A 55450-nucleotide genomic window follows, 5' to 3' on the forward strand; every position below is an offset into this window, starting at 1 on the left:
ATCGTCGCCGTTTCTCAATCACGGCCGCACAAATGCAATTGTGACCATTAGGACACGGCGCCATGTTCAGCGAGAAAATTCAGCAGCACGCGGACACGTGCAGGCAAAGGACCGCCCTGGCCGGTGTAGACCGCGTGGAAGGCTTCGCTGTCGTCTGCATAACACTTTTCAAGAACCGGCTTCAGACGTCCCGCGGCGATGTCAGCACGTACGGTAAAGGCGGCCAGACGCGCCAACCCAAGGCCGTTGATCGCCAGCCGGCGGATGGCCTCGCCGTCGCTCGCCTGAACGCGCCCGGGCGGGCAGACTGCTATCGGTTCGTCGTCGCGCAGAAAGCGCCAGGTATCGACTTCCCGCGGATAGTTGAACCCGATTTTCCTGTGCCCCTCCAGATCCGCGATGGAGGCAGGTTCCCCGACACGCTGAAGATAGTCAGGTGAGGCGACGATCAGCATCGGTGTTTCGCCGAGCTTGCGTGCTACCAGGCTGGAGTCCTTGAGCGGCCCTGCCCGCACCACAACATCCGTCCGCTCCGCGAGAAGGTCGATCAAGGCGTCGGTCAGAACGATTTCGAGAGAGATGTCGGGGTACTGCTCGAGGAACACAGGCAGGACGGGCTCAAGAATGTGGGTCGCATAGGAGGCGCTGGTGTTCAGCCGAATGCGGCCGACCGGCTGCTCGCCCAACCCTGCCTGCCGTTCCGCTTCATCGATGCTTGAGAGAATTTCTCGCGCACGCTCGTAAAAGACACATCCTTCGGCCGTCAGATCCAGACGCCGGGTGGACCGGTTGAAAAGCCGTGCGCCAAGCCGTGTCTCGAGCCGGGAAATCAGCTTGCTGACTGCAGACTGGGTCATCCCCAGGTGCCTGGCCGCGTGGGAAAACCCGCCCAGTTCAACAACCTGAACAAAGACCTCCATCTCACCGCTGCGGTTTATGCTGGCGCGCGACATATGACTTCAATTCACTTATTATATTCATTTCGGGCGTATAGTTCATGATATGAGCACTGCCTAGGTTCCGTCCATCGAAATTTCATGGACCGGATCCAAAATGCCCCTTGCTCTTTATGCACTGGCGGCCGGAGCCTTTGGCATCGGCGTCACAGAATTCGTCATCATGGGCCTTCTGCTAGAGGTCAGCCGCGATCTTGGTGTCTCGGTCGCTGCAGCAGGAATGCTCATCTCCGGCTACGCCCTCGGGGTCGTGGTCGGCGCGCCCATCCTGACCGTCTTCACCGCGACCTGGAACCGGAAGCGCGTGCTGATCGGCCTGATGGTGACCTTCATCATCGGGAACGCTGCCTGCGCGCTTGCGCCTAGCTACGACCTGCTGATGGCAGCCCGTATCCTCACGGCCCTCGCCCACGGAACCTATTTCGGTGTCGGCTCGGTCCTTGCCGCCTCCATGGTCGGCAAGGACAAGCAGGCGTCCGCAATTGCCATCATGTTTACAGGGCTGACGCTTGCCAACATCCTCGGCGTGCCTGCCGGAACCTGGCTTGGCCAGCAATTCAGCTGGCGCATGACCTTCTGGGCCGTGACGCTGATCGGCCTGGCCGCACTGGCCGTGCTCATTCTGCTCGTTCCGACCGATCGTTCGCGCGCCGCACAATCCGGCTGGCGGGCCGATCTGAAGGCCGTGTCGCGCGCCTCCGTCCTTCTCGGTTTCCTGACCACGGTCCTGGGGTTTGCAGGCGTTTTCACCCTGTTCACCTACATCGCCCCGTTGCTGACGCAGGTCAGTGGATTTGCCGACACGGCGGTATCCCCGATCCTGTTGATCTTCGGTGGGGGGCTGGTCGCCGGAAATCTCCTGGGCGGAAAACTTGCCGACATCAGACTGAAGACCGCGCTCATCGGCAGCATGGCAGCCCTTGCACTCGTGCTAGCGGTCATGTCCGCCGCCTTTGGAAACCAGACCGCGGCCGTGGTGCTGACGGGACTGCTCGGCGTGGCGGGTTTTGCAACGGTTCCTCCGCTTCAGTCCTGGGTTCTGTCGAAGGCCGTTGGCGCCGGAGAAAGCCTTGCGTCCAGCCTGAACATTGCCGCCTTCAATCTCGGCAACGCACTTGGGGCCTGGGCCGGCGGCCTGGCCATCTCCCGTGGGCCGGGACTTGAAAACCTGCCTTTGGTCGCCGCGGGTTTCCCCCTCCTCGCAATCGTGGTCGCGCTTACCTCCTTCGCGATCGAGCGGCGCATACCCTCCCCGATCTCCACTCACCAGACTGCCAGCTAGAAAGGATATCACCGACATGGACTATCGCAATCTTGGAAACTCCGGGCTCAAGGTTCCCGCCCTCAGCTTCGGCGCCGGCACATTCGGCGGCTCCGGCCCACTCTTCAGTCATTGGGGCACAACGGACGTCGCAGAAGCGCGCCGCCTCGTCGACATCTGCCTCGAGGCCGGCGTCAACCTGTTCGACACCGCGGACAACTACTCCGAAGGTGCTTCGGAAGAAGTGCTCGGTGAAGCAATCAAGGGCCGCCGCGACGCGGTGCTGCTCTCCACGAAAATGAGCCTCCCCCTGGGGGACGGCCCCAATGAGGCAGGGTCTTCACGCTTCAGGCTGATCAGGGGTGTCGAGGCCGCACTCAAGCGCCTTGGAACGGACCATATCGATCTTCTGCAACTGCATGCATTCGACGCGTTCACCCCGGTGGAAGAGGTGCTGTCGACGCTCGACCAGCTCGTCCGCGACGGGAAAATCCGCTATATCGGCGTTTCCAACTTCTCCGGATGGCAGATCATGAAATCACTGGCCGTTGCGGAAAAACACGGCTGGCCGCGCTATGTCGCAAACCAGGTCTATTATTCTCTCGTCGGACGGGACTACGAGTGGGACCTGATGCCTCTCGGCGCAGACCAGGGCCTGGGCGCCATGGTATGGAGCCCGCTTGGCTGGGGTCGGCTGACCGGCAAGATCCGCAGGAACAATCCGATCCCCGAGGGCAGCCGACTGCATGAGACCGCAAGTTTCGGACCTCCCGTGGAAGACGATCTGCTCTATTCGGTCGTCGACGTTCTGGATGCGATTGCAGAAGAAACCGGCAAGACAGTCCCGCAAGTGGCGATCAACTGGCTGCTTCAACGCCCCACTGTCGCGTCGGTCATCATCGGGGCGCGCAACGAAGCGCAACTTCGCGACAATCTGGGAGCAACGGGTTGGGCGCTGACGGACGAGCAGATTGCCCGTCTTGATGCCTCGAGCGCGCGGACTGCTCCCTATCCGCATTTTCCCTATCAGAGGCAGGAGGCTTTCGCACAGCTCAACCCAACCCTGGTCTGACGGGCAATCCTGAACGGCGCGGCAAGTGACAACATGAACCTGTCGCGCCAATGGACCTTGGTGCTCAATACCAGAACCCTTCCCGCCGCCAGATGGTGAAATGGCCACGCACAGGTGGGGCCGGGGTGCCGCCGTCGATCGTGAATTCGCAACCGCCCTTTAGACCCTTGCCACCGGTACGGCGCAGGATCACGTATTCGTTGCATTGCGGACCACCGCTGGAGCTCTGGCACATGTCGATACGCGCGCGTTTCTCGTCCAGAACTTCCCAGACCCAGTCGATCATCGCCACATGTCCGTTCCAGACCATGAAATCGAGTGGCTTGACCTCGTTGATGTCGTCGATGTTGGTCTTGGCGACATGATCCGGATACCGCCGGGGTGAAACACCGTAATACTTGTCCCACTCACCAGTGAATATCAGGAAATTGGCGATAAAACCTATGCAATCCATACCGAAAAAGCGGTCTTGCACCATCTGTTGCAGTGCCGCCTGATCGGACATCTTGTCGAAGTAGAGTTTCTTGATCTTGCCGGTCTGCTCGACATCCTTGGAGCCGTCCTTGTTCGCGCGGCCGCAGACCTCAACCTTGTACTTGTCCAAAAGATCCTTGTTCTTCAGCATGAAGTTCCAGATCTTGACGAATGTCTTGTCGTTTCCCTGGCCTTTCAGCGCCAGGTCGATCTCGCGGCCGCCGACATGCTGGTTCAGCGTGATGCCGTGGGGATCCTTGATCCAACGGAAATTCTTGAAAAAACTGGTTGCGCTGTCGTTGCCGCCGTTACCACGGTCCTTGCAAAGATACTGCGTAAGCTTGACCCGGCCGGCGCTGGTCTGCAGGCCAGGATTTGTCAGAACGTCGACGTATTCGTAAGGCAGAAAAAAAGACTCGGCCACATTCACTCTCCCTTGGTTAGGCCCCCTCAATGGCCCCTGAAGCTGTATGCGTAATCGGCGTCTTTCGTAGGCTTGCCGGTGCAGCCAAATAGCCACGTCCCCCGCGAATGCGTCTGTCTTCCACGTCACATTATTTGTCATTGTTGCAATGCGCAGCATCACACCTTTTGAGGGATCTCGGCCAGCAAGATGCGATCAAGGCGATGCGCCCTTGCGAGGCAACTGAAGCCTCGACATCCCCGCGACCGGACACATGAGCTGTTCGACAGGGACAACACCTGAAAAGGCGTCTTTCCGTCACGCGATTTCGCCGATGGACAAGCCGCGTCATCACCCCTATGATCAAGTCATCTGATGATTTGGTGACTTCAAATGCAATCTCTGGCAAAAACGAGCCTGGTTGACAGCGCAGCCGAGGCGATCCGGGCGGAAATCGTGGGCAATCGCTGGTCCGTGGGGGAAAAGCTGCCCAACGAGGCTCAGCTCTCGGCGCAGCTTTCCATCAGCCGTGGCACCGTGCGCGAAGCCGTGCGCGTGCTTGTTTCGCAAGGCTACCTGGAAACACGGCAGGGCTCGGGCACCTATGTGCTGTCGGTCGTCGATGCCATCGGGCCATTGACCATGGCGCGTCGCGCGACCCTGCGTGACCAGTTCGAGGCCAGGCTGGCGCTGGATGCGGAGGCCGCCAGGCTGGCCGCTCATCGCCAGACACCAGAGGTGATTTCGGAGCTGCGCCGCTTGCTCACGGAGCGCGGAAACTATGATGGTCACGACAAGGCCGGTTTCGTGGAGCGCGACCTTGCCTTTCACCGGGCTGTTGTCGCGGCCTCGCAAAACTTCGTTCTGGTCAACATGTACGAATTCTTCTCCAGTCTGATCGGCGAGACCATCGAGGCTACGCTTGGAAAAGACCTGCAGGAACCCGATATGGCGGCCCACGCGGCCATTGTCGATGCCATCGAGACAGGCGACCCGGAACTGGCCGAGGCCGCCGTCCGCCGGTTCATGGCCCCTGTCCTGAGAGACCTGGAGCGACTGCTCGGCTCATGACACAGGCATCTGAAATCGATCCCGGCTCGATCGAACTGATCGATGCCGAAGACATTGACGTTTCCGCTGAGCAATCCCAGCCGGCGACGCAGAGCGGACTGGTGCGGTTTCTGCTGGGCGCAAGTCTGGTACTGATCGCCTTCAACCTGCGTCCGGTCTTTTCCAGCGCGTCGGCGCTGCTTCTGGAAATCCGCGAAAATTTTGGCCTGTCGCCAACGGGCGCAAGCCTTCTGACGACACTGCCCGTTGTGTGTCTCGGCCTGTTCTCACCGCTGGCTCCACGCCTTGCCCGCCGCATCGGCACGGAACGCACATTGCTTGCTGTCGTGGTTTTGCTGGCCATTGGAACGGCAGCACGAGGAACGTCCTCCGTGCCGTTGCTGTTTCTTGGAACGGCGTTGGCGGGTGCCTGTATCGCGGTTGGCAACGTACTTCTGCCCGGGCTCGTCAAGCGCGATTTCCCCGACAAGGCCGCACTGGTGACCGGGTGGTACACCATGGCACTTTGCGCGGGCGCTGCCGCCGGCGCAGGATTGACCATTCCGTTTGAAGCGGCCCTCGGTGGTTCGATCGAGGGCGCGCTTGCGATCTGGGCCGTGCCGGCACTCGTGGTGGCCGTCCTGTGGTTTCCGCAGGTCATGGCGACGCGCAAGCGCCCCAAGGGTCCGACTTATGTGGTGAAGGGCATGTGGGGTGACAGGCTGGCCTGGCACGTGACCCTGTTCATGGGTCTGCAATCCGCACTTGCCTATTGCGTCTTCGGCTGGCTGGTACCGATCCTCCGCGCCCGCGGGCTGGACGGCGTCACTGCCGGCGCAATCGTGTCGGTGTCGGTGATGGTGCAGGCTGCCGCCTGCCTGATAGCACCGCATCTTGCCGTTCGCGGCAAGGACCAGCGGCTGATCAACGTCGCACTTTGCGCCATAGCGGTTATAGCCCTGCTCGGCCTGCAATTCGCGCCACTGTCCACCGTCTGGATCTGGGCGGTGCTGCAGGGCATCGGCCAGGGCGGACTGATTGCGGTGGCGCTTACGGTCATCGTGTTGCGGACACAGGATTCCCATTCCGCTGCGCAGCTTTCGGGCATGGCCCAATGCGTCGGCTATACGCTTGCCGCCATCGGCCCACTGATCGTCGGCCTCATCCGAAGCTGGACGGGAAGCTTTGCCTGGAGTGCGGTGCTGTTCGTGGCGCTTGGCCTTGGCGCCGCCATCAACGGCTGGTTCGCCGGAAAGGCAAGTCACGTCAATGTGGAGACGGTCAAGCTGTCCGGCTGACCGCGCCAACGGGGCCTGATGTTTCCAGCCGGTATTTCAGGAAACGCGTGCCGTCATAATCGGTCTCGCCGATGAAACGTGCCCCCATCCGACGCAGTGCACCGAGGTTCCGTCGGGACGGCGGCAGCAGGAAGGTGACGAATGGAATGCGCGGGTCTTCACTGGCAAAGGCCAGCGCCTTTCTGGTGATCGGCATGCCGAGGCCAAAGGCTGCCGGGTGCAGCACCAGCCCGAAATCCCACTCCTCGCCTTCTTTCTGAAAACCACCCCAGCCGACATAGCGGCCGTCTGCCAGAAAGGCCCAGTGACCAAGTCCGTCGCGTTGCCAGCAGGCTTCCTTGGCCGCTACGAACTTCGCAGCCATCTCGAGATCCCATGAGAAGGTCAGAAGCGGCATGTGGGTGCCGACACGCGGGTCGGACATATGCGCGACCAGCTCTTCCAGCGGAATGTCCGGCAGGCGCACAAACTCGATTATCGACTGACTTGATCTGGGCATGGGCTGGCATCTCCTGAAACTGGCCAGCGCCTCTTGCACCCAAAATGGCCGGCCCGATCAAGACAACTCCTTTGCCTGATGATCAACACTGCGTGTTCAGGCGGTGGTGCCGTTTTCCAGGCTGACGGAGACATTCAGCTTGTTACCGTCGAGATCACGCACATAAGCGCCGAAATAATCCGGGTGATAGGAACGAGGGCCGGGTGCCCCTTCATCACGTCCACCGCACCGCAGTGCAGCAGCATGAAACGCCCTGACGGCCTCCGCATCCGGCGCATAGAACATGACCTGCGTACCATTGCCCGATGTGGCTGCCCGCCCGTCAAACGGCAACAAGACAAACAGCGATATACGGCCATCGGCACCTGCATAGCCAAGCTCGCGGGGATCGGAAAAAACCCGCTTCATGCCAATAGTCGCAAGCACTTCGTCGTAAAACCGGCCGGCAGCCGAAAGATCGTTGGCGCCGATACAAACCCCTGACAACATTTTTGAAAATTAACCCGCGCTGAAGGTGTGGCCCGTCTCGACCAGGCCGTCTGGCCCGCTCATATCACAGTTCCTCCCGCTTGCCAGAGCCGCAACGCAACAGTGCGCAAACTTACCTCACCAACCGCAGCAGAGCCGCAGCGAGACGGCTCCTCGCTGGAACAGCGCGATAAGCCTGGCCATACACGTCAATGGTATGGAACCACCGTTACCGGCGGTAGGTCGCGGCGATGCGGGATATCTCTTCGTAGATGCCCGCCAGGATATTGAGGCTTTGCCCTGCCTCTTTCAGGCGCTTGTCGAATTCGGGCAGACTTGAGATCTGCTCAATCAGCAGCCGTTTGCGCACAGCGCCGTAATCATCGGTGATCTTCTTGCCTTCCGGTGTCGCCTGATAGGTCACACCCGTGCGGCCCGAGCCCTGCTTTTCAATCAGCCCCGCCGCCACGAGTTTTCGCATCGAATACTGGATGTTCGGAATGTCGTCGCGGTTGGTAAGCCGGGCCAGTTCCTTGATGCTTTTTGCCCGGTCGTTCATGCGCACGATATGCAGCAGTGCGTTTTCCGGGCCGGTCGCCCCAACGTCGCTGACAGACGCCAGGCATTCTGTCTGCCATCGCCCGAACGCCTCGAAACAGCGCATCAACGCGAATTCCAGCTCGGTGCAGACGACCTCCGCATCGTTCTCCGAAAGGTGCCAGTGATAGTTGAGCTTCTGATCGTCCGACTTGCCGGTCATCGGTCCCTCTTCGTTTTTTCAGATCGAATATAGCTGCGATTCAGTTTGACGTAAGGGCGTTTTTGCACATAGTTTCAAATAAAAAATACAATTGAAAATCTATCCTAAATGGAGGGGATCCATGCCTACCAACATGATGCAAGACAAGAACGGCTTCAAACTCGGGACCTTTTCGTCCAATTGCTCGTCCGGGATGACGGTCACCAAATCGCCGTCCAGATGGGTCAATAGCTGGGAAAACAACCTGAAACTCGGCCAGATGCTGGATGATGCCGGCATCGACTTCATGCTGCCGATCGCCCGCTGGATCGGTTACGGCGGCGAGACGGACTTTCACGGCAGCGTGCTGGAAACGGTCACCTGGGCAACCGCGCTGCTGGCCTCAACGAAAAACATCACTGTGTTCGCCACGGTGCATACAGCTGCAAACAATCCGGTGGTCGTCGCCAAGCAGATTGCCACGATGGATCAGGTGGGCAATGGCCGCGCGGGACTGAACATTGTCGCGGGCTGGAACAAGCCGGAATACGAAGCCCTGGGCCTGACCCTGCCCGACGATCACGAAACCCGCTACGGCTACGCCCAGGAATGGTTCGATGTGGTCGAGAAGCTCTGGACCTCGAAGGAGTATTTCGACTGGGAGGGCAAATACTTCAACCTGAAGCACGTTGCTGGCGACCCCAAGCCCGTCAACGGCCGGCCACCGATCCTGAACGCGGCAGGATCAGCAACCGGACGGACCTTTGCCACCGACAATGCCGACTACCTGTTCACGCCTGCCATCGATCTCAACCGGTCCGTCGATGAAATCAAGGAACTGAAAGCGCAGGCGGCGGAGAAGGGGCGCGATGTGGGTGTTCTGACCTTCAGCCACGTCATCTGCCGGGAAACTGAGGAAGAGGCGACCGCCCTCCGAGACCGGCTGATGGGCGATCTGGCAGACTGGGAAGCGGTGGACAATCTGGTCAATCTGCAGTTCGCGCATGCGCAGTCGTTTCCGCACGACCTGCTGGCCCAGATCAAGAACCTGTTCGCCATGGGCCACGGCGGGTTCCCGCTGGTTGGAACTCCGCGGCAGGTGGCCGACGGCATCCTAAAACTGCACGAAACAGGCTTTGCCGGAACGACGCTCTCCTTTGTCGACTATGTCGAGGAGTTCCCGTATTTCCGTGACAATGTTCTGCCGCTGCTTGCGGAAGCCGGTATCCGGTGATGGACCCCGTGCCGTCCAGAGAATTCACCAACGCCATGCGGGCGTTGGTGGGCAATTGTTCCATCATCACGGTCGGTGAGGGAGAGGACATTTCAGGCCTCCTCGTCACATCGGCAATGTCTCTCAGCGCCGATCCGCCGCTGGTGCTTGCCTGCGTCAACAAGGCTTCCTCCAGTTGGCCCTTGCTGAAGAAGTATCCGAAATTCGGCTGGTCTTCGCTTGGGCCCGAGCACCGCAAGGTTGCCGAAAACTTTTCGGGGTTCGGCGGCGTCAAGGGAGCGGAACGTTATGCCGGAGCCACATGGCGCACGGCGGAAACCGGGGCTCTTCTGCTGGAAGATGCTCCGGCCGCTTTCGATTGCGAGGTCGAGGAGATGATCGACCGGGCGACCCATTCGATTGTCATCGGCAAGGTGCGTGCAATCCGGCAAAGCCAGTCATCGGGCGCGCTGGTTTACTGGAACGGAGCGTTCCAACCGTTGTAAACGGCCTTTTGCCGAGAGACGCAGCTTCTTGAGGAGCTGCGTCTCTCCATCCCGCGACTTAAATTTTCCGCAAAAAATCTGCCTGGAACATGAACCGTCCAGATAGCCCGCTTTTTCGCGATTTACAGAGTTTCTGTCCGTCCAGAAATCCGTTCCGCCGTCCCCCTCTCCAGGCCGGACAAGGAACCATCCTGTGCGCGCTCCGTTTATTCCATGGACCCATAACTAACACAGGAGGACCAGATGGACCTTTCCATGAACGATCTCAGCCCGAAGCTTCGCAAGGAAGCCGAACAGGAGGCAGAAAAGATCAAGCGGGTCGCTGACAAGTCCAACGCCGGCGGACAGCTTGGTGGAACGTTTTTCGGACAGGAACAGGATGACGGCATGGCACCGCCGAGATCAGTTGCAGCCGGCCGGTCCTGATACCGGGTTTCACTTCAGGGCGGGCTGACACAGCCTGCCTGTGAACCGACAGGCGGCCGTGAGGCGCACGAAAACAAGAACGACCCATAATAACAGTCGCGCCCGGCCGCCGGGTCGGTTTCACATCCAACCATACCCCGTCAACCAGCGCGTTTTCGGCAATCAGCTTTCCAGAATGACATGCGGCACAAACCGCGACAGGTCTTGCGTCACCGGTGCCTTGTCCTCGCGCAGGCAGATGCCCGATGCCTGGCCGCCAATAATCCATGAACCGATCATGACGTAGTCGTCGCCAAATTTCGGCGGTTCCGCATAGGCCTGCAGGATGTGGCCTTCCGCGCCATACCCGCCGGGTGTGCTGAGTTCTTCGGATCCGAGACCGCGCACCGTGATGTTGGCACCCTCCCGACTGAAGAAAGGTTTGCGCACATGCGGGCCCTTCAGGAATGCCTCATCCGCCTCCCCCTCGAAGTAGGACGGCAGCAGGTTCGGGTGGTCCGGAAACATCTGCCAGAGCAGCGGCAGGATTGCCTTGTTCGACAGCACGGCCTTCCAGGGTGGCTCAAGCAACTGTATCGGCGCATCGGGCAGATAGGGGCCGTAATCCTCGCGCAGCATGTCTTCGTAGGGATAAAGCTTGAACAGGGCGTCGATCACGAAACTGTCGGCGTCGGCAAACCGGCCCTCGCCGTCGAGCCCGATCTCTTCCACAGCAACAAAATGCGGTATCAGCCCCGCCTGCCGCGCGCAGTCTTCCAGATAGCGCACGGTTGCACGATCTTCGTCGTGATCCTTCGATGACGCGAAGTGGATGTGATAGCCGGGCGCGAACATGGCGGCGAACCGCTCGATCAGGCGATCCTGAACGGAGTTGAACTGATCGCTGTCGGTCGGCAGAACGCCAGCCGCCATCTGCTGCTCCAGCCAGATCCACTGAAAGAAGCCGGTTTCGTAAAGCGCCGTTGGCGTGTCGGCATTGAATTCGAGAAGCTTTGCTGGCCCGCTGCCGTCGTAGAAGAAATCGAAGCGGCCATAAAGCGAGGGCTGTTGCTGCTCCCAGGAATTGCGGATCCAGGAGCGGTACTTTTCCGGGATCGCCATCTTGTCCATGAGACTGTCGTCACGGACAGCCCGATCGACCAGATCGAGGCACATGCCGTAGAGCTCCTGCGAGGGATCCTCCAAGTCGTCCTCGATCTCGCGCAGAGTGAACTGATAGGCGTGGGTCTCGTCCCAGTACGGTGCGCCGTACATGGTATGAAAGCCGAAGCCGAGGCGCTCGGCTTCGTCCTTCCACCCCGGTCTTTCAGGAACTGCGATCCGCTTCATGGTGCAAGCGGGGCGTCAGAGCTTCGCCAGAAGAGCCTGCACGTCGTTGCGGGCCGGATTTTCCAGGGCCTTGATCTTGGCTTCCAGATCGGCGCCGCTTTCCAGGCGAGCGTCTTCCTCAGCCGCTTCCAGCATGGCCTGCTGTTCCGCCTGGCGCTGTTCCAGGCGTGCGAGGCTGTCGACCGCACTGGCCAGCCGGCCGTCGGAAGCCGTGGTGTTGGTGGAGGCCGCCTTCTGGGCCTTGATCAACGCTTCGTTGGCCTTTGCGCTTTCCATCTTGCGCTGCAGGGTCTCGATCTTGTTCATCGACTGGCGAATGGTGCTGTCCATGCGCTCTTCGGTGGACTTGTACTGATCGAACAGAGCCTGGTCGGCTTCCGCCTTGTCCCGCAGTTTCAGCACGCTCTCGATGATCTCTATGGCCAGCGGCTCGTCGCCCTGTGCCTTGGCACTGCGGGCTGCTTCCGTGCGCCGCTCGATTTCGGTCATCAGTTCGGCGACGGATTTTTCCTTCAGCTTGCGGTTGGCCGCCATGCGCGCCTTCTCGTCCTTGGCTGCACCGATCGCCTGTTTTGCTTCGCGGATTTCCTGTTCCAGGATCGTCATCAGGTTGGCGTCCTGAACGGATTCCGCGGCATTGTGGGCGTGGCCCTTGAACGCCGTAATCAATTTGCCCCAAACACTCATTTTCAAATGTCCTTCTTCAAATTGGCGGCGGGATCAGGCAGCGGCCTTGGGACCGACGTCGGCGGCCAGCTCCAGAGCGCTGTTGGCGATGGTGCGCAATTCCGTCTCGACCGAATCCAGTGTCGAGCGCACGGACATGGCGCCGAAGAGCTCGTAATATTCGCGTCCGTCGATCATATCGATGGACAGGGCGCAGAGCGGCAGCAGCTTCTTGTGATTGCGCAGCATCATCGCCTCGAAGGAGGCCGGGTCCTCCTGGGCATCGCAAGGCCACAGAACCGTGGACGTCAGGATCTGGGTTTCGCCGACAACCATGAACAGGGTGATTTCACCGGCCGAGTGAAGCTGGACTTCCAGCACGCCGGCCTGATCGGAACTGACCGTGCAGCTGATTTCACCTGCCGCGAAGGAATCCGATTGCTCCAGAGCTTCCTTCAGCTCCGCAAGTGTCCAGGGAGATTGCCGCGTACTCATCCAAAGCCCTCCATTTCAAATCCGGTGCCGGGATCCGGCCTCGAACAAGTAGAAGCCCCGTCTAGCCGTTTCAAGCGATTATTCGGAAAGCTATGCCGAATTGACAATAGGGCGGGCTCTGGTCAGAGTAGCCGGCGACCGAAACAGGGGGCAAATTTCAGCGGTGCCAATCCTGCAACTCATCATTTCTCGGCTCTACCAACACGTCCTCGAGCTCAAGCTCTGGCTGCTTGCGACGCTGATATGCGCCTATATGGTGATCTCGTGGATCCTGTTTTTCCTGGCTGGTGAAACAGGCCTGACGGGCAATCCGCTGACCTTCATCTATTTTGCCGCGACAACCGCCTCGACGGTCGGTTACGGCGACCTGTCTCCGTCGACGGAAGCAGGCCGGATGGTGGCCGCCTTCTGGTTCTTTCCGGGTGCGTTGCTGATTTTCTCGGCCGTCCTGGGCCGGTTGACGGGTGTCCTTGTGGAAGGAGTGAGGCGTATGGCTGACGGCAACGGAAACTATGAGCGCGTGCAGAACGCCACGGTGATTGTCGGCTATCACCGGGACAAGACACCCTTGATGGTGGAGAACCTGGTTGCCGGCCAGGACGGAGACGACAAGATCATTTTGCTTGCGGACTCCAAGAACGTGGAAGTGCCGGAGGGCGTACGGCTGATCCGGGCAGAACGCATGGACGCCCTGCAGTCGCTGCGCCGTGCGGCCATTCCAGGCGCGCAGAAAGTGCTGGTCTACGCCGGCTCGGATGCGGAAACCTTCAACACCTGCCTTGCCATTCGCGAACTTAACGAGACCGTTCACATTGCGGCCTATTTCGAGGACCGTGACACCGCCCGGCGCGCAGGCAACCTTGCGCGAATCGAACCGGTGGTGTCGAACGCCTGCGAAGCACTGGTACGCGCTGCGCAGGACCCCGGCGCGGGTCAGATCCTGATGGCCCTGTCCACAGCGGGCCTCGGCGCGACCATTTATTCGGCCATCGTCCAAAGCGGTGGCGGCACCGAAACCGGCAAACTGGAACAGGCCCTTTCAGGCGCCGAAGGTACGCTGATTGCGGTTTCCCAGCCGGACGATCCGGATTTCCTGTTCAGACCTTTCCCCAAGACGTTGAAGACAGGCGGCTCGATCTATTATCTCGCCAACAAACGTCTCGCGGCGGGCGAGATCACGGCCGGTCTGGGGGGAGCTGATGTTCGGATCACTGTTTAACAAGAAGGACAAAGGCTGGCAGCCGCCGGAAGTTCTCGGTCTGACCATCGGCAGAGGCATTTCCTTCGATCCGATCGCGCTTCGCCTGCTGCCTGCCGACAGTCTGATCGAACGTCCCGACACCACGCTGATGATCACCGCCCAGGGGCATTGCGACCTTGGCGAACAATCGCACATGCATCGTTTCTATCCTGACGACGACCGCTTCCTGATCCAGTTTCAGGGCGGCGACGGCAAGAACGACGAGCGGGTCGACGAGATCATGCTGTGGTACTTCTATGACGTGCAGTACCCGACCGGCGACACCGAGTGGAACCGGGTGAAATCCGCGATCCGCCAGACGAGCTTTTCACTGCCGGGCGAAGATCGCGACTACCGTTTCGAGCGGGCCTGGTTCGATACGTCGACTGCGCCGGAAGATCCGATGACCTACTGGGAGGAAGTGTGCGACGACCGCGAAGGCCGCGGAAGGCGCAAGATCTTCCAGACCGCCATGCTTTTTGCCCGCCCCCTGCAGGACGGCCGGGACGAAATGCTGCTCGTCAACATGGAAGAGCCGGAAAATGCGGAACGCAGCGTCGCGTTCATGCTAGGCTTCCCGCTTGAGCGGCACAATTTTTCTGTCTGAACTGAATAGTGGAGACCAATATGGCAGACCTTCAGGCGTCCCTTTCAGGCATCGTTCCTTTTATTGCCTATTTCATTACAGCCATCGTCATGCTGCTGATTTTCATGAAAATCTATACCGTCATGACCCCGCATGACGAAATGGCGTTGATCAAGGAAAACAACGTTGCCGCTTCGGTGGTCTTCAGCGCGGCCTTCCTCGGCTTTTCGCTGCCTCTGGCCAGCGCCGCGGCGAATTCCGTGAGCATCATCGACTTCATCATCTGGGGCATCATCGCCTGTGCCGCACAGCTTGTGGTCTACCAGGTCTTCCGCCGGTTCTTCCCGAAGGTCACGGACCGGATCAAGGGTGGTGAAATGGCGATCAGCACCAATCTTGCTGCCATTTCGCTGACAGTCGGCCTGCTGAACGCCGCCTGCATCACCTACTGACCGAGGCGGTACGGGCCGCCCTGCGCTGATGCCCCGAACCGTATCACGCAAAGCATTTCATCAGACCGTTTGAAGGTCGGGAGAAAATTCATGAAACGCTCCAAGTCGATCAAGCTGGTGGTCATGGCAACGACGACCGTGACCATTGCAGGCTGCTCGGACGAACCGACGCTGGATGGCCGGGTCTACAAGACCGAGGCGGAATGTGTCGCCGACAGCTACGTCCCGGACGAGGTTTGTGTCGAGGCAATTACCGCCGGCAAGTCAATCCACAAGGCCTCCGGACCACGCTATGACACCGTCAACCTGTGTAACGAGCAACACGGCAACAACGTTTGCGCCTACGACAGTGCCACCGACGGATCTTCCTACTACACGCCGTTTCCGGCAGGTTATTTCCTGGCAGGGGCATTGACCGGCGCCGTTACCAACCAACTGATCCAGAGCAACGTGCGCCCGGTCTATCCGGAACGCGGCAGCAAACGCTACTACACATCCGGCGGCTATTACGTCGGCAGTTATGGCGGCGGCAGCTGGCGTACCTATGACGATGCGGTGAAGACGCCACCCAAGCCGGCAAAAGTCCAGACAAGGACTTCCGTCGCTTCACGTGGCGGGTTCGGCAGCCGGTCGAGTTCCGGGTTCCGCGGCGGGTAACGGCCGACAGAAGGTAACCGGCATTCAGGTACTGCAGCACACACGCGGTGATCTGTTGCCAACCCCGGCGCGTACCATTGCCAAAGCGTGAGGGTGTTGAAATGTACCGGCTTCTTTCTTTCGTCTGGTGTCTGGCGGCAACGTGCCTTTGTGCCGTTGCTCAAGCCAAGGACCTTGAGGGCCAAAGCGAAGCAGCTCAGTCGGCCCATGCCTTCACCTTCGAAATGCCCTATGGCGAACCGATTGCGCTCAAGGATTATGCCGGCAAGGCAATTCTGATCGTCAACACGGCAACGGAATGCGGCTTCAGCGGACAACTGGCCGGCTTGCAGAAGCTGCATGAAACCTATTCGGACCGCGGCTTGCTTGTGCTCGGGGTTCCGTCCAACGATTTCGGCGGCCAGGAACCGCGCGCCGACGGCGACATCGCAAAATTCTGCGAAGCCAAGTACGGTGCCGAATTTCCACTTGCCGCCAAGACGGTCGTGAAGGGCGAAAAGGCCCATCCTTTTTATCGATGGGCCGCAAGCGAGCTTGGCCCCACGGCACGCCCCTACTGGAACTTCCACAAGTATCTCGTCGGGCCAGACGGCAGCATCCTTGCCTGGTTCCCGACGCCTGTGCCGCCGACTTCATCGGACGTGACCGCCGCGATCGAGAAGGCCCTGCCCGGATCCTGATCCTGATCCCTGGAAGCGATCAACAGCACCTTTTCAAACGAAGCGAACAACTCGCTATCAGGCGTGTACGCCCTCTTGCGGACGGCTGTCCTTCAGAAGGCGCGTCTTCCCAAGAAGAACACCCCGCTCTTTATCCCTTCTGATTATCTCCCACTCCGCGGCGTGGCTGCGTGTCTGGCTGGCTGGCTGGAAATTGTAACTTTGACATTGCCTGGCCACGTGGATTGCGTTAGGCAGTTTTAGTAATGTAATAACATTACGAATCAATTTGATACTTTCCCTCCCCCAATCAGCAGAGGATCAGATCCATGCAATCACGGTTTGGCAGGCTGGCGGGCGCATGTGCGCTCATAGCGTCGTTTCTCGTGGCAGCTCCCATCCAGGCGCAGGAAGCCAAGGACAACTCGGCTAAACACGACCATTCGCACAAGCATTCACATGATCACTCGAGTGATGCCGAGCGGCAGATTTACAAGGGTTACTTCGAGGACAGCCAGATCCAGCCGCGTCAGCTCACCGATTGGCAAGGCGAATGGCAATCCGTCTATCCATACCTTCAGGATGGAACGCTCGATCCAGTCATGGCGCACAAGGCCGAACATGGCAGCAAGTCGGCTGAAGAGTACAAAGCCTACTACGAGACGGGCTATCGCACCGATGTCGAACGGATCGTGATCGGCGCGGACAGCGTGACCTTCCAGACCGAAGCCGGCGCCTTCGAAGGGCAGTACATTGCCGATGGCTTCGAGATCCTGAACTACGAAAAAGGCAATCGCGGCGTCCGCTTCATTTTCAGGAAAACCGCAGGTGATGATAGTGCCCCGACCTTCATCCAGTTCAGCGATCACCGGATCGCACCGTCGAAGTCCGATCACTATCATCTTTACTGGGGTGAAGACCGGCAGGAAATCCTCAAGGAACTGACCAACTGGCCGACCTATTATCCGGCGGCATTGAACGGAGACGAGATCGTCCATGAAATGACGGCTCACTGAGACTGCGCATGAGCTGAAATTGACGATGGGCGCCGTCTGGTCACCAACATCGGCTCCGCGCCCATCGCTTCGTCCCGGTTTCGGGCGGCGTTTGCTGTCTGGCTGACAAAGTCATCCTCTGCCAACCAAAGCTTGAGCCACATCAACGCCTGTATTGCGGTCCGCGCCTAGGCTGCCTGACGTGATTTCCGGCAACATGGAGATGATGTATGGCCGTTTCCGACTGGAACGAATTCGTTGCACAAACCGATGAACGCATGGCCGCCGTGCGCAAAGGCATTCCGGAGGTCGCAAAAGGCTTCGGATCCCTGGCGAAAGCCGCGACTGCTCCCGGCGCGCTCGACGCAAAAACCAAGGAACTGATCGCGCTGGCCATCGGCATTACCGCGCGCTGCGACGGCTGCCTTGCCTACCACGCTCGTGCCGCAGCACGCCTCGGCGCGAACAGGGACGAGATCCTCGAAGTGATCGGCGTCTCGGTCTATATGGGCGGAGGTCCGTCCATGATCTACGGCGCTGAAGCACTGGCGGCTTTTGACGGGCTGAAGGACGACGACTGAACGATGCCTGTCCTGTGCGTTCAGGACATCCGTTCATCTCGTTTTCACTTCCCCTTCCAGGAGGGCTGTTGCAAGGGCTTCACAAGCTCTGGATTCAGCCCGTTTGCTGCGTACCAGGATGATGTCCAGCGGCTCCAGTGGCGGCAGACCTCGGTCCTGATCTACACGTTCCACTGTTGGGGGAACCGCCATCTGCACGACGGCGGCAACGGCAAGGCCCGCCTCTACAAGCGTGACCAGCGCTGAATGGCTGAAACTGGAATAGGCGGAGCGGTATCGCAGGCCGCTGCGGCCCAGCGCCGCCAGGGTCACTGTCCGAGCCTGGCTGCCAGGCTCGTAAAGGGCTACGGGGAGCGGGTCTCGCTCCAGCGCCTGACCATCGCGAGAGCTGATCCAGACCATCGGCTCCCGGCGGATCAGACGCCCTTCCGTGCCGCCCGTACGCGTAACGATCGCCAGGTCGATCTTGCCGTCATCGACCTGCGGCAGCAGTGCCGTCGACTGGGCACAGACGACATTCAGCTCCACACGTGGAAACAGACTTGCGAACCGTCGCAAAACATCCGGCAGCATGGCGGCAATGTAATCGTCCGGCGCACCGATGGTGACCGTGCCTTCCATATCGGGCCTGCGAAAGGCTTCCACCGCCTCATCATGCAGGCGCAGGATCCGTCTGGCGTAACCTTCCAGCTCCTCTCCAGCGCGCGTGAGCGCGAGGTTGCGTGTATCGCGCACAAACAACGGCTTGCCGATGCGGTCTTCCAGCCGCTGGATCTGCATGGACACGGTCGCAGGTGACTTGTGCACGCGCGTTGCCGCGCGAGAGAAGCTCATCGCGTCGACACAGGCGAGAAAGGTTCGCAGAAGAGCGTGATCGAGCTGCATTATTCTTCAACTTTTTCAACAAGTATCTTCAGATTATATCGTTTGACCAAACAATGAAAGAGGCCTCAATTTACAGTCCAGCGGCGGAAATGCGTCGATGTTGTATCAGTTTGCGGTGTGCAATCGCCGCCAGTCAGGACACGTCCCATGACCAGACAGACGGAAGGCATGATCGGCCTTATCGCGGCGCAGACCCTGCTTGGTACAATCGGACTATGTGTTCTGGAAAGCGGTGCGGACCCCGTTACCGTCGCCTTCTATCGATGCGCGATCGGAGGCCTGGCCCTGGCTCTCTACTGCTGGTATCGGGGTGATCTTGCCCGGCTTGCCAGACTATCGCCGCGCATCCTGGCCATGGCTGTTGTGAGCGGCGTTCTGATGGCAGGCAATTGGGTGTTGTTCTTCGAAGGTATTCAGAGAACCGGCATTGCCGTTGCCACCATCACGTTCCACATCCAGCCGTTTCTCGTGGTGGTTCTGGGCGCCTTCGTCTTTCGGGAAAGGCTACAGGCGGTCACCCTCCTGTGGATCGGTCTCGCGCTGGTCGGCCTTGCACTCGCCACCGGGCTGAGCGGAATGGAACTGACGGCAGACCGGTCCTATCTCCTTGGCCTCGCCGCGACACTGGCGGCCGCATTTCTTTATGCCGGCGTGACGATCATCGCCAAGGGACTGACAGGAATTTCCGCTCCACAACTTGCCACCGTTCAGTTTGCCACCGGCACCTTGATGCTGGCAGCCTTCAGCCCGGCCGGTCCACTGACCCTATCGGCAGACCAATGGGGATGGCTGGCGATCATCGGCCTCGTTCATACAGGCGGTGTTTATGTCGTGCTCTACAAGGCCTTGCCGAAACTGACGACGCCAGTCATTGCCGTGCTGCTGTTCCTTTATCCGGCCAGTGCGGTTCTGGTGGATGCTCTTGCCTACGGCCATCTGATCAGCGCACTGCAACTTGCTGGCCTGGGGCTCATCATCCTGTCCAGCCTTGCGGTTACGCTGCGGTGGGGCGTCCGGAGACTGACCACAGCCGCCGATGCACAGCTTGTACCGCCCGCCTCCCGCTAGCGCTCGCGCATCTGTCCCGTCACGGCTCGTATTTCACATAGGCAAAGCGCCTGCTGTCCGGGGCCCAGGAGGGAACATTGAGCGTTCCCTGGCCGCCGAAGAGTGACCGCAGGATACGCGGAGTACCACCGTCGACAGACATCAGGCGAAGCTCGACCGGCCGATTGGCCGGGTGTCCCGTCGTGCCAGCCTCATAGGCAAGATAGGCAACAAACCTGCCGTCGGGCGAAGGATGCGGAAACCAGTTGACCCGCTCGTCGCTTGTCATCTGCTGCAAGTCGCTGCCGTCCAGCCTGATGCGCCAGAGCTGAACAGATCCCGATCTTTCACCGTTGAACCAGATCCACTTGCCGTCAGGCGTATAGTCCGGTCCGTCGCAATGGTCGAAGTCACGGGTGACCTGTTTTTCCGCGCCACCGTTCTGGCCAATCGTGAACACCTGGAAGGTGTCGCCGGTTTCCGGCCTTTTGCCGACGTAGGCAAGTGTCTCTCCGTCCGGTGACCAGCCGTGCCAGTAGGATGGTGTCTGCGAAGTAATCCGCCGTGGCACGCCGCCTGTTACCGGTAACGTGTAGATGCAGCTTTCCCCTGTCTCTGTCCCGTCGCTGACCGCCAGCATCGTTCCATCCGGTGACAGGCCGTGGTCATTGTTGAGGGCTTTGGCAAAGCCTGTGTCGATCTCGATCAACGCCGGATTGTCGAGCGGGAAGCGGTAGAGCCGGCCACCACCGTTGACAATCAGTGCGGCCCCGTCAGGCGTCCAGTTGGGCGCTTCCAGATGGCGGTCCGTTTCGTACAAAACGGTTTCCGTCCCGGTTTCAATATCGATCGTTGCAAGAATGCTTTTCATCATCTGCTCCAGATTTCTCCGGAGCTTGGCACGGGATAGCCCTTCGGAGAAAGGCCGGATATGGTGCCCAACAGCTGACCCGCGCTGCTGATCCAACATGCTGTTAGGCAGCAGCAGTTCGATTGGTACCCCTGAACAAGCACCTCGCTCAATCGCCAGCTGGCCCCCGGGAGGTTGCCCGCTGAACAAGATGTACATCGCATACCCTGACCTGCTGCGGCAGATCCGGGTTTTCCAGACGTTGCATCAGCAGATCGAGCGTCGCTTCACACAGGTCATGACGGCTCTGGGAGAAAGTGGTCAGGTCGTAAGCCTTCCACGCGGCTTGGGGAATGTCGTCGTAGCCGACCACCTGAATGTCCTGCGGCACGCGCAGCCCGTGGATATGGCGCAGGCCGTCAAGTACCCCCAGCGCCAGGTAGTCAGCTGTACAAAAGACGCCGTCGACCTCGCTGCGCACCCGGTGAACGAATTCCGCGGCCGCCAGTCCGCCGTCATAGGTCTGTGCGCCCCAGGCGATCCGTATCACCGGCACACCACCGTCATTGGCCGCCTGTTCGAATGCGAGCGCGCGGCCGTTGATGGAGAAGGACGAGCGTTCCGGCGTGACGACCGCCAGCTTTCGACAACCGCTTGCGATCAGGTGTTCATACGCTTTCCGGCCACCGTCCTCGAAGGCGGTCACGACCCGGTCGACCGGTGCTCCCGGGTCACGCTTGTTGACCACCACCAGAGGCACACCGTTTTCAAGACATTCGATGCAGATCTCTTCCGGTGGGGTATCGGACGTGACGATGACCCCGGCGACACTGTATTGCAGCAGGGACCCGATCAGGTCGGCTACATCCGTTGATTTTTCTCCCCGCAGCAGGATCGGCCTGAACCCGCATTCCAGCAGCCCCTTGGACAGAAGGTCTATCTGCTCCGAGCGGAACGGATTGTCGAGATCGGCGGCGACGACGCCCACCAGGTCGGACTTCTGCTTGTGCAGCGAACGGGCCAGCACGTTGACCCGATAACCGAGTTCACGCGCGGCTGCGATCACCTTGTCCCGGGTTTCCTTGGAGACGCTGGCACCGTCGGTGAAGGTTCTGGAAACAGCCGACCGTGACACGCCCGCCAGGCGAGCGACGTCGAAGGAATTGACTGTTTTCTTGTGACCAGGAGCGTCAGGCATGTTTCTTCCGTTTATATGCTTTTACCGAGCATCCGGGCGACGAGAAAGGGCTCATTCACGTTGAAGAGATCCGGCTTCAAGGCCAGCAGGCGTTTGATCTCGGAAGGGTCGTTGCCCATGTAGGCGATCATCGCCTTGCGCCCGGCCGCCCTCACCGCCTCAAAGGCTGCCGGACCGGCATTCGTCGCATTGAATTCGACTATCCCGGAACGGAAGGTGGAGAGACACGTGTCGAGGGATTCGAAATCCTCCGCCCGGACCATCAGTTTCGCTTGCGGAAAGGCATCGTGAATGGCTCGCAGTCTCCCGACATCATGAGCCCAGAAGAACACGTCTTCGGCCGCCATCATTCGCAGTACCTTGGACACCGTATGGTGCGGATCCGCCAGTTTCAGCTCGACATAGAGCTTGCCGCCCATTCGCAGTGCCGTTTCCAGAACCGCACACAGGGGCGGGATGCTTTCTCCTTCGAAAAACGGATCGAACTTGCGGCCGGCATCCAGCAATGCCAACTCCGCACCCGTCTTTTCCGCGATTGCACCACTGCCACTGGTGGTTCGGTCCAGCGTGGCGTCATGATGGACGACAAGCTGCCCGTCCGCCGTTTCCTGGACATCGATCTCGACATAGTCGAAACCTGCTGCCCAGGCAGCCTTTGCCGAAGCCAGAGTGTTTTCCGGAGCCACCTTGCAGGCCCCCCGATGGCAGACGATTTCCGGGCTTGTGACAGCCGAGCGGGCGAACCTTGCGACCATTTCCGGCTGATCCGAACAGATACCGAGGATCGGCATCTTCACCAGAGCTTCGACCACATCGACACGCTCTTCATGCCAGGTCACCACCGGCAGGCCGCGCTCTCTTGCCCTGGCGAAGAACGCTTCATCCAGCAAACGGTCCGGCCGTTGCCCCGCGCGCTCCCAGCAGGGATGGACGATTTCGGCGCCGCACTGATCGGCAATCGGAAAAGGATCCTTGCCCACCCCGACCAGAATGGACACGGGATAGGGACAGCCGCCGGCGATCAGTTCGGATGCATAGTCAGGTGTGTTTGCGCCAACGATCACCCGCTCGATCCGGTGATCCAGAAGCTCCGCGATGGCCAGCGAGGCCGCCTCGCCTTCCTTGGCATCCAGATAGATACCCGCGCCGAGACGGGCTGCAAGCCCGGCAATCTGCGAGAACAGGGGGGCTTCACGGCCAGCCTCGGCGGTCAGAGCCTGCAGCCGGGCGGCGGTCACGTCGGCAACCTTGTGGTCAAGTCCGCAGATTGCCTTGAGGTCTTCATCGTGAAAGGCAACCGGGACCCTGTCCACGGTCAGCCGAACATCGACCTCCCACATGTCCGCCCCAAGCTCATGGGCGATTTCATATGCCCGCAACGTGTTGTCGAAGGCGTAGGCACTGGCACCACGGTGGGCGATGGAAAGCGGAACGGATCTCGGTTCGCCGAGCCAGGCGCGGCCCGGCTTGAAAGCTTGCAATGCTGTTTCCATCAGAGCCTGCCGCCGTCCGGACCAAAGGCAAGAATGCGGTCTTCCGCAATGCCCCAGGTGACCTCGTCACCCAGCTTGTAATTGCCGCCATGTGGCTGGATCGACCGCAGCACGGCACCGTTTTCCAGGGTAACGTCGTAAAGCTCTTCCCGGCCCTGGATCTCGACGAAGCTGACCTTGCCGGTCACCTTCAGCGGGTGGTCCGGCTGAAAGAACTCCGGACGAATGCCGAGACGCATCGGCGCGCCGTGACCGGGCGCCGCAATACCGGACGGGATCGGCAGTTTGACCTTCGAGTTTGCCAGGCGGAAACCACCCTCTTCCGTTGCCCCGTCCAGAAACGCGATCGGCGGATTGCCGAGGAAGCCTGCGACGAAGTCCGACGAGGGGTTGTCATACATTTCCGAAGGGCTGGACAGTTGAACGATCTCGCCCTTCTTCATGATCGCGATCCGGTCGCACATGGACATGGCTTCGACCTGATCGTGTGTGACAAGTACCGCGGTAATGCCGGTTTCCTGCTGAATACGCCGGATCTCCGAGCGCATTTCCAGACGCAGTTTCGCATCGAGGTTTGCCAGAGGCTCGTCGAGCAACAGAATGTCGGGCTCACGAACCAGTGCCCGTGCCAGGGCCACGCGCTGCTGCTGACCACCGGACAGCTGCACGGGGCGGCGCGCCATCAACTCTCCGATCTGGACGAGACTGGCGATCTCCTGGACCTTGCGGTCAATATCGGCCTTGTTCTCCCGGCGCACCTTCAGCGGAAACGCGATATTCTCGTGGACGGTCATGTGCGGGTAGAGCGCATAGTTCTGGAATACGACGCCGACGTTGCGTTGCTGCGAGGGAACGGTCGTGACGTCCCTTTCGCCAAACAGAAGACGGCCACCGTCCATGCGGTGAATGCCGCACACGGCAAACAGCGTCGTGGATTTGCCGCAGCCGGAAGGCCCGAGCAGGGCCAGCATCTCGCCGCTGTCGATCGTCAGGGACATGTTGTCGATGACGGTGGTCTCACCAAATTTCTTGGTGAAGTTTTCAAGTGCGATACGCATCAGCCTTTCGTGCCTCCGCCGTAGATGTTCATGAGTTTGCGGTTGAAAACCACGTAGATGAAAATGACCGGAAGGGCGTAGAACAGCCCGATGGACTTGAAGAGGTTGAAGTCCGGCTTGCGGTCGTCCGCGATGATGTTCTGGAGATAGGTTGCCAGCACCTGCGACGCGCCACTGGGCGCCAGAACCTGCGGCAGGATGAATTCCTTCCAGGCTTCCAGGAAGGAGAACAGCGCCAGAGCAGCGATGCCGGGCTGCACCTGAGGCAGAACCAGTTTCCACCACACGGTGAAGCGGCTGGCGCCGTCGGTGATGCCCGCCATTTCGATTTCCCAGGGCACGGTGTCGTAAAAGCCCTTCATGATCCAGATGCCGAGCGGCAGCTCCAGAGCCGTCTTGACCAGGATCACGCCGATCAGCGTGTTGTAGAGGCCGCTCATCTGCAGCATCAGGAAGATGGCGATGATCAGGGTCACCGTCGGGAAGGCGTGCAGGGTCAGGACGCCGCCAAGGAAGAACTTGCGGAACGGCATGTTCAATCGGGACAGAGCGTAGCCTGCCGTCAGCGACACCATCACCACGATCAGGCTGGTGGAACCGGCAAACAGGAAGGTGTTGGCCGTGACCGGCCAGATGCTTGCCCGACCGGTTTCAGGCGTTTCGAACAGGAATTTCCAGTGTTCGAGGGTGAAGCTGTCCGGCAGGAGGGAACCTGCCGTGGTGTCGGTGAATGTGTCCACCACCAGGTAGAAATACATTAGCACCAGTGGCAGCGACAGGATGCTGAGCAGCACCAGGACAGGCCAGACGCGGAAGTTGGGTCTCATGTCCGTCTCTCCCCTATTGCTCGATACGCGGCTTGGCCACGAGTTCGTTGAAATTGAAGAGGCGCAGATAGATCAGCGATGCGGCAATACCGATGACGACCAGGACCATCGCCAGCGCAGCCCCGAGACCGTATTGCAGAACGCCGCCATAGTTGTTCAGCGCGGTGTGGAAGGTGTAGAGCGCCCACACTTCGGTTGCCTTGCCCGGTCCGCCGTCCGTCGACAGGTAGATGTAGTCGAAGGAGGTCAGCAACGAGAGCGTCTGGTAGGCGGTGGTGAACAGGATCGGCCATCTGAGTTGCGGCAGAATGATGTAGCGGATCTGCTGGAGACGATTGGCGCCATCCACTTCGCTTGCATGCAGCATGGTTTCGGGAATTGCCTTGATGGCGCTGGAAAACAGGATCATGCCGAGCGACGCCCCGACGAAACCGTTGATGAGGATAACAACCACCCAGGCATTGATGTCCGAATGCAGCATCCAGTTTCGCGGCGGCACACCGAAATTGGCCAGAAAGCTGGACAGGAAACCGGTGTCCCAGGCCATCCATTTCCACATCATCACGTAGATGACCGGCGGCAGGATGCGCGGCAGGAACCAGATCGTCCGGAAAGTGGTTGCGGCCGCGGCCGGCAGATAGAAGGTCGTCACAGCCAGGAAGAGACCGAATCCGATGTTGAAGGACAGCGTCAGCGATACGTAGATCAGCGTGTTGCCGGCCGCCCGGAGCGAAGACGGCAGCGAGGCGATCAGGCTGTAGTTTTCCGTCGTCCAGACCCAGCCGGTGTAGGCGGTCCTGGCAAGCTGGTCGGTTTCGCTTTCCGGAAGGCCGAGCCCCAGCTCGCCAATGCCCGTCATGAAGGCTTCTTCCGTTTCAAAGCGCGTGTTGAGGATCGAGCGCTTGAAGAGATCGGCGGCTTTCTTCAGATCGCGTGTCGAGCGCGGCCGTTCCTTCAGGCGCTTCAGTTCGCGCTCCAGGTCACGCCGGCCGGCAAAACTCTTGCCGGACAAGCTGGCTTCGATCTCCTGCGCGAAAGCCTTGCCATATTCGGATTCGACGGCTGCGATACCGGCCGCGTCGATCTTGTAAGTGTCCTCGGCCAGACGATCTGCCGTGGCTTCCGGAAACCCCTGGTCCTTGAGCATCCGGATCGTGCGTTCCGTAACCTCATAGGCACCGCCGGAAGAAATGCCGGTACCGGAACTCATGCTGGTGAAGGAAAACATCATTGTCAGCGCCACCGGCGCCAGAAACAGAAACACAATGATGAAGAGCGCAGGGGCCATGAACCCCAGCCCGAGCAGGTGCGCGCGTCGCATCTTGTCCCCTTGAAATGTAAGCCGGGCGGCGGACCGCCCGGCAAGGCAGATGGAGGATGGATGGCTTAGCGGACGATCAGGTCGTCGCCGAGCACGGCCGTCATTTCCGCTTCCACTTCGGCAACTGCGTCAGCCGGAGACTTCGTGCCGGTCCAGGCTGTTTCCAGACCCTTGAACATGATCTCCGAGAACTTGCCGTAGTTCGGGTTGTTCGGCTGTGCATTGGCGTGCGGCAGCAGGCGACGGGTCGCTTCGGCCGCCCAACGGTCGTTGGCGTAAAGCTCGATGTTGGATTGCTCCCGGGCGATGCCCAGGTGTGCAGACTTGATCGCGTGCAGCGTGTTGATGCGCGGTTCGGACGCGATCTTGATCAGCTGTGCGGCGATCTCGATATCGTCTTCATCATCCTGCTTGGTGAGCAGATAGGCCAGCGGATGGGTGATGGTGTTGGCCTGCCCGTTTTCATTGCCTGCCGGAATGAGCGAGAACTGGATGTTGCCGAAGAAGTCGTCCAGGCCTTCCTTGCCGGTGTAGCGGGCATAGTGCCAGGTGCCGCCGTGCCACAGGGCCGCCTTGCCGGATGCCACTTCCGCATACCACTGGTCCCACTCGGTGCCGATGTGGTTCTTGCGGGTCACCTTCGCTTCGACAGCATCCACGAAGAACTGGTAAAAATCGGTCATCGCCTGTTTGTCGAGGATCAGTTTACCGGTTTCGCTGTCCATCAGTTCGCCGCCGAAGGACTGGTAGAACTGGGCGTAGTCCGGACCGTTGGAAACGCGCGGATAAAAGCCGTAGCCTTCTTCGACGATTTCCATGTCGACGGCTTTCTTGGCGTCTTCCAGTACGTTCTGGAGCGTGTATTCGCCGGCTTCGACCTTGGCCGGAAGCGCGTCGATCTCTTCATCCGTGTAACCGATCTTCTTCATGGTTTCGCGCCAGAAGAAGAACGGACGGCTTTCGGCATCCTGCGGCAGACCGTAGACGACGCCGTTGTAGGTCGTGATATCGAGCAGGTTTTCGTAGATGTTGTTGATCGGCCAGGTGTCCATGTCGACATAATCCTCGACAGGAACGATCAGGCCGGACTGGCTCCAGGGAGCGATATCCAGGTGGCTGGTCACAACAATATTCGGGGCGCTGCCGGCTTCAGCGGCCAGGGTCACGGCCTGCTTGAATTCCTCCCAACCGGCAAAGTCACGCTTCTTTTCGACAGTGATGTTCAGGTCTTCACCAGCAATCGCATATTCGCGGGACAGGATGTCAGCTGCCATCTCGATTGCATCGAGACGGTAGACGTCGCTGTCATTGGAACCGCCTGCCCAGACGGTGATGGTGAGGTCTTTTGCCAGGGCGTCTCCGGCAAAAGCCGCGGTGGTGAGAGCCAGGACGGCAGCCGCTGTGGACTGGCGCAGTTTGGAAACGAGAATGCTCATCGTATTTCGCCTGCTGTCTGTGTTGCGACACCTCCCTCCCGGAAGTGCCATGTGGAAAGAATAAACATGTTTTGCACACGTGTGCAAAGCAGGTTCTAGCGGGCGGGTATTACGGGCATGTGACAGCGTTGCGAATTTCAGGAGCCGGACAATGCGACAACCCTGGCTTCATCTTGATCATAAAAGCCGATCACGACGGCGAGACGACAGACGGTGGGGCGCTTTACTCGGCCTTGATGATTTTTGGCTATAGCAACACCCCGAACAACAATTTTCATGACCTTCCGGCTTCTGAGAAGCCGGACCAGCGGGGAGTTGAACCCATAAAGCGCCTTGTTATCGATTTGGACGGAACCCTGACCCTGGCAGACACGTCCGACTACAGGAACGTCTCACCGAACCTGCCCCTCATCGAGAAGCTGCGGGAGTACAAGGAACAGGGCTTCGAGATCGTGATCCAGACCGCACGCAACATGCGGACTCATGAGAACAATGTCGGCAAGATCACGGCGCACACGGTGCCGATCATCATAGAGTGGCTGCAAAAGCACGACATTCCCTACGACGAGATCTTCGTCGGCAAGCCCTGGTGCGGACATGAAGGATTTTATGTAGACGACCGCGCCATCCGGCCGGACGAGTTCGTCCGCATGTCAAAATCGGAGATCGACAACCTGCTCGACAACGCACCGAAAAACTGACGTCTAAACAGGCTTCGCAGTCGGCTGCCCGCGAAGCCTGTCTATCTTCTAGCCGGCCGATTTATCGGTGTTACAGGTTCTGACCGTCCTGACCTTTCTTTCGGTAGACGGTCCAGGAAGGGCTGCTGGCAGCTTCTTCGTAGTGCTCCTGCACATAAGGCCGGTAGATTTCCCAAAGCGCTTCTCCGGACGGGTCGCCATGACCCAGGATCACGAATTCCGCATCGGAGAAGAACTCTTCTTCCGGCTGGTGGATCTCTTTGGAAAAGGTTCTGCCATTGTGGAACCAGATCGGCACCCTGGCGGGTGAAGGCTTGTTGAGAAGGGCCGGAAACGGATTGGCGAAGTTGAGTGCCAGTACCGGCCCGGCATCCGGATCTGCAGCCCCGACTTCCTGCAGCAGGCTGAAACCATCCAGCATCCTGTTGTAGTCGACGGTTACTTCCTCATCAGGCTGTTCCAGCCAGCGCGGATGCAGCACGAAGCCTGCCTGCCCGGTGTTGGCCAGCCGTTCGTCTGCCGGATACTGCCGGCTTTGCAGGAATTGCGCGACCATGGCACCGCCATCACGGGCCGGATAGATGAGGGCGATTGCAATGGTGAGGACCGACAGGATCTTCAGCGTCAGAGCCTTCGACTGTCTTTCGACGGAGACCGCCGCTGTTTCCCCCTTGCGGAAAAGTCCGGCCCACTGTGCGGCGATGATCGGAAGCATGGCATAGACCGGGCTTTCCGACAGCCAATGGTTCTGCATGAGAATGACGCAGGCCATGGCAGCGGCGACCAGGATCAGGACCACGGGCGTGAAGCGTTTGGGTTCAGCACTGTTTTCGCACAGCAGGAGATAAAGCACAGCGCTGCCGATGGCCCAGACCGCAGCCTCCCCAAGCTGGGTAATCAGCTTGATGATGCGCCAGGTTTCCTTGGCAAATCCGGAGACGGTCTTTATGTCCGCAAGGTTCGCGCTGACCTGGCCCGTCACCAGCTCTGCGGCCGCAAGCGACGCCGCAAGGCCGATCAAGACCACAACAGCATGCTTGATCGAGACGTTCCGGAACACCGTTGCCGCGACCAGCAAGCCCACGAGGGCGGCGCCGAATGTGACCTTGATCAGAAAGACGACGGCAATCGAAAAGCCCAGCAGAAAAGCCTCCGGCACACCCCTGCGTCCAGGAGGACAGCAAAAGGCCACGGTTACAACAGCTGCAAGGGCCGCCGCCCAACGGTTATAGGGGGCAAGCCAGCTCATGCTGGTCTGGGCAAAGATCATGTCCGGTTCGCGCGGTGTCACGACTGTCGCAACCGCGACCAGCAGAACGAGGCCAAGCGTGCCGAAACTCACCTGTCGCGTCAGAGTGAGAACCGCCAGAACGAAGGTTCCAAGCCCGAATATGGCACTTGCCAGGGGAACCGAAGTCGCATCCTGCGGGCGCAGCTCGACAGCGATCCGGAAAACCCAGTCATAGACCGGTCCGATCGGACTGAAATAATCGACGCTGGAGGCCTGACCATAGGCAGATTTGTTTGCCGTATCGAAGGCGGTCCAAAGGTCGTGCAGGTAACGCTCGTGATCAAAGAACAGGTGCGGCAGCGTCGCGCTGACGGCAATCAGCACACCGGCGGCCAACAGGCCAAGCAAGCCGATAAAGCCGGAGGCATAGTCCTTTCGCAAATACCAGACTGCGACAAGCACCGGAAACAGCAAGATGGCAAAGGCATAAGTCGAAAGGGCAATCATTTGGCAATCGTCCACTTTGCTGCGGAAGGCGGCGGAGAGGCAATGAACGCCTCCAGTTGCTCCGGCGTACCGAGCATTCCGACATCCTCGAACGCCAGCTGGCTGATGGAGACAGCCGCCCCATCCGCGATGATCTGGTTGTACATCGGCGCGATGTAGCGCTCGCCCTTCTCCTCGCCGCTGTTGCGGAAGAAGCGGGCATAGACGTCCCGGTAGCGGGCGACACTGTCGAACCAGTAGAGGCCGACGGTCGCATGATCGGAAATGCGTTCCTTTTCGCGAAGCTCCACCACACGTCCATCCGCATCGGTGCGTGCGAAGGACCAGCCGTTACCCGGTCCGGGAAAACACGGCACATGCCCGGCACAAACCGCCGGGTCTGCCGGCTTCATCGCACCCGGCGCCACGTAAGTGTCGATGTTGAAGATGGCGAGTGGCTGGTTTTCCGAAGCCGTGGCAACAAGTTCCAGAGCCGTTGTCGCCTGGCCGTCGGTGAGTTCGTCAAGCTCGACGATGCCGTCAACCTGAATGCCGAGCGCCTTGCAGCGGGCTATCAGGAAATCCGGCGCGTTCAATCCGCTGCGCACGGCAAAGCAGAACGACCAGCCCGCCTCGCGGTAGGCCTCCATCGAGAGCATGGACCAGTCGAACAGGGGTCGGCCGAGCGCCTCGATTTCATACTTCGGACGGTCGTAGCCCGCCTTGGTGAAACGGCTGCCCATCCCGGCCATCGTAATCGCTACTACGCCGCTCATCAGCTGGCCTTTCTCTGCCGTTTCTGTCCGCTTTCAAGCTGATCGAGGATCGAGGCCGCGATCAGCGCAAAGCCGACAAGTTTGTCGGGGTGGTCGGTGTGAAGCGGCAGCATCGACAGGAACAGTGACAGTTCGACCGCACGTACATGGGCGATGTCGAGGCCTTCCGCCTCCAGCCTGTCGCAGAAGTGCCGCTCGGCCCAATCCGCGGGAGGCGCGATCGTCCAGTCGAGTTCCAACCGCAGTTCCTTGTTCAGATAGACGCGGAACAGGCCGTTGTTGACGTAGTCATAGCAGCCCAGAATGGAGTGACTGATCTTGGCGACATCATAAAGCGGATGCATCATCGCATCATCCGCGGACAACGCTCCGCGCGGATCGATCAGCCGCATCAGCCCGATCCGCCTGTCGAACAGGACGTTGGAAAAGCACGGATCGCCGTGGGAAAACACCAGCTGATCCGTGGTTCCGACCGCCTTTCGAATGAAGGGGCGTGCCTGCTCCAGCATGTCGGGCAACCCACCGCGCGGGCCGGCTTTTTCCAGAATCTGGTTGGTCTGTCTGCCGCGCTCCGTCTCCAGGAACCCCGCCAGCCGCCTGTCCAGTTTTTCCAGGATCTGGGTTTCGGCCCGGGCCCGGTCTTTCTTTCCCGGCGTTCTTGCGTTCAGGTAGTTGAAGATCTGATCGAGCAGGACCTTGAAATCACCTTCCGTGAACGAGTGATGCACCCATTGCAACGCCGCATCCGGGATCGCCAGATGCTCCATCTGGTAGCCGGCCTTCTTGCCGTCTTCCCAGAACCCGAACGTGGGCAGCAGGAAACGTTGCAGTTCAGGCGGTGCGGCATGGAAGAAGCCGTGCTCGGCACGCATTTTTGCAATGTCGGTGGACTGCTTGTGAAAGACGCTGTCTTCCGAACGGGCGGAATTGAAATGCCGAAGTTCCGTCGCACCGGACAGAAACAGCATCAGGTTGCGCGGCTCGCGGATATCGATGAAGCGGGCGTGATCCGTGATGATCTCGGTACGATCGCGCAACGACAGCAGCAGGAGACGGCGGGCCTCAGGCGTTTCCGCGCATAGAAGCGACGCGGCTTCGGCATGGAACAGAACGGCGACGGCCTCATCGTCGATGACCGGGCTGGCGAGCATGGTCTTCAAGGCGTATCCGGCCTTGCGCACCAGCACCGAAAAGCCTTCCGGATCGAGCGGCGGCAGACAGAGCGGCACGCGCAGATAGATTGCCGCGTCGCCCCGGTCGCGGATGCGGTCTGCAAGCTCGACACCGCTTTCAGGCGACATCAGGTGTTCCACCGTTTCCGCGCCGGCCTCCAGGGACATGGCCGTCAGTTCTTTCGCCAGTGTCTGGCGGCGGCGCATGATGTCGGAGAACCGGACTTCGCCAAGCGCGGCCCGCACGCTTTCTGCCGGCGGATCCCGGTCGTCTAGGATTACGGAAAGTGCTTTCGTCATAAGGCACCGGTCCTGTTCTGGGCACGTAGCGGTTCGTTGCGCACTCGCGGAAGGTAGATCCACATGGCAAGCGGCCAGACCAGCGCAAGGGACAGAAGACACAGGCTGCTCCAGGCGCCGATGGCGCCCTGGAAACTGGCAACCGGCCCCTCGAACACCCGCTCGGCCAGAAGCACGATCCCGCTGGTTTCGACAAAATTGGCGGAGGTGTATGCCAGCACAGTCGCCGCCAGGGCTTCCAGGCCCCAGATGACCATGGACATGACCAGCAGCACCGGTCCCTGTACGCGGAAAAGATCGGCCCCGCGTGTCGTGATCTGACGCAATCCGTCCAGCTGACCCAGGTGCCGCAGGGAATTCGGATTCCGGTGGTTCAGAACCACATAATGTTGCACGGCCCGCAGGATGCCGGGGCCAAGCACGAAGACGACAAGGCCCGCCAGCACTGCAAGGCTGGTGACGGCCAGAAGGACCATCGGCCCGGTGGCCAGCGGACCGTGGTAGGCATAAACGACGACGAGCAGGACGAAGATCATCAACCCGTCGAAAAACCGCTCCAGAAGGATGATGATCAGCGCGCCGGGAAAGCTTTTGCCCAGATACCAGAGCTGGTGCAGCCTCAGGATCTCGCCAAGCTTGAACGGAATGACGAGTGCACCCGGGCTGGTCACCAGATGCAGCAGCGCGCTGGAGCGCCCGGAAATGCCGAGCAGCCGCGAGGCCATGATCGCAAGACGAACAGCCCGCACACAATGCGAGCCGAGATAGATGCCGCCTGCAACAAAGAGCGCCTGCCACGGCTTGCCCGCAAGCTCACCCAGCCCCTGCTCGGCCAGCCACCAGATTGCGAGACCGAACGGCAGGAACAGGACCGCGTAATGCAGAGCTAGGCCGGCCGGCAACCTGGCCTGCCGCAAGCGTGAGGATGTCCGCACAGACCTCACCTCAGGCAATCCGTGTCGAGGGATAGGCGGCGCGCGGTGTCTGCCGGTGATCGGTCGCAAAGAAAGCGGCCGGCTTGAACAGACGGAAGCTGACAATGCGCAGAAGCTGGAAACCCATCTTGCTCAGCTTGGCATTGGATATCTGGTCGTCTTCACGCCAGGTGAGCGGAAAGAACCCCAGCCGGAACCGGTTCCGGACAACCCCCAGGATCAGGTAATAGTTGAACGTCAGGTCGTCGGCGTATTTCAGGTGAAAGCCGGACTTGAAGGCCTCTACCTTGAACAGGTTCAGTCCGGAGCCGAGGTCGAAGAGACGCTGGCCGCTGATTGCCGAAAAGATCAGGTTGAAGGTGTGGTTGGCCGCTGTGCGCAGCAAGGAATAGCCCTCCAGCTTGGAGCCTTTCATGAAGCGCGCACCCATCAGGAAATCGAGATCCTTGTGACGGCCGGCCGCGATATGCGGCACGAGATCGGCAATCGCGCCCTGATCGTCACCATGCAGCACCACAAGATAGTCGTAGCCGTTCACCATCGCGAAATTGATCGCGACCTTGTGCGAACCGCCGAGACCGTAATTGTCGTCGTTGTGCAGCAAGGCCGTTTCGGCGTATCCGAGTTTCGCCAACCCCGCCTGCGCCGCCTCGCGCGTGCCGTCCGTCGACCGGTTGTCGACACACAGGACACCATCAACGACAGCCTGAACTTCCGGTGCCTCCAGTTGCTTCAGCACACGCGGGATCTGCGCTTCGCAATTGTAGCAGGGAATGAAAACGAGAACCCGGCCGGTCATGAAGGCCACCTCAATCTGACTTGCGGTGTTCGAGCAGAAACCGCATGAAAAAGAAATTCGCGACAAGGGTGAAAGGCGTGACCAGCATCTTGGCCGTGACCCCGCACAAGGTCACTGGCTTCAGTCCCAGACCGGCAACGAAGGCAGTGCCGTCAACTGTGACCAGCAACGACATCAAAGCCCAGCTCAACCCGGCCGTCAGAGCCGAGGCGGCGGTCACCGCGACAAGCTGCCAGATCCAGTAGAGCGCCAGGAGCACTGTCGTCGACCTGTTGCCGGCCTTCTCGAAGATGTGCTTGCCGGCAACGAAGAAAACGAAGGTCACGCCGCAGAAGGCACCGATAAAGTTTGCCCAGAACACGGGCAGGCCACTTTGCGTGAGCGTTGCCATGGTCAGGAAATCCAGGCACCAGCCTATGCCGGAGATCAGGGCAAATCCCGAGAAGCGCTTTGCGATCGCATTGTAACGGTTCAAGGAAGACGACCCTGACTTTTGTTTGCCGTCGCGTTCCACGACGGTAGATGCGCTCCCGGCGTCCTTCATGAAACCACCGTCAGCAACCGCTGGAAAGACGGTCGATCCATATGCTGAAATTGCGCTCGGCCGGCATCGGAAAAACCTGTTCACATCCTGAAAACAAAGAAGCCGTTTCCGTCGAACTGTCTGACCGAAACGACCTTATCTCATGCCGGGAAACACTAGCGGTGAATTGTTTCAATGCCGTTAATCGGCGAATCTGACAATGGGTCTGGATAGGTGGAAGGTGTCCGTGCCAACGCCCGCTGGGACGCGATGCAAGGGTTCGGGGACAGCTTCCCGGTGGCAGCAGAACAGTCAATCGGCGATCGCTCGCGGCAAAGACAAACCGCACACGGCCCACTGCCTGGTCGGCTCAAAATGCAAATTCTTCGAAGAAAGACTGGAATGGTGGAGCCAAGGGGAATCGAACCCCTGACCTCTACAATGCCATTGTAGCGCTCTCCCAACTGAGCTATGGCCCCAAGTTCCATATGAGAGCCGGTTTGGGTGCCGGCGTCGATGGAGGCGGGTTATAGTCACACCTCCACACAAGATCAAGCAGAAAATATCAGGATCTTTTCTGCCGCTTGTGGAAAAGCCCGGACAGACTGAAAAGCCTGTCCGGACAATAGTTTAGCGATCCGTATCTTCGTCGATTTCGACGCGGATGCCCGGGACGGATTCTTCGTCTTCATCCTCATCGTCGATAAAGACGTCGTCGTCGTCGTCACTATTTTCGTCGTCGTCGAGATCGACGTCCGTATCTTCCAGATCCGGCACATCGTCGTCGCCGCCTTCCGCTTCCGCATCGGCCTCTTCCAAGGTCACGATTTCCGGAGCTGCGACGTCGTCTTCTTCTTCATCGTCTTCCGGCGTCTCTTCGACCTTCGCAGCCTTCGCGGCACGGGAGGTCATGACCGCCTCGAACACCGTGCCGCATTTCGGGCAGGTGACCGGGTTCCGGTTGAGATCGTAGTATTTGGCGCCGCAGCTCGGGCAGAGCCGCTTTGTGCCAAGTTCAGGTTTTGCCACTGTGCTCACCCTTCTTCGTTATGCAATCGACTTGAATTCGTGGGCCGCCCCATAGCCTCAAGCCGTTCCGGTGTCAAAGGCAAATCAATCGAAAAACATTCTTCGGATTATTGTTCTGCACGTTGTGACTCAAATTTCAAGCACCTGACCGCGTTACCCACACGCCCTGCAGACCGGCACACGTTTGAATCTGCTTGTCGTTCTGCCAATGCCGGGAAATTTTGCGAAGTTCGGATTCGGGTGGTCTGAACGGATGACGCAGGCGCATCCACATGATAGGACGTGTCACCTTTTGACAACCGATCCAATTTGCGGACATTGAAAATGTCACACGATTCTGCGCCCAAGCCTCTGACTTCCAGCCTGGGCAGCCCCTTGACCGGCACGATCCGCGTGCCCGGCGACAAGTCCATCTCCCACAGATCCCTGATGTTCGGCGCGCTTGCCGTCGGCCGCACCACCGTGAAGGGTCTGCTTGAATCGGAAGACGTGCTGGCCACGGCTGACGCCATGCGTGCTGTCGGCGCAACCATCACCAAGCTCGAAGACGGCAGCTATACCGTCGACGGGATCGGCCTCGGCAGCCTGCTTGAGCCGGAGCATGTCATCGACTTCGGCAATGCCGGCACCGGCGTGCGCCTGACGATGGGCATCTTCGGAAGCCACAACATCGCCGCTACATTTGTCGGCGACGCTTCCCTTTCCAAACGACCGATGGGCCGTGTGCTCAATCCGCTGCGCGACATGGGTACCAACGTGATTGCCCGCGACGGCGACCGTCTGCCGGCGTCCATCCGCGGCCCGGAGCAGGCACTGCCGATCACCTACCGGGTGCCCATGCCTTCGGCGCAGGTCAAATCGGCCGTTCTGCTGGCCGGCCTCAATGCCGCTGGCGAAACCACCGTCATCGAACCGATCCCGACACGCGACCACACGGAAAAGATGCTGAAGGGTTTCGGCGCCGACATTTCCGTAACAGTGAACGAGGCCGGCGAGCGCGTGATCAAGCTGCAGGGCCAGCCTGAACTGAAGCCGCAGGACATTGACGTGCCTGGCGATCCCTCCTCCGCGGGCTTCCCTCTGGTGGCGGCATTGATCGTGCCGGGTTCGGACGTCGTCATCGAAAACGTTCTCCTGAACGAGCACCGCACCGGTCTCATCACCACCCTGATTGAAATGGGCGGCGACATCTCGATCGTCAATCGCCGCGAGACGGGCGGCGAGGAAGTGGGCGATCTGCATGTGAAGGCCAGCAAGCTGAAGGGTATCACTGTTCCGGCCGACCGGGCGCCGTCGATGATCGACGAATATCCGGTGCTGGCCATTGCTGCCGCATTTGCCGAAGGCGATACGTTCATGCCGGGGCTCGAGGAGCTGCGCGTGAAGGAATCCGACCGCCTGGCCGCTGTTGCCCGCGGGCTGGAAGCCAACGGCATCCCTTGTGTTGAAACCGCGGACACGCTGACCGTGACCGGTGGTGCCGATGCGATCGGTGGCGGCACGGTGGTGACCCATCTCGACCACCGCATCGCCATGTCCTTCCTGGTGCTGGGCATGGCTGCCCACAAGCCGGTGACGGTTGACGACGGCGCTGTGATCGCGACCAGCTTTCCGACCTTCACCGGTCTCTTCGACGGCCTTGGCGCTAAGATTTCCGCAAACACCAGCGAGGCCGCATGATCATCGCAATCGACGGACCGGCGGCTTCCGGCAAGGGGACCCTCTCCCGCCGGCTGGCAGATCATTTCGGACTGCGGCACCTGGACACCGGGCTGACCTATCGCGCGGTTGCGGCCGCGCTTCTGGCCAATGGCCTGCCGCTTGGCGACGAAGGTGTTGCCATCGAGATTGCCCATAATCTCGATCTGGCCCAGATGGACAAGTCTGTCCTGTCGGCTCACGAGATCGGCGAAGCGGCGTCACGCATCGCGGTTCTCGGCGGCCTTCGCGACGAATTGGTGAAGCTGCAGCGGCGTTTCGCCCAGACGCCTCCTGGCGCCGTTCTCGACGGTCGCGACATCGGCACGGTGGTGTGCCCCGATGCAACAGTGAAGCTGTTCGTGACCGCCTCTCCCGAGGCCCGCGCAAAGCGCCGGACCGACGAGATGGTCTCCAAGGGGCAGGACGCGCAATATGCCGCCGTTCTGGAGGATCTCAAGCGTCGGGACGAGCGCGATTCCAAGCGAACCGTGGCTCCAATGCGCCAGGCGGACGATGCGGTCTTGCTTGATACGACAGAAATGGATATAGAGACCGCGTTCCAGGCGGCTGTGGATATCATCTCCCGCGCCAGGGGTGCCTGATAAGGACAAGGGGTTCACCACCGGTGCGCCCCTGTTTGTGCATCCGGAACGCATGTGGCCTCGGGCCATCAGTTCTTTACGGAACGACCAGAGAATTTCGGCAGGGCGCCTTTTCCGGCGACCTGTGACGAGACCGGATTTTCCGCCTCTCGCCCCGCCGGCCCGCTTTCGATAGCGGCAGGATCAGCGGAAACCGCGATCCCGGGAGAAGGACAGATCCGGAGTGCAACACCAACCCGCCGGCGGCGCGCCTGAAGGCGCCAGGAGCATATATGTCTGATTACAATCCCTCCATGGAGGATTTCTCCGCTCTTCTCGAAGAGTCCTTCGTTCAGAACGACCTGTATGAAGGTGCCGTCGTAAAGGGCACCGTCGTCGCGATCGAAAAAGACCTGGCAGTCATCGACGTCGGTCTGAAGGTCGAAGGCCGCGTGCCGCTGAAGGAATTCGGCGCAAAAGGCCGTGACGGCGAAATGAAGGTCGGCGACGAAGTCGAGGTTTACCTGGAGCGCGTTGAAAACGCTCTTGGCGAAGCTGTTCTGTCGCGCGAAAAAGCTCGCCGCGAAGAAAGCTGGGTCCGCCTGGAAGTTGCTTTCGAAGCAAACGAAAAGGTCAACGGCCAGATCTTCAACCAGGTCAAGGGTGGTTTCACCGTCGATCTGGATGGCGCAGTTGCCTTCCTGCCGCGTTCGCAGGTCGATATCCGTCCGGTTCGCGACGTGACCCCGCTGATGCACACCCCGCAGCCGTTCCAGATCCTGAAGATGGACAAGCGCCGCGGCAACATCGTCGTGTCTCGCCGTGTCGTTCTGGAAGAAACCCGCGCCGAACAGCGTTCGGAACTGGTCCAGAGCCTGGAAGAAGGTCATACCGTGGAAGGTGTGGTCAAGAACATCACCGATTACGGTGCGTTCGTCGACCTCGGCGGTATCGATGGCCTGCTGCACGTCACCGACATCGCGTGGCGCCGCATCAACCATCCGTCGGAAGTTCTCACCATCGGCCAGACCGTCAAGGTGCAGATCATCCGCGTCAACCAGGACACGCATCGCATCAGCCTCGGCATGAAGCAGCTTGAAACCGATCCGTGGGATGGCATCGAAGCCAAGTACCCGATCGAAGCCAAGTTCACTGGCCGCGTGACCAACATCACCGACTACGGCGCATTCGTGGAACTGGAGCCGGGCATCGAAGGCCTGATCCACGTTTCCGAAATGTCCTGGACCAAGAAGAACGTCCATCCGGGCAAGATCGTTTCCACTTCTCAGGAAGTCGAAGTGATGATCCTGGAAGTCGACCCGGTCAAGCGCCGCATCTCCCTGGGCCTCAAGCAGACCCTGCAGAACCCGTGGGATGCATTTGCCGAGCAGTTCCCGATCGGCACCGAAGTCGAAGGCGAAGTCAAGAACAAGACCGAATTCGGCCTGTTCATCGGCCTCGACGGCGACGTGGACGGCATGGTTCACCTCTCCGACCTCGACTGGAACCGCCCGGGCGAGCAGGTTATCGAAGAGTTCAAGAAGGGCGACATGGTCAAGGCCGTCGTTCTGGATGTTGACGTCGACAAGGAGCGTATCTCCCTCGGCATCAAGCAGCTTTCCGGCGATCCGATGGAATCGGGTGCAGCTGGCGAACTGCGCAAGAACTCCGTCGTGACCTGTGAAGTCATCGAAATCAAAGACGGCGGCCTGGACGTCAAGATCGCAGACAGCGACCTGACTGCCTTCATCCGTCGCGCCGACCTGTCCCGCGATCGCGAGGAACAGCGTCCGGAGCGTTACTCCGTCGGCGACAAGTTCGATGCCCGCATCACCCAGTTCGACAAGAAGACCCGTCGGGTCACCGTGTCGATCAAGGCTCTCGAGATCGCAGAAGAGAAGGAAGCTGTCGCTCAGTACGGCTCTTCCGACAGCGGTGCGTCCCTCGGCGACATCCTCGGTGCAGCTCTGAAGCAGCAGTCCGAAGACTAAGATTTTCGTCTCTCTCACGAGAGTTGAAAGCGAAAAGCCCGGCAACAATGCCGGGCTTTTTTGTTTCTGCGTTGCGAGGGGGTTAGTGTAGGTAACGCGCCCTCCAACTTACGCCCCAAATGGGGAATGCGGCCAACTCCACCGTGCACTAGCTTCCGGCCATGCAATCACCCGGAGCAAGAGCATGTTCGACTGGTATGACCTGCGTAATTTCCTGGAAGACAATCTGATCGTCAGCATATTCGTCGGCATTGCCTTCGCAATTGCCATTGTCTGGGCGGTGGTCGTGTTCGTCCAGGCCCGCGGCGGCGGGTTCAAGGCTGTTTCAGCCAGCCTCTTTGCGACAATCGTTTCCCTGTTCTATCTCGTGATGGCCTTCGCTCTGGGCTCGTTTGCCGAGCCTCTGGTCATCATGCCCTATTTCGCCGTTCTCGCCGCGCTCAAGTCCATGGCCGTCGCCTGGCGTATCGGCGCACGCTGATACCAGGTTCCAGACGGGTGACGTCAATCCGGCCTGGCGCGTTACGCCTGTGCTGGGCAACGCAGACTTAGCGCCGCTCTTTCAGAATGCCCTGGAAATAGCCCGACAATGCTTCATGGGCATCCAGCGGCAATACCTCGGCGACGTATTGATCGGGCCGGACGATGACCAAACAGCCTTTATCCCGGTCAATGCCGCGCATTTCGAAAATGTCGTTGCCGCTTTTGAGATCCGGGCAGAACATCTTTTCATAGTCCCTCAGCCCGTAGCGGCCTTTTGCCGGTAGCAGCAGTGACGGCATGCGTTCAAGGGTCAGATCGCGATGGTTTTGCTGGAAGACTGCGCGAAGATCGATAACCGCATCGATATCTTCACCCGCTGCCGTATGACGCAAAACCGGTGAGCTCTGATCGTCTTGCAGAAAGTTGCAAAGACGATGGATAGCCGACGTTTCCGCTGCCGGGTCGCCTTTATCGGCAAAGACGAAGATCCGCCAGCGACCGTCCGCCTTTACGACATGGCCGAGCTGTACCGGCTTGGCGTCGGCAAGACGAACGACAGGGGCGGAATGAAACCGCATGCCGATCTGGAAACCTTCCGCCAATTGCTGATGCGCACCGTCACCCGTCAACAGGGACGGGAGATAGCGCGAGGCTGTCCCAGCGGTATACCGGCCATGCTGCACAAAGTATTTCTGAACTTCAGCCGGCTCGACGCCATCGGGATTGCTTTCCGATTTCACCGGCGCACTGACAAGCTTCGCCCATTCCCGGTCGAAATCGATCAGGTTCTGCGCAATTGCCTGGCGTTCGGCCGAATAGCTGGCAAGCAAGTCCGGTTCGCTCAGTCCCTTCAGTACGTGGGCGAGTTTCCAGCCAAGATTGAACGTGTCCTGCATGGAGACGTTCATGCCCTGCCCGGCCTTAGGACTGTGCGTGTGGCAGGCATCACCTGCAATAAAAACGTGAGGCAAGCGGCCCGGAGCACCTTCTGCCGGAACATCATCGAACTTGTCGCAAAGCCGCTGACCGATTTCGTAGACCGACCACCAGGCGACTTCCTTCACGTCGAGAGAGTAGGGATGAAGGATGCGTCCGGCTGCGGCGATCAGATGATCGACCGTAATGTTCCGGTTCGCGACCCGCTCGTCCGGCCGCAGCTTGTCGAGTTCGACATAGATGCGGACCAGATATCCGCCTTCACGCGGAATGATCAGGATGCTGCCTTCGCTGGCCGACTGCACCAACGCCTTGAAGCGGATATCCGGGAAGTCCGTCACGGCAAGAACGTCCATCACGCCCCAGGCCTGATTGGCACTATCGCCCTTCAACTCGCGGCCCAGCGCCCTGCGCACGGAACTGCGGGCGCCGTCGCAACCGACCACGTATCTTGCGCGTACGGTTTCCGTTTCACCTTCGTGTCCGGGGTCCATCCGTTCCAGCTGAACCGTAACCGGCCTCTCCTGCCCTGCTTCGACCGCCATTTCCAGATCGACCAGCCGGCGGAAGTAGTTAGGCTCCAACCTGTTTGGCGAATTGCGCATGATCTCGAGATAGAAGTCGTGAACGCGCGCCTGGTTCAAAATGACATGCGGAAACTCGGACAGACCGTCCTCGACATCCTGAACCCTGCCGCTGCGGGCGATCGTGTCCGGAGTCGCTGGGTCCGGTTTCCAGAAAGTGGTCTCGTTGACCCAGTAAGCTTCCTTTTCCAGTCGCTCGGCAAAGCCGAACGCCTCGAACATTTCCATTGTCCGACAGGCGACACCATCCGCCTGGCCAAGCTTCAGGGGGCCGGCTTTCTGCTCCACGATACGGGTTCGGATGTCCGGGAAAGCCGCAAGTTGAGCGGCAAGTGTCAGGCCCGCGGGACCGCAACCGACAATGAGGACATCGACTTCTTCCGGCAGGCTGACTGTGTTGGCCAGGGCAGTGGCGTCGGCATTAGGTTCATGAATGACCGGATCACCGGTCTTGAAGCCGTCGAGATGAAATTGCATGAGACCGTCTCCTCCGCCACTTTCCGGCAGTTTGGCAACCGGCCCTCCTTCTTGGGAAAGGCCGGCGCCAGCATGATGGGGCCACGCGAAAGCTGCCGGTGTTCAAGCCCGGACTTCCTTGCCGCATTGCGGGTCTTTCGCGTTTGACAATTCCGCCGCGATGTCCAAACAAACATCGACAACGGATTAATTAGAAAGCATACTGATTATCAGCATGCTGTCAAATATAATCAGCATACTTCCTTTTTTGACTCCCTGGAGGCGGCGATGCGAAACCTTGAACAGATGCCCGGACACCTGATCCGCCGTTTGCAGCAGATCGCAGTGGCGGTGTTTCATACGGAAGTGGATGCCGTCGGATTCGACATGACGCCGGTGCAATTCGCAGCGCTGGTCCGGGTGGCGGAAAACCCGGGCATCGACCAGATAACGCTGGCAGGCCTGATTGCCTATGACAGGACCACGATCGCCGGCGTTGTCGACCGGCTGGTGCAGAAGGGCTTCCTGTCACGCGCCGTGAGCGAAAAGGACAGGCGCGCAAAGGTGCTTCACATGACGGACGCCGGAACCGATGCGCTGTCGCGGCTTAGCCCTGCGGTGGAAAAGGCGCAACAGGTGATGCTCAGCGGGCTCGACCGCCAAGAGGCTGACGATTTCATGCGTCTCTTGCAAAAGGCAACAGAGGCGGTCAACGACCTCAGCCGCGCACCACTGCGTTCCGGTTCCAAGGCTGCGGAAAAAGACTGACTGGCCTGCGAAGGTTCAGCATCAAGACCGCAACAAGCGGTGACTATTTCCCTGCCCAGAAATCCGCCTGCAGGCCGGCCGCTTCCTCTTCCAGAAGCGGACCGACAACCTCCACCTTGCGTTGCCCCGCCGCAAACACCGTCCTGCAGGGCAGGTCGAGTGTCGGATTTTCCTCGTGATCGCCCGTCTGTTCCTTCAGGGACTTTTCGGTCTGGCCAAAGACGACCCGACCAATGCCCGCCCAGTAGACAGCGCCGGAGCACATGGCGCACGGCTCTGCCGATGTGTACATGGTGCAGCTTTCCAGAAAATCCGGGCGCCAGCGCTTGCTTGCCCGTGTCGCCAGCAGCCTTTCGGCGTGGGCGGTCATGTCCTGCCCTTCAGCGGAATAACCGTTACCCTGCTCCATCAGAACCTCTCCGTCCGGACCTGCCAGCAGGCAGCCAAATGGATGATCGCCCGTTTCCCGCGCCTGTCGCGCGATTTCGAATGCCCGGCGCAACAGCGCGATATCTTTGTCGTCATGAGTATCAGTCACGCAAGGCTCCTTTGATTTCTTCCCCCTGAAGGGAGCATGAACACGCGCACCCCGCAAGACTTTGCAAACAGTCAGTCACGTTGAACAGAAACACATCAAAAGACTGGCGATTTAAAAGGCAACTGCTGAAATATTGGCCTCTTGATCACTATTCTCGCGGTTTCATCTTGAGGCTTTCTTGACAAAAATCGCGCACCGGTTTCCCGTAGAGGTCGAGTAGAAGCGGTGGAGCCCAACGGTTCCGACATTGCTCATCTTTCAGTTGATCGACGATGCCCGGCACGAACGCGCCCGCATCCAAGACCAGGAGATGAGAATGCCGGCCGAAGACAACAAAACGCTCCCGCCACTCGAAAACCTTCCAGAGAAAGTACAGCGAAAGGGTGTGCCGATGCGCATGTTTGACGGTAAGTCGTTGGTTGTTGCCATGGCAGCAATGGTTGGGTCGTTTCCGGCGGCTGCGGCCGATCTCGTGACCTATCAGCTTGACTGGTTGCCCGGCGGTGACAAGGCGCCGATCTATGTCTGCATTCAGGAAGGCTTCTGCGAAGAAGCCGGTCTCGAGATCAAGATCGAACCGGGGCGCGGGTCTTCCGAGGCCATCACCAAGATCGCTACGGGCGCATCGGACATCGGTTCCGCGGGCATGGGTGCCCTGATGGCAGCCAAGGCGACCGAAGGCGTACCGGTGACCGCGGTCATGACCATCTTCAACATGGGACCGCACGCTTTCTACACCACCAAGGACAGCGGCATCGCCTCGATCAAGGATGTCAAAGGCAAGAAGATCGCGACCTCGCCTTTCACCTCTTCCAACGTGTTCCTGCCGCTGGTTCTGGCCGACAACGGATTGTCGGAAGAAGATATCACCCTGACCAAATCCGACCCCGGCGCTTTGGGGCCGCTGCTGATGACGGGCCAGTCGGACGCGATCATCGCCTGGCTGACCGACGTCTCGCGCTATTCCGGCCAGGCGGCGGAGGCCGGCAAGGAACTGGTCGTGTTGCCCTGGGCTGATGCAGGTCTTGAGCTTTATTCCGCATCGCTAGTTGCGGGTGACAAGTTCCTTGAGGAGCGCCCGGACGTCGCCAAGCGCTTCGTTGCGGCCTTCAAGAAGTCCCTCGAATTTGCCTATGAAAACCCGGACAAGGCAGCCGCGGCAGTTTCCGCACAGGTGCCGGAGCTTTCGGCGGAAGACGTCAAGGGAAGCTGGCTGGATGCGTCCAAGCTTGCCTTCAACGATGTCACTGAAAAATTCCCGCTCGGCACAATCGATGCCGACAGGCTGGCGGCAACTTGGACCCGCGTTGCCGCGGCGCAGGATCTGGACCCGGCATCCCTGAAACCTGAAGACGCTGTCAACCGCTCGTTCCTGCCGGCAGCGGAGTAACCCTCAAGTGGCACTCACCAACAACGCGATCAGCTTTTCCTCGGTCGGTCAGACGTTTCTGACCGGCTCGGGATCCGTCACCGCCCTGGACGGGGTCACCGTGACCATTGCTCAGCATGAGTTTGTAGCGGTGCTCGGCCCATCCGGATGCGGAAAATCGACCTTGCTGAGGCTGACCGCCGGACTGATGAAACCTTCAAAGGGAACGGTGAGTGTCTTCGGCAAAGAGGTGACGATGCCGAGGGACGATGTCGGCATCGTCTTCCAGAAGCCGACATTGCTTCCCTGGGCCAATGTAGAGGACAACGTCGTCTTTCCGGTTCGCCACAAATACGGACGGGTGACGACGAAGGACCGCGAACAGGCCCGCACCATCATCGAGACCGTCGGCCTGAAAGGATTTGAAAAGCGGCTGCCGTCGGAGCTTTCCGGCGGCATGCAGCAACGGGTCGGCATTGCCCGGGCTCTGTTTCTCAATCCGGACATTCTTCTGATGGACGAACCGTTTTCAGCGCTTGATGCACTGACCCGCGATGCCATGGGCTTTGAACTTCTTCGGTTGTGGCAGGCAAGCCCGAAGACAGTCCTTTTCATCACCCACTCGATTCCGGAAGCCGCGCTGCTGGCCGACAGGATCCTTGTGCTCAGCGAGCGCCCCGGTCGCATCATCGCGGACCTGCAGGTGCCGACCGCCCGTCCAAGAGACGAAAGCGCGCTGAGAACGCCGGAGATGCAGGACTTCTCGGCCGAACTCCGCTCGCTGCTGATCAGAAAGGAGGCCGCCTGATGACTGTCAGCGAAACACAGGACACCGCCGCGGCGCAGACCACCCCAAAGCCCGAGCGTCTGGAACAGCCGTTGCCGGTTTCCGAAAAGCTGCTCCGGATGCCTGTCGTACTTCCCTTGATCACCTTTTTCCTGATCCTGGTCATCTGGGAAGCCGGGACACGGCTGTTTTCCGTTCCCTCTTTCGTGCTGCCCGCCCCTTCCCGCATTCTGGGCGGATTTGAGAGCGTTACAGCCGGACGCTGGATGGAGCATATCTGGGCAACACTTCGGGTCGCCCTCATCGGCTATGCCGTTTCGTTTGTCATCTCGCTTCCGATTGCCGTCGGCCTGGCAAAGTCGCGTCTGCTTTCGGGGGCGTTCTATCCCTTGCTCGTGGTCATCCAGTCTGTCCCGGTCGTCGCCGTCGCACCGATCATCATCGTGGTGCTGGGCACCGGTGATGCTCCACGCGTCGTCATCACCTTCATGATCTCGTTCTTTCCGCTGGTCGTTTCCATGACGACAGGTCTGGCCGCCACGCCGCCTGAACTGATCGAATTGTCCAGGTCGCTGCGCGCACCGTCCTTCCGGGAGATCACCCAGATCCGCCTGCCCTATGCGACGCCTTACATCTTCTCGGGCATGAAGATTTCGATCACGCTTTCGGTCATCGGCGCTGTCGTGTCCGAATTCGTCGCCGCCGAAAAAGGCATCGGCTACTTCATCCAGTTCTCCACGTCGATGTTCAAACTGCCCCAGGCCTGGGCCGGACTGGTCATCCTCGTGATCATGTCGCTGGTCCTGTTCCAGCTGGTCAGCCTCGCACAGCGGATCTTCTTTCCCTGGTCACTGCCGAAGGGACAGAAATGACGAGCTTCCTGATCAACAACATTGACTACGGCCTCACCGGAACCCGGGAGGGAGAGCGCCTCAGCGGTGCAATCCGCGTTCACGACGGCAGGATTGCGGAAATCGGCCACCTGCAGCCCCTGGAAGGCGAACGGATTGTCGATGCAAGCGGATGCGTGGTCACACCGGGTCTGGTGAACACCCATCACCATCTATTCCAGTCTGTCCTGAAGGCCGTGCCGGAAGGCATGAATGCGCCACTTGACGACTGGCTCATGAACGTTCCCTACAGCTACTGGCCGCTGATCGACGAGGAAACCCTTCGCGTATCGGCCAGGATCGGACTGGCAGAACTGCTTCTCACCGGAACGACAACGGTCTGCGATCATCACTACGTCTATTCCGACCACTATGACTACGATCCGGCGGACGTGCTTTTTGAAGAGGCGGAAGCGCTTGGCATCCGTTTCGTCCTGGCCCGGGGTGGTGGAACGAAAGGCCGGTCTTTTCCCGATCCGAGCCTGCCGCCGTCACCAAGCGAGCCACTGGACAAATTCCTGGCAAGCATCGAGCGGACTGCAAACCGCTGGCATGACCCCTCCCCAGGTTCCAGCAGGCGGGTTGCCGTCGCACCGACCACGCCGACGTTCAATGTCGATGCGGGTGAGCTTGCCGACATCGCCCGCTTTGCCCGCGGCAAGGGCCTGCGCCTTCATACGCATCTTTCGGAAAACCGGACCTACGTGGACTTCACCCTGGCGAAATACGGCAAGCGACCGGTTGATTGGCTTGCCGAGCAGCAGTGGCTCGGGCCGGATGTCTGGTTTGCCCATCTGGTGGAATGCGACCGGGACGAGGTGCGCATGCTCGCAGAAACCGGAACCGGGATGGCGCACTGTCCGCAAGCAAATGCAAGGCTTGGCTCAGGCATTGCTCCAGCTGACGCCCTTCACGACCTCGGCGGCCGAGTTTCGCTGGCGGTAGATGGTGCAGGCGCGAACGAGGCCGCCGACATGGGCGCTGCCCTCTACAGCGCCTTCGCGCTGCACCGAGCGACAAAGGGCGTGCAGGCATTGCAAGCCGAAAGCCTGCTCAACTGGGCAACAGAAGGCGGCGCCAAGGTGCTCGGCTTTGAGGAGATCGGCGTGCTGCGTCCCGGCATGATCGCCGACATTGCCGTTTTCGACATTTCCGCCCCTCGCAACATGGGACTTCACGATCCGGCCCTTGCTCCCGTGCTGACGGGTGCCGCAAGCCTGCGCCACAGCTTTGTCGGCGGGCGGCAGATCGTCCGGGACGGTTCCATCCCCGGACTGGACCTGGCCGGGCTCGGTTCGGACGCAAGGCGTGTTACCCGGCAACTGATCGAAGGCAGAAAGGAAATGACGGCGCCTCACCGGGCCCGCGCCGCCCAGGCCTGATGGCAAATCGCCTGCGTCGGGCAGGCACATTCTTATGTGGAGTAGAAGCTGTCAGTGCCCATGAGCACGGGTCATTGCTCCCGGACCTCTTTCTCAAGGAGAACGGAAATATGAGCACCTCTGCATCTTATGGTCTCGTTGAACTGGAAAAGGAAAAAGGCTTCGGCGGCGTCGGTGAGACGGTCGACCGGTCAATTCCCCAGGTCGACATGTCGGATTTCTTTTCGCGCAAGGCAGAGATCACCGAGGATCTGTGGGCAGCGGCGACGGACATCGGCTTTTTTCAGCTGAGCAACCACGGCATCCCGCAGGAACTGATCGACGAGGCTTTTCGACTGTCGGCCGGCTTCTTCGACCTGCCGGCAGAGACGAAAGAACAATATCCGCTTCGGCCCGGCACCAATGCAGGCTGGGAATTCAAGGCGCAGGTCCGCCCTTCAACCGGTACTGCCGACCAGAAGGAAAGCTACCAGATCACCTTGCCGCGCATGAAAGGTCTCTGGCCGACCGGCGAAGAACTGTCCGGCTTCAAGGCGACCATGCTGGCATTCGAGCGGCACAACTGGGCGCTGGCGATGAAGGTTCTGTCCTGCTTCGCCGACAAGCTGAAGTTTCCGCCGGACTTCTTCACCGAAGGACACGATCCGCTGACACCGGAATACCAGTCGACCCTCCGGCTGATCCATTATCTGGGCATGGAAGATGCCAAGCCAGAGGACTTCAAGTTCTGGCGGGCCGGTGCCCACACCGACTTCGACTGCCTGACACTGCTGCACCAGAAGGCAGGCCAGGGCGGGCTACAGCTTTGCCCGGGCAAGGACAGCCAGGGCCGGGCGATTGCCTGGACCGACGTGCCCCCCCTGGAAGGCGTTATCACCTGCAACATCGGCGACATGCTGATGCGCTGGTCGGACGACAAGCTTCTGTCAAACCTTCACCGGGTGCGCATGCCCAAGCCGGAGGAATATCTCGGTCCTCGCTACTCGATGGCCTATTTCGCCCAGGCCAACATGGATACGGTGCTTGCAGGGCCGGAAGGCAAGTATGAGCCGATGACGGCGCATGACTATATCCAGATGCGGCTAGGTGCGAATTTCGGCAAGAAATAGCGGCGCAATCGCCATCCGACAAAGAAGAACCACGGCGCCGAGGCCATCGTTTGAAACGATCGGCGCCGTGGCAGCACCATTTCAGCCATGATTTGTCCGCAAAACTATCCAGAAGCTGACGATCCGGCAGACTTTACTTTTGCTGCCCGTCCTTTAGGCTTGGTTTCACGACGAGCACCCGCCAACGAAACGCGGCCTCAAAACTCACCCAACAGACAGAATTGCGAAACGCTCCATGACCGAAGCCAAAAGCGGCGACACGGTTCGTCTTCATTATAAGGGCACGCTGGACGACGGCTCCGTCTTCGACAGCTCCGAAGGACGCGACCCGCTGGAATTCACCGTTGGATCCGGCCAGATCATTCCGGGTCTCGACCAGGCCATTCCCGGCATGAAGGTTGGCGACGAGAAGACGGTCCGCATCGAACCCGACAGCGCTTACGGTCCCCACAATCCGGCTGCACGCCAGGCTGTTCCGCGGACCAACATTCCGGCCAACATCCCGCTGGAAGTCGGCATGCAGCTGCAGGCGCAGACAGAGAACGGCCAGATGATGACCGTGACCGTGATCGAGATTTCCGAAAACGAAGTCATTCTGGACGCCAACCACCCGTTGGCCGGCAAGGTGCTGACGTTCGAGATCCAGCTGACGGGGATCAACTGAGGCCCCCCGGTTCCGGTTTAGCTGGCGGTGGCAAAGTCAGAAGCCGATTTCGGCTCCCTGATGAGGTCTGAACGCTGAAAAGACAAAAGCCCCGCGGTTCGCCGCGGGGCTTCTTTTTTCACGCACCGGCGCTGCAAGCCGGCGCGCGAAAAATATCAGACCATGCTTCAGTCCATATAGACGCTGTCGTTGGCTTTCTGGACCTCGGTCTTGAACAGGCCGAGCAGTTCGTTGGCTTTCGGGTCGAGGTTTTCAGCCACGTGCGTTTCGAAAGCCGGCTGGGCCGCTGCAGCCATGGACGCGCGCTGGTCGGCGGTGAGAGCGGTCACTTCCATCTTGTCCATCAGGCCCGCCAATCCCCTGTCGGAGGCTTCGATGATTCGCGACAGGCCACGGCTGGCGGTTACGCAGCTTTCCGCGGCATAGCGCAGGGTCTTCTGCTGCTCTTCGCTCAATCCTTCGAAGAAGTCCCGGTTGACCATGAACGTGTAGGGCGAGAACAGGTGATTGGTCAGCGTCATGTACTTCTGAACCTCGGAGAAGTTCGCGAAGGAAATGATCGGCACCGGGTTCATCTGACCGTCGATGACGCCGGTCTGCAGGCCGGAATAGACCTCGCCCCAGGATAGCGGATAGGCCTGCGCGCCTAGCGCCTGGATGATGGTCTGGTGAGACGGCAGCGTCATTGTGCGGATGCGGATGCCGTCAAAATCGTCGAGCGACGCGATCGGATGCTTGGAATTGGTAACAGCGAAGAACCCGCCCGTGTCCGGGAAACCGAGCACCACGACATCTCCAAGGGCTTCCTCGATGTCGGCAGCCAGAGCCTTGCCGAAATCACCGTCGAAAACCGCGTAGGTGGCTGCGTTGTCGGCAAAGGCGAACGGCAGGTTCAAAACGTCGATGCGTGGGTAGTAGCTTGCCAGCGCGCCGGTGGACGTCAGTGTTGCCTGGATAATGCCGTCGCGCACATGCTGCACATGCTCGGCAGCCGAACCGAGCTGGTTGGAACCGAAGACCTCCACTTCGACGGCACCGTTGGTGTCTGCATTGACGATGTTGGAGAACACCGCGGTGCAGGCATGAGCCGGGTTTTCGAACGGATCGGTCTTGTTGTCGTGTCCGAACTTCAACACCTTTCCATCTGCCAGCGCGCTGCCGGCCATAAGCGCTGCGGTCAGCCCGACCGCCAGTCCCTTTGCGAACTTCTTCATGATTTTCTCCATTCCTCTGTCAGGTTGTTTTTTTGTTATTGGGCAAACCCGAGAGCACGCGGCAGCATCATCGCCGCGCTTTCCCAGAAGGCGAACAGGAACAGCACAGCCACTTCCGCGACCAGGAACGGCCCCAGCTTGATGGCAATCCGTTCCAGTTTCTCACCGGTGACCGATGAGAGAACGAACAGGCACGCGCCGACAGGCGGCGTCATCAGCGAGATGTTGAGTGCCAGAACGAAGATGATCCCTGCATGGATCGGCTCCAGACCCACCTGGGCGGTGAGCGGAACAAGAACCGGTGCCAGGATGATCAGGATGGCGGTGATATCCATGACCATGCCGACGATCAGCAGAAGTCCGATGATGATGGCGATGACCGCATAGCGGTTGTCGGCCAGACCCAGGATGGTCTCGGCCAGCATCTGGGGGATTTTTTCAAAGCTCATCCACCAGCCGAGGATGCCGGCAAAGGCGATGATGACGAAGATCACGCCGGTGATGCGCGCTGTGCGCACGAGCATCTGGTAAAGCGCGGGCAAGGTCAGCGTGCGGTAGACGAATGCACCGATGAAGAGTGCGTAGGCGACTGCAATGGAAGCAGCTTCCGTCGGCGTGACGACACCGCCGAGAATACCTCCCAGGATGATCACCGGCATCAGCAGTGCGGTAATTGAGGAAACGAAGACCTGCCAGATTTCCTTAAGATTGGCCCGGCGCTCCGCCTTGGGCAGGCTGTTGCGGGCCGCACCAAGGGTAATGACGGCCATGCAGACACCGCAGATGACGAGACCCGGCAGAATGCCTGCGGCGAACAACCCACCAATGGAAACGCCCATGAGCGAGCCGTAGACAACCATCAGACCGGACGGCGGGATGGTCGGTCCGATGATCGAACCGGCCGCCGTTACGGCGCACGCGTAATCGCGCTTGTAGCCTTCCTTGACCATGGCGGGCACCAAAGTGCGCCCGAAGGCCGCCGCATCCGCCGTTGCCGAACCCGTTAGCCCGGCAAAGAACACGGAGGCGAGCATATTTGTGTGGGCCAGCCCACCCCGGAAATGGCCGACCAGCACCTGGGCCAGCTTCACTAGCCGGTCGGTGATACCCGTCTGGTTCATGATTTCGCCGGCCAGAATGAAGAACGGCATCGCCAGAAAGGGGAAGATGTTCAGGCCGTTGAAGATACGGCTCGGCCCGATGGCCAGAAACTGGTCACCGCCCATATGAATGAGGCCGATGACGCCGGCCGCGCCAATGGCAAAGCCGATAGGCATGCCGAGCAGGACAAATCCGATGAAGACAGCGGCTACGATCATGCTGCGGCCTCCGCAAACGGAGGATTGTCGAGATGCGTGCCGTTGTCCCGGATCATCGCCAGAACGGTCTGGATCGAGGCAAGGGCTGCGGCGGCCGGGATTGCCGCATAGAACGGCTGCAGACTGATACCGAAGATCATGGCCTGCCGCTTGGCGCCGCTTTGCGCGAAACTGAGCCCGTACCACAGCACGTAGAGAAACAGTGCGAGAACGCAGAGATCAATCGCCATCAGCACAATGCGGCGCAACGACACCGGCACGCGCATGATGGCAGCCGTCAGTCCGATATGGTCCCGCCTGGCGATGCCGGATGAGACGGCCAGCATGGCTGCCCAGATCATCAGGTAGCGCGCAAGGATCTCCGGCCAGGGCAACTGCCAATGAAAGAAGTAGCGATCAACCACGCCGAGCCAGACATCAAGCACAAGCAGTGCCATCAGCAAGGCTATTACAGCCTCGACGCCCGTATTCAGCCTGGCACTGGTTCTGGCAGCCCACTCGCGCATAATCCCTCCACCGAAATGTACCTTAATTACATTTTCAGAGCAGAAATTGCGTTTCGTCAAGCGTATTTTGTTTTTAAATTACATTTCTCGCGTAAATGAGGCTATGATCAGGCGCTGATTGACGATTTTGTGTAATCAAATTACAAATCCCGCAACCAGGGAGACATGTGTGCAGGCAAAGATCCGAACCCCGACCGGCGACAATACAAACGGCCATGCCGCTATCGATCTCATTTCCGCACTCCGCGATCACGCCGGCCAGTTTCCGGCGCGGGAACAAAAGGTTGCGGACTACGTGCAAAAGCATCTGTCCGCGATTTCGGACATGACGATCGCCGAACTGGCAAAAGCCTGCGGCGTCAGTACACCGACCGTCGTTCGCTTTTGCAGGACACTCGGCTGTGACGGTTTCCGAGAATTCAAGCTGCGACTTGCACAGAACCTGGCCGTCAGCCTGCAGTATATTTCCGCGCCATCGACTACCGAACAGGTTGCCAGCGAAACGGCGATCGACCGCGTTCTGGGCGCGCTTTATGCGACCGCCAATGTCATGCGGCAGCAGGTCGATCCGGCCGTTATCGAGCGGGCCGTCGAAAAGATCGCCAAATGCCGGCAGCTTCTCACCGCCGGGATCGGCGGTGGGTCGACGATGGTGGCCGGTGAAGCGGCGAGCCGCTTTTTTCGCCTCGGTATCCCGTCTGTCGCCCTGCACGACAGCTACCTTCTGCAGATGCGCGCGGCGACGCTCGGGCCCGACGACGTTCTGCTGTGTGTCTCCGCCAGTGGCGAAGCGGATGAACTGGTCAGCGCGGCCGAGATTGCCGGCGGATATGGAGCCACCACAATCGCGATCGCACCGAAAGGCTCCCGCCTTGCGATGATTTCCAAGATCCCCATCCTGGTCGATCTTCCCGAGGACCCGGACATCTTCAAGCCCACCGCCTCGCGATACGCGCACCTGGTGATTGTCGACGCCATCGCCATGACGGTCGCGCAGGTCCGGGCCGCCACCACAAGCGAAAACCTGCGCCGGATCCGCTCTTCCCTGACCGCCTTCCATGGCCGTACCGGACCTCAACCTCTGGGCGATTGAGCCTCATGAACACACGAAACTGTGCCGGCTTGCCAGAAACCGCCGCAATCTGATGTGAAACTGAGAGAAGCCGATTGCATTTCTTACAACGGTCACCCTATGTATGTTATTGGTTTTCATAAGCTCTTGTCGGGGACATCGTATTCATGTCGGTAGATGTTGACGCGCTGGTAGACAGACGGCGCCTCAGACGCAAAGTGACCTTCTGGCGGATCGCGACTTTTGTCGTCATCGCCGCGGCACTGATCGGGGGGCTTATCTACGTCTCCGGGGCTTCGGAATTGTCCAAGCGGACGGCGCATATCGCGCGCATCCCGATCGAAGGCGTCATCCTCGAAAGCCGCAAGACCCTGCAGATGATCGAGAAGATCGGCAAGTCCGATGCGGTCAAGGGCGTGGTGATCTCCATCAATTCTCCCGGTGGCAGCACAACCGGCGGCGAAGCGCTGTATGAAGCGCTGCGCAAACTTTCCGAAAAGAAGCCGGTGGTTGCCGAAATACGAACCATCGGAACCTCCGCGGGCTACATGATCGCCCTTGCCTCCGATCACATCGTCGCGAGATACAATTCCATCACCGGCTCCATCGGCGTGCTGTTCCAGTTCGGCAATATCAGCAAACTGATGGAAACGGTCGGCGTGGAAATGGATGCGGTCAAGAGTGCTCCGCTGAAGGCCGAGCCCGACTTCTATTCCCAGACGAGCCCCGAGGCGCGCGCCATGCTGCAAAAGCTCGTCGACAATTCCTACGACTGGTTCGTTTCACTGGTCGCTGAGCGGCGATCTCTCGACATGCCCAGGGCCAAGGAACTTGCAGACGGCCGCATTCTGACGGGCCACGATGCCCAGACGGAAAAGCTGATCGATGCCATTGGCGGCGAAGATGTCGCAATCGACTGGCTCGTAAGTGAGAAGGGCGTTCCGAAAGATCTTCCAGTCGTCACCTGGAGCGCCAACGAAAATCTGGAAGAGCTGCCGTTTTCCTCCC

Annotated in this window: 57 protein-coding genes and 1 tRNA gene (1 of these 58 cut by a window edge); 29 read left to right on the plus strand and 29 right to left on the minus strand. The window is 59.8% G+C overall.

The window, feature by feature from the left end:
- Positions 1-47 precede the first annotated feature (47 nt).
- On the minus strand, positions 48-953 hold the full coding sequence (locus B0E33_RS08530; protein ID WP_077290950.1) for a LysR family transcriptional regulator: 906 nt from the start codon (positions 951-953) through the stop codon (positions 48-50).
- 100 nt (positions 954-1053) lie between these two features.
- Here B0E33_RS08530 and B0E33_RS08535 point away from each other — a divergent pair, with 100 nt between their 5' ends.
- Complete coding sequence (locus B0E33_RS08535; RefSeq protein WP_077290951.1) at positions 1054-2238, plus strand: MFS transporter; 1185 nt, start codon at positions 1054-1056, stop codon at positions 2236-2238.
- 16 nt (positions 2239-2254) lie between these two features.
- Positions 2255-3289, plus strand: coding sequence for an aldo/keto reductase (locus B0E33_RS08540; RefSeq protein WP_077290952.1), 1035 nt, complete (start codon positions 2255-2257; stop codon positions 3287-3289).
- 64 nt (positions 3290-3353) lie between these two features.
- Here the strand turns inward: B0E33_RS08540 and B0E33_RS08545 are convergent, their stop codons facing one another.
- Complete coding sequence (locus B0E33_RS08545) at positions 3354-4187, minus strand: hypothetical protein (protein ID WP_077290953.1); 834 nt, start codon at positions 4185-4187, stop codon at positions 3354-3356.
- Positions 4188-4559: 372 nt separating this feature from the next.
- Between B0E33_RS08545 and B0E33_RS08550 the strand changes: the two genes are divergently transcribed.
- Both B0E33_RS08550 and B0E33_RS08555 read left to right on the plus strand, forming a co-directional pair.
- Complete coding sequence (locus B0E33_RS08550) at positions 4560-5237, plus strand: FadR/GntR family transcriptional regulator (RefSeq protein WP_077290954.1); 678 nt, start codon at positions 4560-4562, stop codon at positions 5235-5237.
- The gene (locus B0E33_RS08555; protein ID WP_077290955.1) at positions 5234-6514 is read left to right on the plus strand and encodes a CynX/NimT family MFS transporter; all 1281 of its coding nucleotides are present in this window, start codon (positions 5234-5236) and stop codon (positions 6512-6514) included. Before B0E33_RS08550 ends, B0E33_RS08555 begins: the two co-directional genes overlap by 4 nt.
- Here B0E33_RS08555 and B0E33_RS08560 read toward each other — a convergent pair.
- The 3 genes from B0E33_RS08560 to B0E33_RS08570 all read right to left on the minus strand — a co-directional run bounded on the left by B0E33_RS08560 (position 6498) and on the right by B0E33_RS08570 (position 8241).
- Positions 6498-7013, minus strand: a complete 516-nt coding sequence (locus tag B0E33_RS08560) for a GNAT family N-acetyltransferase (RefSeq protein ID WP_077290956.1) — start codon at positions 7011-7013, stop codon at positions 6498-6500. The genes B0E33_RS08555 and B0E33_RS08560 overlap by 17 nt on opposite strands.
- 96 nt (positions 7014-7109) lie before the next feature.
- Positions 7110-7502 (minus strand): VOC family protein, encoded by a 393-nt coding sequence (locus B0E33_RS08565; protein ID WP_022998916.1) that lies wholly within the window; start codon positions 7500-7502, stop codon positions 7110-7112.
- Positions 7503-7710: 208 nt separating this feature from the next.
- Entirely contained in the window at positions 7711-8241 is a 531-nt protein-coding gene (locus B0E33_RS08570) for a winged helix DNA-binding protein (RefSeq protein WP_022998917.1), read from the minus strand.
- 121 nt (positions 8242-8362) lie between these two features.
- Between B0E33_RS08570 and B0E33_RS08575 the strand changes: the two genes are divergently transcribed.
- The 3 genes from B0E33_RS08575 (at position 8363) to B0E33_RS08585 (ending at position 10365) form a co-directional block, all read left to right on the plus strand.
- The gene (locus B0E33_RS08575) at positions 8363-9454 is read left to right on the plus strand and encodes an LLM class flavin-dependent oxidoreductase (protein WP_077290957.1); all 1092 of its coding nucleotides are present in this window, start codon (positions 8363-8365) and stop codon (positions 9452-9454) included.
- Positions 9454-9939 carry a flavin reductase family protein gene (locus B0E33_RS08580; RefSeq protein ID WP_077290958.1) on the plus strand — a complete coding sequence of 162 codons (486 nt, stop codon included), beginning with the start codon at positions 9454-9456 and terminating at the stop codon, positions 9937-9939. Before B0E33_RS08575 ends, B0E33_RS08580 begins: the two co-directional genes overlap by 1 nt.
- 243 nt (positions 9940-10182) lie before the next feature.
- The gene (locus B0E33_RS08585) at positions 10183-10365 is read left to right on the plus strand and encodes a hypothetical protein (protein ID WP_022998920.1); all 183 of its coding nucleotides are present in this window, start codon (positions 10183-10185) and stop codon (positions 10363-10365) included.
- A gap of 162 nt (positions 10366-10527) precedes the next feature.
- On the opposite strand, the gene B0E33_RS08590 is transcribed toward B0E33_RS08585, so the two are convergent.
- The 3 genes from B0E33_RS08590 to B0E33_RS08600 are packed head-to-tail and all read right to left on the minus strand — an operon-like array spanning position 10528 to position 12855.
- Positions 10528-11694, minus strand: a complete 1167-nt coding sequence (locus tag B0E33_RS08590; protein ID WP_077290959.1) for a glutathionylspermidine synthase family protein — start codon at positions 11692-11694, stop codon at positions 10528-10530.
- A 15-nt stretch (positions 11695-11709) separates the two neighbouring features.
- Positions 11710-12381: a PspA/IM30 family protein gene (locus B0E33_RS08595; protein ID WP_022998922.1), complete on the minus strand. Its 672-nt coding sequence runs from the start codon at positions 12379-12381 to the stop codon at positions 11710-11712.
- A gap of 33 nt (positions 12382-12414) precedes the next feature.
- Positions 12415-12855: a YjfI family protein gene (locus B0E33_RS08600; protein ID WP_022998923.1), complete on the minus strand. Its 441-nt coding sequence runs from the start codon at positions 12853-12855 to the stop codon at positions 12415-12417.
- A gap of 163 nt (positions 12856-13018) precedes the next feature.
- Between B0E33_RS08600 and B0E33_RS08605 the strand changes: the two genes are divergently transcribed.
- The 7 genes from B0E33_RS08605 to B0E33_RS08635 all read left to right on the plus strand — a co-directional run bounded on the left by B0E33_RS08605 (position 13019) and on the right by B0E33_RS08635 (position 18025).
- Positions 13019-14074: an ion channel gene (locus B0E33_RS08605; protein ID WP_077290960.1), complete on the plus strand. Its 1056-nt coding sequence runs from the start codon at positions 13019-13021 to the stop codon at positions 14072-14074.
- Positions 14055-14702: a DUF2491 family protein gene (locus tag B0E33_RS08610; protein ID WP_022998925.1), complete on the plus strand. Its 648-nt coding sequence runs from the start codon at positions 14055-14057 to the stop codon at positions 14700-14702. Before B0E33_RS08605 ends, B0E33_RS08610 begins: the two co-directional genes overlap by 20 nt.
- A gap of 20 nt (positions 14703-14722) precedes the next feature.
- Positions 14723-15133 (plus strand): DUF350 domain-containing protein, encoded by a 411-nt coding sequence (locus B0E33_RS08615; RefSeq protein WP_022998926.1) that lies wholly within the window; start codon positions 14723-14725, stop codon positions 15131-15133.
- A 90-nt stretch (positions 15134-15223) separates the two neighbouring features.
- Positions 15224-15790, plus strand: a complete 567-nt coding sequence (locus B0E33_RS08620) for a DUF1190 domain-containing protein (protein ID WP_022998927.1) — start codon at positions 15224-15226, stop codon at positions 15788-15790.
- Positions 15791-15891: 101 nt separating this feature from the next.
- Positions 15892-16470: a glutathione peroxidase gene (locus B0E33_RS08625; protein ID WP_077290961.1), complete on the plus strand. Its 579-nt coding sequence runs from the start codon at positions 15892-15894 to the stop codon at positions 16468-16470.
- A 308-nt stretch (positions 16471-16778) separates the two neighbouring features.
- Complete coding sequence (locus B0E33_RS08630) at positions 16779-17465, plus strand: ZinT family metal-binding protein (RefSeq protein WP_077290962.1); 687 nt, start codon at positions 16779-16781, stop codon at positions 17463-17465.
- Between the two features lie 209 nt (positions 17466-17674).
- Positions 17675-18025 (plus strand): carboxymuconolactone decarboxylase family protein, encoded by a 351-nt coding sequence (locus B0E33_RS08635; protein WP_022998930.1) that lies wholly within the window; start codon positions 17675-17677, stop codon positions 18023-18025.
- 33 nt (positions 18026-18058) lie between these two features.
- On the opposite strand, the gene B0E33_RS08640 is transcribed toward B0E33_RS08635, so the two are convergent.
- Entirely contained in the window at positions 18059-18910 is an 852-nt protein-coding gene (locus tag B0E33_RS08640) for a LysR substrate-binding domain-containing protein (RefSeq protein WP_077290963.1), read from the minus strand.
- Positions 18911-19057: 147 nt separating this feature from the next.
- Here B0E33_RS08640 and B0E33_RS08645 point away from each other — a divergent pair, with 147 nt between their 5' ends.
- Positions 19058-19978 (plus strand): DMT family transporter, encoded by a 921-nt coding sequence (locus B0E33_RS08645; protein ID WP_077290964.1) that lies wholly within the window; start codon positions 19058-19060, stop codon positions 19976-19978.
- A 19-nt stretch (positions 19979-19997) separates the two neighbouring features.
- Here B0E33_RS08645 and B0E33_RS08650 read toward each other — a convergent pair whose 3' ends face one another.
- The 7 genes from B0E33_RS08650 to B0E33_RS08680 all read right to left on the minus strand — a co-directional run bounded on the left by B0E33_RS08650 (position 19998) and on the right by B0E33_RS08680 (position 28140).
- Positions 19998-20828, minus strand: coding sequence for a TolB family protein (locus tag B0E33_RS08650; protein WP_077293196.1), 831 nt, complete (start codon positions 20826-20828; stop codon positions 19998-20000).
- 148 nt (positions 20829-20976) lie between these two features.
- The gene (locus B0E33_RS08655) at positions 20977-22005 is read right to left on the minus strand and encodes a LacI family DNA-binding transcriptional regulator (protein WP_077290965.1); all 1029 of its coding nucleotides are present in this window, start codon (positions 22003-22005) and stop codon (positions 20977-20979) included.
- 11 nt (positions 22006-22016) lie between these two features.
- The gene (locus B0E33_RS08660) at positions 22017-23498 is read right to left on the minus strand and encodes a glycerophosphodiester phosphodiesterase (protein WP_077290966.1); all 1482 of its coding nucleotides are present in this window, start codon (positions 23496-23498) and stop codon (positions 22017-22019) included.
- Positions 23498-24556 (minus strand): ABC transporter ATP-binding protein, encoded by a 1059-nt coding sequence (locus B0E33_RS08665; RefSeq protein WP_077290967.1) that lies wholly within the window; start codon positions 24554-24556, stop codon positions 23498-23500. Before B0E33_RS08665 ends, B0E33_RS08660 begins: the two co-directional genes overlap by 1 nt.
- Complete coding sequence (locus tag B0E33_RS08670; protein WP_022998937.1) at positions 24556-25383, minus strand: carbohydrate ABC transporter permease; 828 nt, start codon at positions 25381-25383, stop codon at positions 24556-24558. Before B0E33_RS08670 ends, B0E33_RS08665 begins: the two co-directional genes overlap by 1 nt.
- A gap of 13 nt (positions 25384-25396) precedes the next feature.
- Positions 25397-26704, minus strand: a complete 1308-nt coding sequence (locus tag B0E33_RS08675) for a carbohydrate ABC transporter permease (RefSeq protein ID WP_077290968.1) — start codon at positions 26702-26704, stop codon at positions 25397-25399.
- A gap of 65 nt (positions 26705-26769) precedes the next feature.
- Positions 26770-28140, minus strand: a complete 1371-nt coding sequence (locus B0E33_RS08680; protein WP_022998939.1) for an ABC transporter substrate-binding protein — start codon at positions 28138-28140, stop codon at positions 26770-26772.
- A gap of 173 nt (positions 28141-28313) precedes the next feature.
- Between B0E33_RS08680 and B0E33_RS08685 the strand changes: the two genes are divergently transcribed.
- Positions 28314-28841: an HAD family hydrolase gene (locus B0E33_RS08685; RefSeq protein ID WP_228148070.1), complete on the plus strand. Its 528-nt coding sequence runs from the start codon at positions 28314-28316 to the stop codon at positions 28839-28841.
- 70 nt (positions 28842-28911) lie between these two features.
- Here the strand turns inward: B0E33_RS08685 and B0E33_RS08690 are convergent, their stop codons facing one another.
- The 8 genes from B0E33_RS08690 to B0E33_RS08725 all read right to left on the minus strand — a co-directional run bounded on the left by B0E33_RS08690 (position 28912) and on the right by B0E33_RS08725 (position 36092).
- Positions 28912-30579: a hypothetical protein gene (locus B0E33_RS08690; RefSeq protein ID WP_077290969.1), complete on the minus strand. Its 1668-nt coding sequence runs from the start codon at positions 30577-30579 to the stop codon at positions 28912-28914.
- Positions 30576-31334, minus strand: a complete 759-nt coding sequence (locus B0E33_RS08695) for a glycosyltransferase family 2 protein (RefSeq protein ID WP_077290970.1) — start codon at positions 31332-31334, stop codon at positions 30576-30578. Before B0E33_RS08695 ends, B0E33_RS08690 begins: the two co-directional genes overlap by 4 nt.
- A complete protein-coding gene (locus B0E33_RS08700) occupies positions 31334-32806 on the minus strand; it encodes a hypothetical protein (RefSeq protein ID WP_077290971.1) in 1473 nt (490 codons plus the stop codon). Before B0E33_RS08700 ends, B0E33_RS08695 begins: the two co-directional genes overlap by 1 nt.
- A complete protein-coding gene (locus B0E33_RS08705) occupies positions 32803-33741 on the minus strand; it encodes a lysylphosphatidylglycerol synthase domain-containing protein (protein ID WP_167579509.1) in 939 nt (312 codons plus the stop codon). The genes B0E33_RS08700 and B0E33_RS08705 overlap by 4 nt, the downstream gene beginning before the upstream one ends.
- 10 nt (positions 33742-33751) lie before the next feature.
- Positions 33752-34540 carry a glycosyltransferase family 2 protein gene (locus B0E33_RS08710; protein ID WP_022998945.1) on the minus strand — a complete coding sequence of 263 codons (789 nt, stop codon included), beginning with the start codon at positions 34538-34540 and terminating at the stop codon, positions 33752-33754.
- 10 nt (positions 34541-34550) lie between these two features.
- Positions 34551-35084: a GtrA family protein gene (locus tag B0E33_RS08715; RefSeq protein ID WP_055657252.1), complete on the minus strand. Its 534-nt coding sequence runs from the start codon at positions 35082-35084 to the stop codon at positions 34551-34553.
- A gap of 382 nt (positions 35085-35466) precedes the next feature.
- Positions 35467-35542, minus strand: a tRNA-Ala gene (locus B0E33_RS08720).
- A 151-nt stretch (positions 35543-35693) separates the two neighbouring features.
- Positions 35694-36092 (minus strand): TIGR02300 family protein, encoded by a 399-nt coding sequence (locus B0E33_RS08725; RefSeq protein WP_062490752.1) that lies wholly within the window; start codon positions 36090-36092, stop codon positions 35694-35696.
- A 324-nt stretch (positions 36093-36416) separates the two neighbouring features.
- Between B0E33_RS08725 and aroA the strand changes: the two genes are divergently transcribed.
- From aroA to B0E33_RS08745, 4 genes are all read left to right on the plus strand, one after another.
- Positions 36417-37772 carry a 3-phosphoshikimate 1-carboxyvinyltransferase gene (gene aroA, locus B0E33_RS08730; RefSeq protein ID WP_206051416.1) on the plus strand — a complete coding sequence of 452 codons (1356 nt, stop codon included), beginning with the start codon at positions 36417-36419 and terminating at the stop codon, positions 37770-37772.
- Positions 37769-38395, plus strand: coding sequence for a (d)CMP kinase (gene cmk / locus B0E33_RS08735; RefSeq protein ID WP_022998949.1), 627 nt, complete (start codon positions 37769-37771; stop codon positions 38393-38395). The genes aroA and cmk overlap by 4 nt, the downstream gene beginning before the upstream one ends.
- Positions 38396-38667: 272 nt before the next feature.
- Positions 38668-40365 carry a 30S ribosomal protein S1 gene (gene rpsA / locus B0E33_RS08740; protein ID WP_031268654.1) on the plus strand — a complete coding sequence of 566 codons (1698 nt, stop codon included), beginning with the start codon at positions 38668-38670 and terminating at the stop codon, positions 40363-40365.
- A 184-nt stretch (positions 40366-40549) separates the two neighbouring features.
- Positions 40550-40846: a hypothetical protein gene (locus B0E33_RS08745; protein ID WP_022998951.1), complete on the plus strand. Its 297-nt coding sequence runs from the start codon at positions 40550-40552 to the stop codon at positions 40844-40846.
- A 67-nt stretch (positions 40847-40913) separates the two neighbouring features.
- On the opposite strand, the gene B0E33_RS08750 is transcribed toward B0E33_RS08745, so the two are convergent.
- Positions 40914-42845, minus strand: coding sequence for an FAD-binding monooxygenase (locus tag B0E33_RS08750; RefSeq protein WP_077290974.1), 1932 nt, complete (start codon positions 42843-42845; stop codon positions 40914-40916).
- Between the two features lie 267 nt (positions 42846-43112).
- Between B0E33_RS08750 and B0E33_RS08755 the strand changes: the two genes are divergently transcribed.
- Positions 43113-43592, plus strand: a complete 480-nt coding sequence (locus B0E33_RS08755; RefSeq protein WP_077290975.1) for a MarR family winged helix-turn-helix transcriptional regulator — start codon at positions 43113-43115, stop codon at positions 43590-43592.
- 43 nt (positions 43593-43635) lie between these two features.
- On the opposite strand, the gene B0E33_RS08760 is transcribed toward B0E33_RS08755, so the two are convergent.
- Positions 43636-44130 carry a nucleoside deaminase gene (locus B0E33_RS08760; RefSeq protein ID WP_022998954.1) on the minus strand — a complete coding sequence of 165 codons (495 nt, stop codon included), beginning with the start codon at positions 44128-44130 and terminating at the stop codon, positions 43636-43638.
- 397 nt (positions 44131-44527) lie between these two features.
- Here B0E33_RS08760 and B0E33_RS08765 point away from each other — a divergent pair, with 397 nt between their 5' ends.
- The 6 genes from B0E33_RS08765 (at position 44528) to B0E33_RS08790 (ending at position 50331) form a co-directional block, all read left to right on the plus strand.
- Entirely contained in the window at positions 44528-45520 is a 993-nt protein-coding gene (locus B0E33_RS08765) for an ABC transporter substrate-binding protein (RefSeq protein ID WP_077293199.1), read from the plus strand.
- A gap of 7 nt (positions 45521-45527) precedes the next feature.
- On the plus strand, positions 45528-46307 hold the full coding sequence (locus tag B0E33_RS08770; RefSeq protein WP_077290976.1) for an ABC transporter ATP-binding protein: 780 nt from the start codon (positions 45528-45530) through the stop codon (positions 46305-46307).
- A complete protein-coding gene (locus B0E33_RS08775) occupies positions 46307-47158 on the plus strand; it encodes an ABC transporter permease (protein WP_206051418.1) in 852 nt (283 codons plus the stop codon). Before B0E33_RS08770 ends, B0E33_RS08775 begins: the two co-directional genes overlap by 1 nt.
- Positions 47155-48558 carry an amidohydrolase family protein gene (locus B0E33_RS08780; RefSeq protein WP_077290977.1) on the plus strand — a complete coding sequence of 468 codons (1404 nt, stop codon included), beginning with the start codon at positions 47155-47157 and terminating at the stop codon, positions 48556-48558. Before B0E33_RS08775 ends, B0E33_RS08780 begins: the two co-directional genes overlap by 4 nt.
- A 110-nt stretch (positions 48559-48668) precedes the next feature.
- Positions 48669-49667: an isopenicillin N synthase family dioxygenase gene (locus tag B0E33_RS08785; RefSeq protein ID WP_077290978.1), complete on the plus strand. Its 999-nt coding sequence runs from the start codon at positions 48669-48671 to the stop codon at positions 49665-49667.
- Between the two features lie 235 nt (positions 49668-49902).
- Positions 49903-50331: an FKBP-type peptidyl-prolyl cis-trans isomerase gene (locus B0E33_RS08790; protein ID WP_022998960.1), complete on the plus strand. Its 429-nt coding sequence runs from the start codon at positions 49903-49905 to the stop codon at positions 50329-50331.
- Positions 50332-50498: 167 nt separating this feature from the next.
- Here the strand turns inward: B0E33_RS08790 and B0E33_RS08795 are convergent, their stop codons facing one another.
- Genes B0E33_RS08795 through B0E33_RS08805 form a run of 3 tightly spaced genes read right to left on the minus strand, consistent with a single transcriptional unit; the run spans position 50499 to position 53370 of the window.
- Positions 50499-51545, minus strand: a complete 1047-nt coding sequence (locus B0E33_RS08795; RefSeq protein WP_031268661.1) for a TRAP transporter substrate-binding protein — start codon at positions 51543-51545, stop codon at positions 50499-50501.
- Positions 51546-51580: 35 nt separating this feature from the next.
- A complete protein-coding gene (locus B0E33_RS08800; RefSeq protein ID WP_022998962.1) occupies positions 51581-52864 on the minus strand; it encodes a TRAP transporter large permease in 1284 nt (427 codons plus the stop codon).
- On the minus strand, positions 52861-53370 hold the full coding sequence (locus B0E33_RS08805; protein WP_167579510.1) for a TRAP transporter small permease: 510 nt from the start codon (positions 53368-53370) through the stop codon (positions 52861-52863). The genes B0E33_RS08800 and B0E33_RS08805 overlap by 4 nt, the downstream gene beginning before the upstream one ends.
- Positions 53371-53539: 169 nt before the next feature.
- Between B0E33_RS08805 and B0E33_RS08810 the strand changes: the two genes are divergently transcribed.
- The gene (locus B0E33_RS08810; RefSeq protein ID WP_062490766.1) at positions 53540-54463 is read left to right on the plus strand and encodes a MurR/RpiR family transcriptional regulator; all 924 of its coding nucleotides are present in this window, start codon (positions 53540-53542) and stop codon (positions 54461-54463) included.
- Between the two features lie 146 nt (positions 54464-54609).
- Positions 54610-55450, plus strand: the 5' portion of a protein-coding gene (gene sppA, locus B0E33_RS08815) for a signal peptide peptidase SppA (RefSeq protein ID WP_062490767.1). The gene runs 146 nt beyond the window's last position; the window shows 841 of its 987 coding nt (coding positions 1-841); its start codon is at positions 54610-54612; its stop codon lies off the right edge, out of view.

This window comes from Roseibium algicola (assembly GCF_001999245.1).
Lineage (GTDB): Bacteria > Pseudomonadota > Alphaproteobacteria > Rhizobiales > Stappiaceae > Roseibium > Roseibium algicola.

Excerpts from the sequence above, each read along its gene's own strand:
- B0E33_RS08795 (WP_031268661.1), bottom strand. The coding sequence starts at position 51,545 with ATGAAGAAGTTCGCAAAGGGACTGGCGGTCGGGCTGACCGCAGCGCTT.
- B0E33_RS08645 (WP_077290964.1), top strand. The coding sequence starts at position 19,058 with ATGACCAGACAGACGGAAGGCATGATCGGCCTTATCGCGGCGCAGACC.
- B0E33_RS08680 (WP_022998939.1), bottom strand. The coding sequence starts at position 28,140 with ATGAGCATTCTCGTTTCCAAACTGCGCCAGTCCACAGCGGCTGCCGTC.
- B0E33_RS08785 (WP_077290978.1), top strand. The coding sequence starts at position 48,669 with ATGAGCACCTCTGCATCTTATGGTCTCGTTGAACTGGAAAAGGAAAAA.
- B0E33_RS08805 (WP_167579510.1), bottom strand. The coding sequence starts at position 53,370 with ATGCGCGAGTGGGCTGCCAGAACCAGTGCCAGGCTGAATACGGGCGTC.
- B0E33_RS08695 (WP_077290970.1), bottom strand. The coding sequence starts at position 31,334 with ATGAGCGGCGTAGTAGCGATTACGATGGCCGGGATGGGCAGCCGTTTC.
- B0E33_RS08560 (WP_077290956.1), bottom strand. The coding sequence starts at position 7,013 with ATGCCCAGATCAAGTCAGTCGATAATCGAGTTTGTGCGCCTGCCGGAC.
- B0E33_RS08625 (WP_077290961.1), top strand. The coding sequence starts at position 15,892 with ATGTACCGGCTTCTTTCTTTCGTCTGGTGTCTGGCGGCAACGTGCCTT.
- B0E33_RS08670 (WP_022998937.1), bottom strand. The coding sequence starts at position 25,383 with ATGAGACCCAACTTCCGCGTCTGGCCTGTCCTGGTGCTGCTCAGCATC.
- B0E33_RS08715 (WP_055657252.1), bottom strand. The coding sequence starts at position 35,084 with ATGAAGGACGCCGGGAGCGCATCTACCGTCGTGGAACGCGACGGCAAA.
- B0E33_RS08745 (WP_022998951.1), top strand. The coding sequence starts at position 40,550 with ATGTTCGACTGGTATGACCTGCGTAATTTCCTGGAAGACAATCTGATC.
- cmk (WP_022998949.1), top strand. The coding sequence starts at position 37,769 with ATGATCATCGCAATCGACGGACCGGCGGCTTCCGGCAAGGGGACCCTC.
- rpsA (WP_031268654.1), top strand. The coding sequence starts at position 38,668 with ATGTCTGATTACAATCCCTCCATGGAGGATTTCTCCGCTCTTCTCGAA.
- B0E33_RS08540 (WP_077290952.1), top strand. The coding sequence starts at position 2,255 with ATGGACTATCGCAATCTTGGAAACTCCGGGCTCAAGGTTCCCGCCCTC.
- B0E33_RS08640 (WP_077290963.1), bottom strand. The coding sequence starts at position 18,910 with ATGCAGCTCGATCACGCTCTTCTGCGAACCTTTCTCGCCTGTGTCGAC.
- B0E33_RS08565 (WP_022998916.1), bottom strand. The coding sequence starts at position 7,502 with ATGTTGTCAGGGGTTTGTATCGGCGCCAACGATCTTTCGGCTGCCGGC.
- aroA (WP_206051416.1), top strand. The coding sequence starts at position 36,417 with ATGTCACACGATTCTGCGCCCAAGCCTCTGACTTCCAGCCTGGGCAGC.
- B0E33_RS08575 (WP_077290957.1), top strand. The coding sequence starts at position 8,363 with ATGCCTACCAACATGATGCAAGACAAGAACGGCTTCAAACTCGGGACC.
- B0E33_RS08690 (WP_077290969.1), bottom strand. The coding sequence starts at position 30,579 with ATGATTGCCCTTTCGACTTATGCCTTTGCCATCTTGCTGTTTCCGGTG.
- B0E33_RS08800 (WP_022998962.1), bottom strand. The coding sequence starts at position 52,864 with ATGATCGTAGCCGCTGTCTTCATCGGATTTGTCCTGCTCGGCATGCCT.
- B0E33_RS08635 (WP_022998930.1), top strand. The coding sequence starts at position 17,675 with ATGGCCGTTTCCGACTGGAACGAATTCGTTGCACAAACCGATGAACGC.
- B0E33_RS08580 (WP_077290958.1), top strand. The coding sequence starts at position 9,454 with ATGGACCCCGTGCCGTCCAGAGAATTCACCAACGCCATGCGGGCGTTG.
- B0E33_RS08630 (WP_077290962.1), top strand. The coding sequence starts at position 16,779 with ATGCAATCACGGTTTGGCAGGCTGGCGGGCGCATGTGCGCTCATAGCG.
- B0E33_RS08590 (WP_077290959.1), bottom strand. The coding sequence starts at position 11,694 with ATGAAGCGGATCGCAGTTCCTGAAAGACCGGGGTGGAAGGACGAAGCC.
- B0E33_RS08655 (WP_077290965.1), bottom strand. The coding sequence starts at position 22,005 with ATGCCTGACGCTCCTGGTCACAAGAAAACAGTCAATTCCTTCGACGTC.
- B0E33_RS08530 (WP_077290950.1), bottom strand. The coding sequence starts at position 953 with ATGTCGCGCGCCAGCATAAACCGCAGCGGTGAGATGGAGGTCTTTGTT.
- B0E33_RS08790 (WP_022998960.1), top strand. The coding sequence starts at position 49,903 with ATGACCGAAGCCAAAAGCGGCGACACGGTTCGTCTTCATTATAAGGGC.
- B0E33_RS08755 (WP_077290975.1), top strand. The coding sequence starts at position 43,113 with ATGCGAAACCTTGAACAGATGCCCGGACACCTGATCCGCCGTTTGCAG.
- B0E33_RS08650 (WP_077293196.1), bottom strand. The coding sequence starts at position 20,828 with ATGAAAAGCATTCTTGCAACGATCGATATTGAAACCGGGACGGAAACC.
- B0E33_RS08700 (WP_077290971.1), bottom strand. The coding sequence starts at position 32,806 with ATGACGAAAGCACTTTCCGTAATCCTAGACGACCGGGATCCGCCGGCA.
- B0E33_RS08585 (WP_022998920.1), top strand. The coding sequence starts at position 10,183 with ATGGACCTTTCCATGAACGATCTCAGCCCGAAGCTTCGCAAGGAAGCC.
- B0E33_RS08600 (WP_022998923.1), bottom strand. The coding sequence starts at position 12,855 with ATGAGTACGCGGCAATCTCCCTGGACACTTGCGGAGCTGAAGGAAGCT.
- B0E33_RS08660 (WP_077290966.1), bottom strand. The coding sequence starts at position 23,498 with ATGGAAACAGCATTGCAAGCTTTCAAGCCGGGCCGCGCCTGGCTCGGC.
- B0E33_RS08750 (WP_077290974.1), bottom strand. The coding sequence starts at position 42,845 with ATGCAATTTCATCTCGACGGCTTCAAGACCGGTGATCCGGTCATTCAT.
- B0E33_RS08535 (WP_077290951.1), top strand. The coding sequence starts at position 1,054 with ATGCCCCTTGCTCTTTATGCACTGGCGGCCGGAGCCTTTGGCATCGGC.
- B0E33_RS08765 (WP_077293199.1), top strand. The coding sequence starts at position 44,528 with ATGTTTGACGGTAAGTCGTTGGTTGTTGCCATGGCAGCAATGGTTGGG.
- B0E33_RS08710 (WP_022998945.1), bottom strand. The coding sequence starts at position 34,540 with ATGACCGGCCGGGTTCTCGTTTTCATTCCCTGCTACAATTGCGAAGCG.
- B0E33_RS08775 (WP_206051418.1), top strand. The coding sequence starts at position 46,307 with ATGACTGTCAGCGAAACACAGGACACCGCCGCGGCGCAGACCACCCCA.
- B0E33_RS08555 (WP_077290955.1), top strand. The coding sequence starts at position 5,234 with ATGACACAGGCATCTGAAATCGATCCCGGCTCGATCGAACTGATCGAT.
- B0E33_RS08595 (WP_022998922.1), bottom strand. The coding sequence starts at position 12,381 with ATGAGTGTTTGGGGCAAATTGATTACGGCGTTCAAGGGCCACGCCCAC.
- B0E33_RS08550 (WP_077290954.1), top strand. The coding sequence starts at position 4,560 with ATGCAATCTCTGGCAAAAACGAGCCTGGTTGACAGCGCAGCCGAGGCG.
- B0E33_RS08610 (WP_022998925.1), top strand. The coding sequence starts at position 14,055 with ATGTTCGGATCACTGTTTAACAAGAAGGACAAAGGCTGGCAGCCGCCG.
- B0E33_RS08615 (WP_022998926.1), top strand. The coding sequence starts at position 14,723 with ATGGCAGACCTTCAGGCGTCCCTTTCAGGCATCGTTCCTTTTATTGCC.
- B0E33_RS08675 (WP_077290968.1), bottom strand. The coding sequence starts at position 26,704 with ATGCGACGCGCGCACCTGCTCGGGCTGGGGTTCATGGCCCCTGCGCTC.
- B0E33_RS08570 (WP_022998917.1), bottom strand. The coding sequence starts at position 8,241 with ATGACCGGCAAGTCGGACGATCAGAAGCTCAACTATCACTGGCACCTT.
- B0E33_RS08780 (WP_077290977.1), top strand. The coding sequence starts at position 47,155 with ATGACGAGCTTCCTGATCAACAACATTGACTACGGCCTCACCGGAACC.
- B0E33_RS08665 (WP_077290967.1), bottom strand. The coding sequence starts at position 24,556 with ATGCGTATCGCACTTGAAAACTTCACCAAGAAATTTGGTGAGACCACC.
- B0E33_RS08620 (WP_022998927.1), top strand. The coding sequence starts at position 15,224 with ATGAAACGCTCCAAGTCGATCAAGCTGGTGGTCATGGCAACGACGACC.